The following is a 56,251-nucleotide window of genomic DNA, read 5'->3' as shown; positions in this document are numbered from 1 at the left end:
CCATGCGGAAACTACCCGATAGTAGGTCTTTTTCGGTCGGCACTCGCGTGCGTACGGTGCGCTTATGCCGAAGTTCATCGTTACGCGTGAGCAGAACGAGTCCGAACCGAGCCTGGCGGAACTGCGCGGGGACAGCGCGCGCATGGTTCCCCACTGGGCGGTCCCGGCGGAGGGCGCGCCCGCGCCCGTGTCGCCGTCCCTGATCCACGGGGTGGTCGTGCCGCCCGCGTCCGCCCGCCTGATCGACGCCACGCCGGAGTACGGCGCCTGAGGGGAACCGCACGCTCCCCGGCCCCGTCCCACGGGTGTCTCCCGTAAAAGGGCCACGGCACACGAAGGAGCATCGCGGTGAGCAGTACGGAGCGGGAGCCGGCCACGGAGCCGGCACCGGAGAACCCTCGCCGGAAGCGTTCGCCACTGGCCGTCGCCTCGGTGGCGGCGGCGGTGCTGCTCGCCGGGGGCGGCGGCGCGTACTTCGCCACGGCCGCGTCGGACGGCGGCGACCGGGGCGGCGGTACCCCCGCCGCGGGTGGTACGCAGCCGCCGCCGCTGGCGCTGGACGGCCACACCGAGGGCGGCGGGGATCCGGGCGGTACGGGCGGGCCGGGCATCGCACCCGGTGAGCCGGACCCGCGCGGGGTGGTCTACCGGGCCGCGGGTCCGCTGCCCGAGGGCCCCCGCTCGGCGCACGTGTACCGGCCGGCGGGCACCGTGGGGGCCGACGAGGTGGCGCGGCTGGCCCGGGCGCTGGGCGTCACCGGTACGCCCAGGGCGGCCGGCTCGGCCTGGAAGGTGGGGCCGGACAAGGACGGCTCGGGTGCGACGCTGCAGGTGGAGCGGCAGGCGCCGGGCGTGTGGACGTTCGGGACGGCGCCGGTCGGGGACAACTGCCTGAAGGGCAAGGAGTGCCCCTCGGGTGCGACGACCCCGGACGGCATGGGCGGGCCGCCGGTGGACGAGGCCGCGGCGAAGAAGGCCGCCGCCCCGGTCCTGAAGGCGCTGGGTCAGCAGGACGCCGAGCTGGACGCCACGCAGGTGATGGGTTCGGTACGGGTGGTCAACGCGGACCCGGTCGTGGGCGGGCTGCCGACGTACGGGTGGTCGACGGGTGTCCAGGTGGGGGCCGACGGGTCGCCGACCGGTGGCAGCGGCCGGCTGAGGGCCCCGGCGGAGAGCCACGAGTACCCGGTGATCGGTGCGGCGGAGGCGCTGAAGCTGCTGAACGCCGGGGCGGGCGACGGGCGGGCGAGCACCGGCGGGAACATCGGCGGGTGCGCCACGCCCGCGCCGCTGGAGGACTCCGGGACGAAGCCGGCCGCGCCGTGCGAGCCAGGCGGTCCGGGCGGGGGTTCGGCCACCGGTCCGGCCGCGAAGGAGACGGTGACCGTCTCCAGGGCGGTCTTCGGGCTGGCGGCGCACTACACGGCGGGGCGACCCGCGCTCGTACCGTCGTGGTTGTTCGAGGTGGCGCCGAAGGGCGGTGCCCGCCCGTTCACGATCACCTACCCGGCCGTGGCGCCCGAGCACCTGGCGCCCGCGCCGCCGCCGGCGACGCCGGACGCCCCGGACACGCCGGGGACCGGGAAGGCGCCGCGGCAGATCGAGTCGTACAGCGTGGACGGGAAGATCCTGACGGCCCGCTTCTGGGGCGGGGTGTGCAGCAAGTACACCGTCGAGGCCGAGGAGACGGGTACGCAGGTGCGGCTGAGGGTGGTCGAGACGCCGATCGAGCCGGGGCGGGTCTGCATCCTGATCGCCAAGGAGATCACCGGGACCGTGACGCTCGACCAGCCGCCGGGCGACCGGCGGATCGTGGACGCGGCGAGCGGCGAGCGGGTGCCGCGGCGGTAGCCCTGGGGGCGGTGGGCCGCCGCGGGCGCGGCGGAACGAGACGAGGGCGGCGGCCCCGGGGAAGGTCCGGGGCCGCCGCCCTCGTCTCCGGCCGGTGTGGGCCGGGGCCCGTCCGGCCGGGCGTCCCGCTCTAGCTGAAGGAGTCGCCGCAGGCGCAGGAGCCGGTGGCGTTGGGGTTGTCGATGGTGAAGCCCTGCTTCTCGATCGTGTCGACGAAGTCGATGGAGGCGCCGCCCAGGTACGGGGCGCTCATGCGGTCGGTGACGACCTTGACGCCGTTGAAGTCCTTGACGACGTCGCCGTCGAGCGAGCGCTCGTCGAAGAAGAGCTGGTAACGCAGGCCGGAGCAGCCACCGGGCTGAACGGCGACGCGCAGTGCCAGGTCGTCGCGGCCTTCCTGGTCGAGCAGGGCCTTGACCTTGGCCGCGGCGGCGTCCGACAGGAGGATGCCGTCGCTGACAGTGGTCTTCTCGTCCGATACGGACATCTGCTTCTCTCCCGGGTTGTACGGAGACTGCTTGCCGACCGGTAGCAACCGGCGGGGCCGCGGATTCATTCCGGGCACAGCGCTTGTCTTTCCCTTTCATGCTCGCACACCGGGCTCCGGGCAAGCACCGGCCCGTGGAGAGGGGATGTGTCACATCGACACTATGGACATCGTCAAAGTGACGTGAAGCGGTTATGATAGATAGCGTCAATTAGACGAAAAGGCTCTCCGCAGAAAAGAAAGGGTGCGTGACGTGACCACCGCCCAGCCCCTGGACGTCCAGCCGTCGCCCCTCGCCCTGCTGCTGCTCGGCCGCGAGGCCGACCCGAAGAGCGAGCGGGGAGTCGAGTGTCCCGGCGACCTCCCGTCCCCCTCCGACCCGGACCTGGTCGAGCGCGCCCGCGCGGCCAAGGAGAAGCTGGGGAGCAAGGTCTTCGTCCTGGGGCACCACTACCAGCGCGACGAGGTCATCCAGTTCGCGGACGTCACCGGCGACTCCTTCAAGCTCGCCCGCGACGCGGCGGCGCGGCCGGAGGCCGAGTACATCGTCTTCTGCGGCGTGCACTTCATGGCCGAGTCGGCCGACATCCTCACCACCGACGACCAGAAGGTCGTGCTGCCCGACCTGGCGGCCGGGTGCTCCATGGCAGACATGGCGACGGCGGAGCAGGTCGCGGAGTGCTGGGACGTGTTGACGGAGGCGGGCGTCGCGGACGTGACCGTCCCGGTCTCGTACATGAACTCCTCCGCCGACATCAAGGCCTTCACCGGGAAGCACGGGGGGGCGATCTGTACGTCCTCCAACGCCAAGAAGGCGCTGGACTGGGCGTTCGAGCAGGGCGAGAAGGTCCTGTTCCTGCCGGACCAGCACCTGGGCCGCAACACCGCCGTCCGGGACATGGGCATGTCCCTGGACGACTGCGTCCTCTACAACCCGCACAAGCCGAACGGCGGCCTGACGGCGGAGGAACTGCGCGCCGCGAAGATGATCCTGTGGCGCGGCCACTGCTCCGTGCACGGGCGCTTCTCGCTCGACTCGGTGAACGACGTGCGGGAGCGGATCCCGGGCGTGAACGTGCTGGTGCACCCCGAGTGCCGGCACGAGGTCGTGGCGGCGGCGGACTACGTCGGCTCGACCGAGTACATCATCAAGACCCTGGAGGCGGCCCCGGCCGGCTCGAAGTGGGCGATCGGTACGGAGCTGAACCTGGTCCGGCGTCTGGCGAACCGTTTCGCCAACGAGGGCAAGGAGATCGTCTTCCTCGACAAGACGGTCTGCTTCTGCTCCACCATGAACCGGATCGACCTGCCGCACCTGGTGTGGACCCTGGAGTCGCTGGCCGAGGGGAACCTGGTCAACCGCATCCAGGTCGACCGCGAGACGGAGAGCTTCGCCAAGCTCGCCCTGGAGCGGATGCTGGCGCTGCCGTAGCCGGCCGGGCGTCGCCCGCCGTACCTGCGCCGAGGGGCGCCCCGCCGGTTGCGGGGCGCCCCTCGGGCGTTGTGCGGCCGGTCCGCCGGTGGCCGGCCGTCAGGCGTTGGCCGGGGCGGGGGTCTGCTCCTCGGCGGGTGCCGCCTTCGCCGCCCGCTTGGCCTCGCGCTTGGCGCGGCGGCGCTCCTTGCGGAGCTCGACCATCGCGTACAGCGTCGGGACCAGCAGCAGGGTGAGCAGCGTGGAGGTCACCAGACCGCCGATCACCACGACCGCGAGCGGCTGGGCGATGAAGCCGCCCTCGCCCGTGACGCCCAGGGCCATGGGCAGCAGCGCGAAGATCGTCGCCAGGGCCGTCATGAGGATCGGGCGGAGGCGGTGGCGGCCGCCCTCGACGACCGACTCGACGACCCCGAGGCCCTGTGCCCGGTACTGGTTGATCAGGTCGATCAGCACGATCGCGTTGGTGACCACGATGCCGATCAGCATCAGCATGCCGATCATCGCCGGGACGCCCATCGCCGTGCCCGTGGCGATCAGCAGGCCGATGGCGCCGGTGGCCGCGAACGGGATGGAGACCAGCAGGATCAGCGGCTGGACCAGCGACTTGAAGGTCGCGACCAGCAGCATGAACACGATGGCGATGGCGGCCAGCATCGCCAGGCCCAGGTTGGCGAACGCCTCCTCCTGGTCCTCCGAGACACCGCCGATGGACGCGGTGGCGCCGTCGGGGAGGTCCAGCGCGCTGATCCTCGACTGGAGGTCGGCGCTGACCGCGCCGGTGTTGTCGCCGGTCGGCTTCGCCGTGATGGTCGCGGCACGCGAGCCGTCGATGCGGGTCATCGACACCGGCCCGGGGACCAGCCTGACGTCGGCGACGTCCCCGAGCTTCACCGGGCCGAGCGGCAGCCGCTGGAGCTGGGCCATCGTCTTCGCCGGGGCGGCGGAGGTGATGACGACGTCGCGCTCGGTGTCGTTGAGGATCGCCTTGCCGGCCGGGGTGCCGCGTACCGCCTGGGCGACGGCCATGCCGAGCGTGGCGTCGGTGAACCCGGCCGCGGCCGCCCTGGCGTTGGCCCTGACCGACACGCGCGGGACGGACTGCGACAGGTCGCTCTGGACGTCGGTGACGTCCTTCAGTCCGGCGACCTCCGTACGCACCTGCTCGGAGGCCTTCTTCAGGGTGGCGGCGTCCGCCGCCTTCACCACGACGCTCAGGTCCTGGTTGCCGAAGCCGTCACCCGCGGCGATCGTGGTGTCGCCGATGCCGTCGAGCTTCGCCAGCCCGGCGTCGATGTGGTCGCGGGCCTTCTCGTACGCCCCCGAGTCGGTGAGCGTCACCTGGTACGAGGCCTGGTTGGCGCCGGTGCCGCCGCCGAAGGCCGCCATGAAGCCGGACGAGCCGACGGTGACCTGGTAGTCCTTGACCTCGCCGACCGAGGCGAGGACCTTCTCGACCTTCCTCGCGGCGGCGTCCGCCGCCTCCAGGCTGGTGCCGGCCGGCAGCTCCTGCTTGATGGAGAGGACCTCCTGCTCGCCCTGGTCGAAGAAGTTGGTCTTCAGCAGCGGGGCCATGCCGAACGTGCCGATGAGGACGACGAACGCGATGGCCACGCTGGTCACGCGGCGGCGCGTCGCGAAGCGCAGCACCGGGACGTAGACACGCTGGAGGACGCTGCGGTTCTCCTTCTCCTCCGCCACCCGGCGTGCCTCCTCCGGATCGGTGGAGGTGCCCTTGGGGGCGCGCAGGAACCAGTACGACAGGACCGGCACGACCGTCAGCGACACCAGCAGGGAGGCCAGCAGCGCGGCGGTGACGGTGAGGGAGAACGAGCCGAACAGCTCGCCCACCATGCCGCCGACCAGGCCGATCGGGAGGAAGACCGCGACGGTGGTGAGCGTGGAGGAGGTGACCGCGCCGGCCACCTCGCGGACCGCCGTGAGGATGGCGCTCCGGCGCTCCTCGCCGTAGCCGAGGTGCCGCTTGATGTTCTCCAGGACCACGATCGAGTCGTCGACCACCCGGCCGATCGCGATCGTCAGCGCGCCCAGCGTCAGCATGTTGAGCGACAGGTCGCGCGTCCACAGGACGATCAGGGCGAGGACCACGGAGAGCGGGATGGAGACCGCGGTGACCAGGGTGGAGCGGAGGGAGGCGAGGAAGACCAGGATCACGAGGACGGCGAAGAGGAGCCCGAGCGCGCCCTCGGTGGTCAGCCCGGAGATCGACTTGGAGACCGCCGGGCCCTGGTCGGAGACGACCGTCAGCTCGGCGCCGGCGCCCAGGTCCTCGCGGAGCCCGGGCAGCTCGTCCCGGACGGCCTCGGAGATGGCGACGGCACTGCCGTCGTTGTCCATGGTGGCCATGACGGCGAGGCTCGGCTTGCCGTTGGTACGGGTCAGGGAGACCCGCCGGGCCTCCTCCTGCTTCACGGTGGCGATGTCGCCGAGGCGTACGGCGTCACCCTTCGCGGGCTTGATCACCAGGTCCTGGATCTGCTTCAGCGAGGTGAAGCCCCCGCCGACCTGGACCGTGCGGCTCTTGCCCGCCTCGGAGAAGGAGCCGGCCGGGACGGTCGCGCCGCCCGCCTGGAGCGCCTCGGACAGGGTCATGACGTTCAGGCCCGCGGCGGCGAGTCTGCGCTCGTCGGGCGTGACGGAGATCTGGAGGTCCTGCACGCCGTCGATCGACACCTGGCCGACGCCGTCGATGTCCTCCAGGGCCGGGACGACGGTCCGCTCCAGCTGGTCGGCGAGCGCCTGCTGGTCCTTGGTGGAGGTGACCGCCAGGACCACCGTCGGGATGTCGTCGGTCGAACCGGCGACCACCTGCGGGTCCACCTCGTCCGGCAGTTGCGCACGGGCGCGGTTGACGGCCTGCTGGACGTCGGCGACGAGCTGCTTGGTGCCCTCGTCCCCGTAGTCGAACGTGGCCATGATCAGGGCGTTGCCCTCGCTGGCGGTGGAGGTGACGCCCGTGATGCCGTCGACCGCCTTGATGCTGTTCTCGAGCGGTTCGACGACCTGCTTCTCGACCACATCGGGGGACGCGCCCTGGTAGGGGGCCAGGACCGACACCATCGGGAGTTCGATGGAGGGCAGCAGTTGCTGCTTCAGCTGCGGGATGGCGATCGCCCCGAAGACGATCGCCACGATGGACATCAGCCCTATCAGGGCCCGTTGCGCGAGGCTGAATCTGGACAGCCAGGACATGGGGTCTCTCTTCTGTGGCGGATCGGCGGTATTCATACGATCAGCCATGGAGGAGGAGGTTCCGTCGCCCCCAGGTCCCGTTTGCTTATCCCCCGCATACACCGGATGGAGTACGCGGACGTACGCGCTCACTCCACCCTGGGACGGACCAGCCCTGACTCGTAGGCAGTGACGACCAGCTGGGCGCGGTCCCGGGCCCCGAGCTTCGCCATGGCCCGGTTGACGTGCGTCTTGATGGTGAGCGGGCTGACCTCCAGCCGCTCGGCGATCTCGTCGTTGGAGTGGCCGCCGGCGACCAGCACGAGGACTTCCCGTTCCCGTACGGTCAGCACGGCGAGCCGCTCCGAGTGGGCCCGGCCGTCGCCCGTCGCGGAGTCCGCGTGCCCACCCTGGGCGAGGAACGTGGCGATCAGGCCCTTGGTGGCGACGGGCGACAGGAGCGCCTCGCCGGCGGCGGCGATACGGATGGCGTTCAGCAGCTCCTCCGGTTCCGCGCCCTTGCCGAGGAACCCGGAGGCCCCGGCGCGCAGCGACTGCACCACGTACTCGTCCACCTCGAAGGTGGTCAGCATGACGACGCGTACGCCGGCGAGGTCCGGGTCCGCGCTGATCAGCCGGGTGGCGGCGAGGCCGTCCGTCCCGGGCATGCGGATGTCCATCAGTACGACGTCGGCCCGCCGCGAGCGGGCCAGCGCGACGGCCTCGGCGCCGTCGGCGGCCTCCCCCACGACCTCCATGTCGGGTTCGGAGTCGACGAGCACCCTGAACGCGCTGCGCAGCAGTGCCTGGTCGTCGGCGAGCAGCACCCTGATGGTCATGTGGTCTCCCCTGTCCGTGCCGTGACGGGCAGTATCGCCTGGACGCGGAACCCCCCTCCGTAGCGGGGGGCGGCGGTGAGGGCGCCGCCGAGGGCGGTGACGCGTTCGCGCATGCCGAGCAGGCCGTGGCCGCCGCCGTCTGCCTGCTGCCCGGTGGGTACGCCGTCGTCGAGGACCGTCACCTCGACGGTCCGGCCCACCCGGACGACGCTCACCTCGGCCCTGGCGTCCGGACCGGCGTGCTTGCGCACATTGGTGAGGGCCTCCTGGATGATCCGGTACGCGGCGAGGTCGACGGCCGCCGGGAGGCCGGCGCCCTGGTCGGTGCGGGCCAGTTCCACCGGGAGGCCGGCGTTCCGGAAGGTGTCCAGCAGCTCGTCGAGGACGGCGAGGCCGGGGGCAGGCTCGGTGGGCGCCTCGGGGTCGCCGGACTGGCGGAGCAGGCCGACGGTGGCGCGCAGCTCGTCGAGCGCGGAGCGGCTGGCCTCCCGGACGTGCGCGAGGGCCTCCTTGGCCTGGTCGGGGCGCCGGTCCATGACGTGGGCGGCGACCCCGGCCTGGACGTTGACCAGCGCGATGTGGTGGGCGACGATGTCGTGGAGGTCGCGGGCGATGCGGAGCCGCTCCTCGGCGACCCGGCGGCGGGCCTCCTCCTCACGGGTCCGCTCGGCGCGTTCGGCGCGCTCGCGGATGGCGTCGACGAAGGCGCGGCGGCTGCGGACGGCGTCGCCGGCGGCCGCGGCCATGCCGGTCCAGGCGAAGACGCCCAGGTTCTCCTCGGCGTACCAGGGCCCGGAGCCGAACAGCATCGCGGCGCCCGTCAGGAACGTCACCGTCAGCAGGCCGACGCGCCAGGCGGTGGGGCGGTCGGTGCGCGACGCGACGGTGTACAGGGCGACCACGGCGCTCATCGCGACCGGGGCGGGCGGGTCCTGGGCGATGTGCTCGACGAGCGTGGCCACGCCGGTGAACAGCAGGACGCCCAGCGGCGTGCGGCGTCGCGGTACGAGGGCGGCGGCCCCGATCAGCATGAGCAGCACGCTGCCCGCCCCGGGGGTGCGCCCGCCGAACTCGGGCCCGCCGTGCGGCCCGCCCTGCCGGTCGACGAACGAACCGGCCACCATGCACACGAGGACGCCGAGGGCCAGGGCGCCGTCGAACGCGAGGGGATGCTCCCGCATCCAGCCCCGGCCGCGCGCGAACCGTTCTCCGAGAGTGGTCACGGGAGAAGACGGTACGTCCTTCCCCGGCGGGGTCAGGCGGAGAACCGAACCCCGAGGACGCCGCCGGGCCCCGCCCTCCGGCTGGTCCGGAGGGCGGGGCCCGGGGGGTGTTGGAGTGGGTGGCCCGCCCGCGGAGGGTGGGGCCCGGTGGCGGTCAGCCGGGGATCAGGCCGTCCTCGGAGAGCATGGCGCGGACCTCTTCGAGCGTCGCGTCCGGCGCCGGCAGGATCAGCTCGGAGGGTTCGAGCGCGTCGTCCGGCAGGGGCTCGCCCAGCTGGCGCACCGTGTCCAGCAGGGCGTGGAGCGTGCGGCGGAAGCCCTCGCCGTCGCCGCCCTCCATCTCCGCGAGCAGCTCGTCGTCCAGCTTGTTGAGCTCGGCGAAGTGGCTGTCCGCCAGCCTCACCTGGCCCTCCCCCATGATCCTGACGATCATGACGCGCCGTCCTTAGCTCTTGTCGAACCGGGTCTGGGGCTGCGACTGCTGCTGGGCCTGGTCCTGCGGGGTGCCCGTGCCGCCCTCCAGCGCCTGCTGCGGGGTGGTGGTCCCGCCGGCCAGCTCGGCCTTCATCCGCTGGAGCTCCAGCTCGACGTCCGAACCGCCCGACAGGCGGTCCAGCTCGGCCTGGATGTCGTCCTTCTGCAGGCCCGACCGGTCGTCCAGCGCCCCGGACGCCAGCAGCTCGTCGATCGCGCCCGCCCGCGCCTGGAGCTGCGCGGTCTTGTCCTCGGCGCGCTGGATGGCGACGCCGACGTCGCTCATCTCCTCCGAGATGCCCGAGAACGACTCGGCGATCCGGGTCTGCGCCTGGGCGGCGGTGTACGTCGCCTTGATCGTCTCCTTCTTCGTACGGAAGGCGTCGACCTTGGCCTGGAGGCGCTGCGCGGCGAGCGTCAGCTTCTCCTCCTCGCCCTGGAGGGTCTGGTGCTGCGTCTCCAGGTCCGAGACCTGCTGCTGCAGCGCGGCCCGCCGGGACAGCGCCTCGCGCGCCAGGTCCTCGCGGCCCAGCGCGAGCGCCTTGCGGCCCTGCTCCTCCAGCTTGGAGGACTGGCCCTGGAGCTGGTTGAGCTGGAGCTCCAGGCGCTTGCGCGACGTCGCCACGTCGGCGACACCGCGGCGCACCTTCTGCAGCAGCTCCAGCTGCTTCTGGTACGAGTAATCGAGGGTCTCGCGCGGATCCTCGGCCCGGTCAAGGGCCTTGTTTGCCTTCGCGCGGAAGATCATCCCCATACGCTTCATGACACCGCTCATGGGCTTCGCGCGCCCCCTTCTGACGGACTTCGGCTCCAGCACTCCAACAGAACCCACAGTACGGGCCCTACATCCATTACCGCACTGTTCGGGCGCGGATGCGCTCCTCCCCAAGGACGAGTGCGAGCGGCCCGGATCAGGCGCGAGGAGTAGGGATCCCTCTGAGGAAGGGACGCGGGCCGTTGCCGGATCGTTCCCCACGGGGGTGGGGTCCGTGCGGCGCACCCCGTACCCTTGGGCTTTGTGTTCCGTAGCCGTTCGAAGGATGAGAAGGCCCCCACCGACCAGGTGACGGCGGACCTCTCCAAGCAGCCCCGCGACCCGCAGGCCCCCAAGGGCCGCCCGACCCCGAAGCGGAGTGAGGCCCAGACCCAGCGTCGCCGTGCCCAGACCGTGCCGACCGACCGCAAGGAGGCCATGCGCCGCCAGCGCGAGGCCCGCCGCGCGGACCTGGCGAAGCAGCGCCAGGCGCTCGCCAGCGGCGACGAGCGTTACCTCCCGGCCCGCGACAAGGGCCCGGTCCGCCGCTTCGTCCGCGACTTCGTGGACTCGCGGTTCTGCGTCGCGGAGTTCTTCCTGCCGCTGGCGGTCGTGATCCTGATCCTGTCCAGCCTGCCCAACACCCAGCTGAAGAACATCTCGCTGCTGCTGTGGCTCGCGGTGATCGCACTGATCGTCGTGGACTCCGTCGGGATCTGGCTGCGGCTGAAGAAGCAGCTGAACACGCGCTTCCCGAACGAGCCCAAGCGCGGCGCCGTCGCGTACGGCCTGATGCGTACGCTCCAGCTGCGCCGGCTGCGGCTGCCCAAGCCGCAGGTCAAGCGCGGAGAGCGGCCCTGAGCACCCTGGTCTCCGGGTTCGGAGGCGCTTCGGGGGACTGGCTGGACGGGCTCGGCGGACTGCGCGACACGGTCCGCCAGGAGCTCGTCGCACGCCAGCTGGACGAGCAGATATCCGCCCGGTACCCGGTGGGGCAGCGGCTGCGGATACTCGACGTGGGCATGGGCCAGGGCACGCAGGCCCTGCGCCTGGCGCGGGCCGGGCACACCATCACGGGGCTGGAGTCCGACCCGGAGATGCTGAAGATCGCCCGCGAGGCGCTGGCGACGGAGCCGGCCGGCATCCGGGAGCGCGTCCGGCTGATCGAGGGGGACGGCCGGGAGACCGGCGTGCACTTCCTGCCGGGCAGCTTCGACGTGGTGCTGTGCCACGGCGTGCTGATGTACGTGGAGGAGCCGGACGCGATGCTGGCGGGGCTCGCCCGGATGCTCGCGCCGGGCGGTCTGCTGTCGCTGCTCGTGCGGAACGCCGACGCGCTGGCCATGCGGCCGGGGCTGGCCGGGGACTGGTCGGGGGCGCTGGCGGCGTTCGAGTCCGACGCCCACTCCCCCGAGTTCCCGGCTTCGCCCGAGCAGGGCGGACCCCGATCCCGGCTGGGGCTGCCGGTGCGGGCCGACCGGCTGGAGACGCTGACGGCGACGCTCGCCGGGATCGCGGCGCCGCTGCAGGCCTGGTACGGGGTGCGGGTCTTCACCGACAACGTACCGAACGACGAGGGGCTGCCCGCCGCGGAGGAGCTGGAGCGGCTGCTGGCGGCGGAGGACCGGGCGGGCCGCACGGAGCCGTACCGCAGGGTGGCCGCGCTGCTGCACCTGTGCGGGGTACGGGGCTGAGGCCCGCCGCCCGCCGGGGGTGACCCCTGATCGGGTGCGCAGGGAGCGCCGCACTATGCGGGCAAAAGGGATACTCCGGACATGGATGCCCTTCGTGTGCTCGCGCCCCTGACCTCCGTGGTCTGCGCGGCCGCCCTGGTGGGCGGCTGTTCGGCCGGCCCGCCGACCACCGGTGCGGCGGTGGCGGAGCCCCGGGCGGCGACCGCCCGCGCCGCGGCACCGGAGGCCGCCCGGGCGGCCGGGCTGGAGGACGACTACCGCAACGCCATCAGGGACGTCCTGCCGTCGGTGGTGCAGATCGACGCCCGGACGGGCCTCGGCTCCGGTGTCGTCTACGACGAGCAGGGGCACATCGTCACCAACGCCCACGTGGTGGGCCGGGAGAAGAACTTCAAGGTGACCGTGGCGACGGGCGAGGAGTCCCTGACCGCCAGGCTGGTGTCCAGCTACCCGGAGCAGGACCTCGCCGTCATCAAGCTCGACCGCCGCCCCGAGGGGCTGAAGCCGGCGACGTTCGGCGACTCGTCCAAGGTCGAGGTGGGGCAGATCGTCCTGGCCATGGGCTCACCGCTCGGCCTGTCCGGCAGCGTCACCCAGGGCATCGTCTCGGCGACCGGACGGACCGTCAGCGAGAGCCGGTCGGGCGGCGGGACGGGCGCGACGATCGGCAACATGGTGCAGACATCGGCGGCGATCAACCCGGGAAACAGCGGCGGCGCGCTGGTCAACCTGGACAGCGAGGTCATCGGCATCCCCACGCTCGCGGCGGCCGACCCGCAGCTGGGCGGCAGCGCGGCACCGGGCATCGGCTTCGCCATCCCCGCCTCGATGGTGCGGACGGTCGCCGACCAGATCGTCCGGACCGGCCGCGTCACCGACTCCGGCCGCGCGGCCCTGAACATCACCGGCCGTACCGTCCTGACCGACGACTACCGGCCGGGCGGCGTCGCCGTCGTCGAGGTGTCGCCGGGCGGCGCGGCGGCGGACGCGGGCCTGCGGCCGGGGGACATCATCACCAGGCTGGACGACCAGTCGATCACCACGATGACCTCGCTGCTGGAGGCCCTGGCCTCGGCGAAGCCCGGCGACCGGGTGACGGTGACGTACACCCGCGGCGGCCGCTCGGCGAAGGCCCGGATCACGCTGGGCGAAATCTGAACGTGCCGGCGGTCCGGTTCCCGGCACCGGCCGTCCCGCGCCGGGGGCCGGTGCGGCCGCGGTCGGGGCCGGCGGCCGGGGTGGCCGCCGGCCCCGGGGTCGGTCAGACCTCTTCCGCGTGGAGGCTCATCGGACCGTAGATCTTGTTGCCGTCCTCGAAGAGGGCCACCTGGTCGGCACCGCCGTCCTTGAGTTCCTTCCAGTTCTCGCCGACCCACGACTCCGCGTCACCCTGGGTGGTGAACTCCTCCGGCTCGACCGCCGGCTGGACCTCCGTGCCGTCGGACCGCTCGAACCGCCACGTCCATGCCATGTGGACCTCCAGATGATCGGTTTCCTGCCCGCAGCGTAGCCGGGCGCGCACCCCGCGCGGGGACGCGGGAGGATCGTCCCGTGGAAGCGACTCTGCTCGGAACCGGCGCCCCCGAGGGCCTGCCCCGCCCCGACTGCCCCTGCGCCGCCTGCGCCGCCGCCCTCGGGAACGGTGCGCGTGCCGCCACGGCGCTGCTCGTGGACGGGGCGCTGCTGCTCGACCTGACGCCCGGCGCCGCGCTGGCCGCAGCGCGGGCGGGGCACTCGCTGACCGGCGTACGGCAGGTGCTGCTCACCCACCCGCACGACGGGCCGGCGCTGGAGCTCCCCCCGGGGCTGCCGGCGGCCGGGCGGGTCCCGGACGGGCGGGAGCTCACGCTGATCAGCGGGCACCGGGTGCGGGCCGTGCCCATGGACTCGCCCGGCACCGGGTACGAGGTGACGTCGCCGGAGGGCCTGCGCCTGCTGTACCTGCCGCCCGGCGGCGCGCCCGCCGGGATCACCGGGCCGGAGCGGCCGTACGACCTGGTGGTCGCCGACGTGGTCGCCCGGCCGGACGGGCTGGCCCGGCTGCGGGCCGCCGGCGGGGTGGGCCCCGCGACGGACGTGGTCGCTGCGCACCTGGACCACGACGTGCCCTCGCCCCGCGAGCTGGACCGGCGCCTGGCCGCCGCCGGGGCGCGGGCCGTGCCGGACGGGTCGACGCTGGTCGTGGGCGAGTACCACGCGGTGCCCGACGTGCCCCGGCGCACGCTGGTGACCGGCGGGGCGCGGTCGGGCAAGTCCCTGGAGGCCGAGCGGCGTCTGGAGGCGTTCCCCGAGGTGGTGTACGTCGCGACGGGCGGCACGCGCGAGGGCGACACCGAGTGGGCGGCCCGGGTGACCGCCCACCGCGACCGGCGCCCCGGGTCGTGGCGTACCGAGGAGACCTGCGAGCTGGTGCCGCTGCTGCGGGCGGAGGGGCCGCCGCTGCTGATCGACTGCCTGTCGCTGTGGCTGACCGACGCGATGGACCGGGTCGGCGCCTGGGACGACGGGACCTGGGCCGGGGCCGGTGAACGGGAGCTGCGCGAGCGGGTGGCCGAGCTGGTCGCGGCGGTGCGCGCCACCCCCCGTACGGTCGTCGCGGTGACGAACGAGGTGGGGGCGGGGATCGTGCCCGGGGACGCCGGGAGCAGGCGCTTCCGGGACGAGCTCGGGCGGCTGAACGCCGCGTTCGCGGACGAGTGCGAGCACGTCCTCCTGGTGGTCGCCGGGCAGGCCCTCGTGCTGCGGGGGTGACCGGTACTGTTCAGCGAATGAGCAGGCTGAATCTCGACGACTTCTCCGATCTGATCGAGCGCCCCGACAGTGGTACGCGGCGTGACGCCGAGGAACGCCGGGAGCGCCTCGCCGTGCCGCCCGGTGCGCTCGGGCGTCTCGACGAGCTGGGCGAGTGGCTGTCGGCCGCCCAGGGGGCCGTCCCGGTACGACCGGTCGAGCGGCCGCGGGTGGTGCTGTTCGCGGGCGACCACGGGGTGGCGGAGCTGGGCGTGTCCGGCCGGCCCGCCCGCGGGGCGCACGAACTGGTGCGGGCCGTGCTGGACGGGGCGAGCCCAGTGGCCGCGCTGGCGCGGCGGACGGGCGTCCCGGTGCGGGTCGTCGACGCCGGGGTGGACTGCGACCCGGAGCTGCTGCCCGCCGACGTGGTGCGCCACCGGGTGCGGCGCGGCAGCGGGCGCATCGACATCGAGGACGCCCTGACCCCCGAGGAGGCCGAGCGGGCCGTACGCCTCGGGATGGCCGTCGCCGACGAGGAGGCCGACTCGGGCACCGACCTGGTCGTGCTCGGGGACCTCAGTGTGGGCGGGACGACCCCCGCGTCCACGCTGATCGCCGCCCTGTGCGGGACGGACGCCTCGGTGGTGACCGGCCGGGGCGGTGCCGGGATCGACGACCTGGCCTGGATGCGCAAGTGCGCGGCGATCCGCGACGCGCTGCGCCGTGCCCGGCCGGTGCTGGGCGACCAGTTGGAGCTGCTGGCGGCGGTCGGCGGGGCGGACCTGGCGGCGACGACCGGGTTCCTGCTGCAGAGCGCGGTGCGGCGGATGCCGGTGATCCTGGACGGCGTGGTGTCGGCGGCGTGCGCGCTGGTGGCGCAGCGCGCGGCGTTCCGGGCGCCGGACTGGTGGCTGGCGGGCCACGTGAGCGGTGAGCCGGCACAGGCGAAGGCGCTGGACCGGATGGCGCTCGACCCGCTGCTCGACCACGGCGTCACCGTCGGGGAGGGCACCGGGGCGTTGCTGGCCCTCCCCCTCGTCCAGGCGGCGGCGGCGTTCGCGGCCGACCTGCCGGAGAAGCGGCTGCCGCAGGAGCAGTTGCCCGAGCAGCGGCCGGCCGAGGACTGAGGCCGCTGCCGCGGCGGCGGCCACCGGCGCGACCCGGCCGGCGGCCGGCGCGTGCCGCCGGACGGGGCTCGTGGTCGGCGAGCTCCTCCGGCGTACCGGAGAGACCGGGATCACTCGCGTGCCACTGAACTTCGCGATGTCCACGCCGGTCTCATCGAGCGTGGCGCGAAGCCCGGGGCGGGCCCCGGGCCGCGACGGTGACGCTCCCTGCCGGGCCTCTGCTCCCGCTGGTGGCGGATCGAGTCGCCGTACCGCGCCGACGCCGAGTACCGACCGATCCGGGAGCCGCGATTCATGCTCTTCGAGAAGAGTTCCGACCTGCTGCGCATCGGCCCGGCCACGGGCCGCGCGGAGGGGTTCCCGCAGGCGCCCGGCCCGCCCGGGCGGACCGGCCGGCACCCGCGGGGCCGGCGCCGTTGAGCCGGTTCGCGCGCCGCGAGTGGGGGGCGCTGTACGCGGTGGTGCGGACCGCTCTGGTCACCCGGAAGTGGCGGGCGGTCGCCATGACGCTCGGCGCGGTGTGCCTGACCTCCGTGTTCCAGGTGGTGCAGAACCGGCCCTGGGGGTACGGGCCGGTGCAGGCCATCGGCTCGGTGTGCGCCGAGGACCCGCTGTGGGAGGCGCTGCTGCGTACGCCGCTGTCGCTGTTCGTCCCGGCGCTCGACCTGCCGGTGTGGGGCGCGCTGGCGCAGATCCTGCTGGTGTTCGGCATCGCGGAGGCGTGCCTGGGCCGGCTGCGCACGCTGCTGATCGCGTACACCGCGACGCTGGCCGGGACCATGTACGCGCGCGTGGGCATCGCCCTCGGGCCCGGCGCGCCGCTGGGGCTGGGGCTGCCCGCCTCCGACGCGCACGTGGTGGACACCGGGCCTTCGGCGGCGGTCGTGGGGCTGGCGGTGTACCTGTGCTGGCGCCACCGGGCGTGGGTCACGGGCGCGGCGGTGGTCCTGGCGATGGCGGTGGAGGTGCTGGTGAAGTGCAACCTGGCCGGCAAGGAGCACCTGGCGGCGATCGCGGCGGCGCTGGTGGTGTCCGCGATGGTGACCTGGCGTCAGCGCCGGTCGTCGTCGGGCGGGTGGCGCGAGGACAGCACGCGGTCGGGGGCCCCGGCGATCAGGTCCTGAAAGCGGCGCCTGGCCCCGTCCCAGCGCCGGTCGTGGTGGAAGGCCCGCAGCCGGGCCCTGGCGCGGGCCCTGGGCCGGTTGCGGTAGAAGCGGCGGGCCCACAGCGAGCCGGGGCGGGCCAGCCGCAGCGCCCCGAAGACCGCGACGGGCGACAGGAACAGGCCGAGGATCGCCATCCGGAACTTGCCCTTGAACAGCGCGACGAGCACGAAGGCGAAGTTCAGCCCCAGCGAGAGGATGAAGCTCCGGCGGTCCTGGCGCTCCTCGGCGCTCAGCTCGTCCACACCGAACGGGGAGAAGCCGCCGAGGACCAGCAGGAGCAGCGCGGTGGTCAGCACCACCACCTCCACGCTCTGGCGGCCCTGCTCGGTCCAGTACACGTCGTCGAGGTGCAGGATCAGCGCGAACTCGTCGAGCACCAGCCCCGCGCCCGTGCCCAGGAGCGCCGCGCAGGCGACGGCCCCGGCCTCGTGCCGTCCCACCGCCACCCCGCCGAAACCGCCGATCAGGGTGAGGACCACGCCCGGCACCACGTGGTGGATGTGCATTCCGCCGGGCCGGACGTTGCGGAAGGGGCCCTTGCCGGCCCGGATCAGCCGGGTGACGGTGCGGGTGATCAGGAAGGTCAGCACGAAGGAGCCCAGGGCGACGAGCAGCGGGAGCTTTCCCGGTTCGATGATGTTGCGGTAGAACCAGTGCCCCATGCCACCCGCTCCAGTTGTCCGGCGTTCTACCGACTACCCTGCGCGCGGTGACCACTTCCCGCACCCGTGACCGCGCCCGTACGAGCGTCGACGGCATACGTTTCGCCTTCGGCACCCTGACCGTGCTGCCCGTACGGGTGACCCGGTGGGACCGCGACGCGGCCCGCGCGGGCATGCTGTGGGCGCCGCTCGCCGGTCTGGTGGTGGGCCTCGTCGCGGCGGCTACCGGCGGGCTGCTCGTGCTGCTGGGCGCGGGCCCGTTGCTCGCCGCGGTGGCCTCGGCCGCCGCGCCCGCCGTGCTGACCCGGGGCCTGCACCTGGACGGGCTCGCGGACACCGCGGACGGGCTGGGCAGCGGCAAGCCCGCCGAGGACGCACTGCGGATCATGAAGCAGTCCGACATCGGGCCGTTCGGGGTGATCACCCTGCTGTTCGCGCTGCTCGCCCAGGTCGCCGCGCTGCACGAGCTGTACGCCGGGCAGGGCTGGGCCCACGGCATGGCGGGGGCCGCCGTCACCGGCGCGGTCGCCCGCCTGGCGCTGACCCTCGCCTCCCGCACCGCCGTCCCGGCGGCCCGCCCCGAGGGGCTGGGCGCGGTGGTGGCGGGCACCGTCCCGGCGCGGGCCGCGGCGGCGGTGGCCCTGCTGGTCCTGGTGGCCGCGGCCGGGGCGGGCGGCGCGCTGGACGGCCCGTACGGCGCGCTGCGGTACGGCGCGGCGGGGGTGCTGGGGCTGGTGGCGGCGCAGGGGCTGCTGGGCCGCTGTGTGCGGCGGTTCGGCGGGGTGACCGGTGACGTCTTCGGCGCGGTGGAGGAGACGGCGGCAACGGCGGCACTGGTCGTGCTGACCTTGGGCTGATCCGACGACGCCGGGTTTGAGGAGCCTCGGTCCCTGGTAGTCGGACGGAAGCACCAAGAAGGAGATAGATCAGCATGGCTACTGGCACCGTGAAGTGGTTCAACCCCGAAAAGGGTTTCGGTTTCATCGAGCAGGACGGCGGCGGTCCGGACGTGTTCGTCCACTACTCCGCCATCAACGCCTCCGGGTACCGCGAACTCCAGGAGGGGCAGAAGGTCCAGTTCGACGTGACGCAGGGCCCCAAGGGCCCGCAGGCCGAGAACGTCGGACCCGCCTAGGGGACGTCGCCAGGGACGTCGTCAGCAGGGCTGGCGCCAGGCGTCCAGCTCGTACCGCTTGAGCATCGAGCTCAATCTCAGCCGTTTCGCCAGCGGGCAGAACTCCCGCGTACCGAGTTCGTACTCCACGTGGAAGACCGCCTTGCCGGCCTCGACGAAGGGGCTGAGAGAGGGGCACTCGTCGTACTCCGCGCACTGCTCGTTGACCGCGAAATCGAAGTCTTCGAGCAGTTGCGGGATCTGGTCCAGGTCGTTCTTGAGGCCGACGGCGAGGCCCCTCTCGTGCGCGAGGCGGGCGATGAGACGGTTGTAGCGCAGCTGGTCGGCGGCGCTGAGCGGGAACCCGGTGCGGTTGGCGTAGCCGTCCATGTTGTCGGGTTCCACCGCGTCGAAGCCCTTGTCGCGGCACATGTCGAGACGGGTGGCCATCAGCGGTTCGAGGACGTCGGTGCGGCGGATGTCGAGCCATCGCTCGCCGTCCCAGCCGTTGCCCTTCCCGAGCACGGCGGCGGGGAACTTCTTGGCGTCCGGCCGCCAGTCCTCCCAGGCGCCGGTGGACAGGTAGCAGATCACCTTGCGGCCGCGCCGGTGCAGGTCGTCGACGGTCGACGCCGGGTGGTCGAAGCCGTCGATGTCGTACACCGGCGCCTCCACGGACGGATCCAGTCGGCCGCTGAGCTGCCACTGCCACGGCTGACCCGGTGCGGGCTGCCAGCGGCCGGCGCGCGGTGGGCCCGGTTCGTCGTCGGACGTGCCGGTGCAGCCGGCCAGCAGGAGCACCAGGGCGGCGAGGAGGAGCGGTACGCGGCGGTTCACGGGCACTCCAGGGGGTACGGGAGGGTTCCCCAGGGATGTGCCCCGGTGCCGGGGACCGCGCACTTCACGCGGGTGGAGAGGCGTGCACTCGCCGGGGCCGCGTACACCAGGTGGCAGTAGTGGTCGGCGACCGGCAGGTCGAGTCGCCGGTAGGTGTCCCACGGGCCCTCGAACGTGACCAGCAGGTCGGCCAGTTCGGCGTACGCGGGGTGGGGCTGGGCCCCGTGGTTGAGGACGACGGTGGCCGCGCCGGCCGCGCGGGCGGCCACGCCGAGGCGCCGGTAGTGCTCGACGGCCTCCGGATCGGTGGGCACCTGGTCGAGGAACGCGCCGTCGGCGCCGTACCAGTCGCGGTGGCGGACCAGGTCGGTCAGGACGTCGGCGTGCGGGCGGCGGCCGTAGTCGGTGTCGGTGTAGCCGAGGACGCACACCCCCGCCGCGCGCAGCCGGTCGGCGACGCTCACGAACGCGGGGTCGGGTGCCGAGCCCGCGCCGCTCGCCGGGTTGAGCACCACCCCGTACAGCAGGGGTGCGGCGGCCACGATCGCGTCCCATTGGGCGGGGCGGGCGGCGGGGTGCTCGTAGTAGGGCACCAACAGGTCCACGTGCGCTTCCTCCGTGTGTCTACGTACGGTGGGCGGTCGCCCGCCCGAGCAGGACGCCGCCCAGCACGGCCAGCACGGCGGCGGCCGCCCCGGCCACCCCCGCGCCGACCAGTCTCGGGTCGCCGGTCCCGGTGGCCAGCGCCACCGTCTGCGCCCCGGCCGCCGCCCCGCACACCACCGCCGCGCTGAGCACCGCCCCGAACGACTGGAGCAGCAGCGCCGCCCACAGCACCGTCCCGATCAGGAGCAGCGCCGCGAGCCGCACCCCGCCGATGTCGGGGGCGCCCGGCCACAGCAGGGTGCCGGTCACCGCGAGGGCCAGCAGCACCGCCAGGTACACGGTGAGGCACAGCGCCAGCGTGGTGGCCGTGGCGCGGCGGAAGGCACGGGAACTGGTGGCGGCCCGCAGCCCGGCGAGGCTCTCGCTGCGGAACCGGTGGAGCAGCCACTCGGCGGGCCCCATGGACAGGGTGAGCGCCACGGCGGTCGGCCCGGCCACCGAGGCGCCGGCACCCTCGGCCACCACGTCGCCGATCGCCGCGTACAGGACGAGCCCGCCGGTGCCGAGCCCGAACAGGCCGTACGGCACGGACGCGGCGACCCGGGGCGCGGCCGTCCCGGGCCGGCCCCGCCCGCCCGCCGGTGCCGGCCCGGTCAGCAGCTCGCGTCCCGCGAGGCCGACCGCCAGGGCCAGGGAGGCGCCCAGCAGGGCCGCCCGCGCGGGGTCCGGCAGCCCGAGCCAGAAGGCCGCGGGGGTGCCGGCGATCAGCGGCGCCAGCGCGCCCAGCAGCGCCTTCTCCCGGTCGAGGACCAGCAGCACGGTCGCCGCGCCCAGGTACACCGCCTGGCCGGCCGCGAACACGGCGCCGCCCCACTCCCCCGACCCGGCCGCCGCGGTGAACGCCACCAGGGCGCCGATCAGGGCGCCGGCCGGGGCGCCGCGGAGCAGGGCGCGCGCGGCGGCCCGGCGGTCGCCGAGGCCGAGCCAGGAGTAGGCGCGGTGGGACAGCGCCTGGTTCCACACCCAGCCGGTGACGGCCCCGGCGAGCAGCGGGACGGTGCCGGCCGGAAGCCCGGGCGCGCCGGGCCGACCGGTCAGGAGCGGGGCGCCGAGCACGTAGGCGAGGCCGGGCAGGGCGAAGACCAGGCCGCGCAGGAGGCATCCGCCGAGGCCGGTGTGCCACGGGTCGGCGGGCGGGCCGTCGGGTTCGGGGTACCGCCGCTCCACGCGCGCGTAGAGGTCCTCGGCGAGGGCGAACGAATCCTCCCGGCCGTACGTGAGCCTTATGTGGTCGTCCGTCATGCCGTCGGATTCGAGGATGGCGGCTATCTCGTCGGGGTGGACGGCGGCCGCTATCACCTCCTCCAGGCGGGTGGCCAGTTCGTCGACGGGGTCGGCGGCGGCCCAGCTGGGCCGGGGGCGCGGTATCGCGGGCAGGGTGTCGAGTCCGGCCGACTCCGCCTTCAGCCACAGGGAGCCGCTCATCAGGCCGCCTCCTCGGTGACCAGGTCGCCGTCGGTCGCGAGGTGCTCGGCGGTGAGCAGGTCGTCGGTGGCGAGTTCGCGCCCGGGGGTCCCCCCGCCGAAGGCGGTGTGAGGGCCGGCGACCCGCAGTTGGAGGGTCCAGTCGCGGGTGTCGTCGGCCGGTGGTTGCGGCACGGGGTGCCCGGCCAGCTCCAGGTAGATGCGGCGGAAGCCGTCGACGGAGCGGCGCAGGGTGAACTGGTCGACCACCCGCTGCCGGGCCCGCCGGCCCAGAGCGGCGCGCCGCTCGTCGTCGCGCAGCAGGGTCAGCACGGCCTCGGCCATCACGGCGGGTTCGCGGGGCGGCACCACCAGGCCGGTGTCCCCCACGGCCTCCCGTACGCCGCCGACGTCGGTGGAGACGGTGGCCCGGCCGCAGGACATGGCCTCGATGAGGGAGAAGGGGAACCCCTCGCTGATCGAGGAGAGCATCACCAGGCTGCCCGCGGCGTAGGCGCCCGCCACGTCGGAGACCCGGCCCTCGTAGGCGATGCCGTCGGTGACGCCCAGGTCGGCGGCGAGCTTCTCCAGCTTCGTGCGGTAGTCCTCGTTGCCTGCGGGGACGGGGCCGAACAACCGCAGGCGCAGCTCGGGGAGTTCGGCGCGGGCGATGGCGTACGCCCGGACGAGGGTCTCCAGGTCCTTGATGGGGTCGACGCGGCCGCACCAGCTGAGGGTGGGCACGGCGGGTTCGGGTCCGGCGAGGGGGAAGGCGTGCGGGTCGACGCCGTTGTAGACGGTGCGGATGCGGTCGGCGGGGGCGCCGCCGCGCTCCTCCCAGCGCCGGTTGTACTGGTTGCAGGGGGTGATGAGGTCGGCCTTGCGGTAGCCGAGGCCGTTGAGCTCCCGGTAGAAGCCGAGCATGAGGGCCTTGACGGGCCAGCGCTGGGCGGCGCTGCGGTAGCCGAGGTAGCGCTCCCGCAGGTAGATGCCGTGTTCGGTGAGGAGGAACGGCACGCCGTCGAAGTGCTGGGCGGCGAGGGCGGGGAGGGTGGCCAGGCCGCTGGAGACGGCGTGGGCGACGCTGTCGCCGGGGACGCGGGCGGCGAGCGGGCGCAGGGCGTGTTCGAGGAGGTCGGTGGCGGTCAGGGCGTCGTGGACGGTGGGGCGGGCGGCTGCCGTCTCCAGGTGCGGCATGGTCCATATCCACATCAGGGAGCGGAGGACGGACTCGGAGCGCAGGGCCGCCGAGAGCCTGCCGCGCCGGGCGAGTCCGGCGAGGGCGTAGAGGCCCTCGCCGAAGTCGCAGCCGGCCGACGGGTCGAGTATCGACAGCAGGAAGCGTTCGTAGGTGTCGGTGAAGGCGCGCCGTTCGCGCCCGATGAGGGGCCGGCCGCGCCCCTGGGCCGGGCCCCACAGCGGGAAGGAGGTGTGCCGGTAGAGGTTGGGCGGCAGCTCCCAGGTGACCGGTTCGCGGCCGTTGCCGGTCAGTGCCAGGACGTGGAAGTCGACCTCGGGCATGCCCCGGACGAGCTGGTCGCACCAGGTGCTGACGCCGCCGTGGACGTGCGGGTAGGTGCCTTCGGTGAGCATGGTGACATGGCGGCCGCTGCTCGGCATCGGTGTGTCCCCCCGGATGTGGATGTGGTCGGGCGTCGGGCGTCAGGTGGTCGGCAGCGTGAGGGTGACCGCTGACTGGAGCGCCTCGGGCGCGGTCCAGGCCGAGCGGGCCCCGGCGTACGCGGTGCCGAACGCCGCCGTCCCGAGCAGCAGGTTCTTCCGGGTGCCCTCGGGCGCGGTGACGGGGGCGGTCACTCCGGCGGGCGCCTTGACGGTGACGGTGTTGCCGATGCGGTACGCGGTGACCCTGCCGTCCGTGAGGGCCTGGTCCCAGGCGGCGCGGCGGGCCAGTTCGGTACCGGCGTCGCGGTGGCGGGGGTTGACGAGCGGGGTGTTGTCGGCGAACAGGCCGCGGTAGTCGGCGAGGATCCGGTCCAGCACCGGGTACAGGATGCGGTCCTCGGCCAGGTTGGACTGGTGGACGTAGTGCGGGCGGGGGTCGTTGCCCAGGACGTGCCCGAGGGCGATCCTGGCCTCCTGCGGGACGATGTGGGAGGCGTAGCCGGTGGTCACGTCGAGCGGCTCGTCCAGGCAGCTGGAGGCGGGGTTGGTCTCGCAGACGCCGCTGCCGCCGTCCTCCTTCGACGCGTAGATCCAGTTGTACTCGTCGGCCATCTCGGCGGCGGTGCCCACGTTGTAGTACACGTTCATCGGGTGGCGCGGGACGGTCTTCGCGGCGCCGACGGGCCGCTGCCGGGGCTCGCGGGAGTTGTCGCTCGCGATCCACTTGACGCCGGTGTCGGCCAGCGCGCCGGCGAGGTTCGGGTTGTCGGCGGGCTGCTGCGGGAGGGTCTTGAGGCCGGAGTGCTCGCCGGTGACCAGTTCGGCGCGGTCGACGGCGATGCCCCGGTTCGCGGCCCAGGTGTGGTTGTCCCGGATCTGGGCGGCGATCTCGGCGCGGCTCAGGTAACGGGTGTTGCCGTACGCGTCCTTGGCGCAGGTCCACGGGACGGTGGAGGTGTCCTGGACGCAGCCGAGGAAGGGGTGCGTGTAGGTGTGGTTGATCCAGCGGTACTGGGCCCGGTCGGCCACCAGCCGGGCGGTGAGCGGGTCGCTGCCGCCGTTCTCGGTCTTCCACTCCTCCCCGGAGCCCGCGTTGTACACCATGTCGAGGGTGAAGCCCGCGGAGCGCTGCCACCGGGCGGCGTACTCGGCGTCGGCCTCGGTCATCCGGATCGGCGGGACGGACCCGCCGTCGCCGCCGCCGGCGCAGTCGATGTCGCCGGGGGTGCAGTTGCGTTCGGTGTCCCAGCGGGCGTCGGGGGCGAAGACGTCGTCGACGTGGACGGAGAGGTAGTTGCGGTTCTGCCCGAGGTGGACGCCGTCGGTCAGCCATTCCACGATGCCGCGGGCCAGGGCGCGGAACTGCCGCTGGTGCCGGTTGTAGGCGAAGGTGACGACCAGTTCGCGCCGGCCGTCGTGGGCGTACTGCCCGACGAGGCTGGCGCGCCCGCCGTCGGCGACGGGCATGTCGAGGTAGCTGGTGTAGCCCTCGCGCGGCCGCCCGGCGTACCCGTAACTCTCGGCGACGTCCGGGGCGTTGTCCTCGAAGGTGAGGGGCCCGTCGAGGTACCGGAACGGGCCCGTCCGCCCGGCGGCGGTGACATCGGTGCGGACGCCGTCGAGGACACCCGAACTCCCGCCCTCGCTGGTGTGGTCGAGGCCGACGCCCGGGTGGGCCCAGGTGTAGGCGTCGACCTGCGGGACGGCGTACTTCTGCTCGTACGCGGTGAGGGCGGCCCGTTCGGCCGCGGCCAGGCCCTGCGGCGCCTCGTCGGGCAGGACGACGCCCTGGTACTTGGCGCGGGGCCGCCCGTCGACCGTGTCGGCGAGGAACGCGGCGTCGATGACGGGGCGCGCCGGGTCGGTGAGGCGGACGGTGCGGTAAGGGGTGCCGGACCCCTTGAGTTCGGATGCGATCGCCTCGACCGCGCCGCCGCCGTCGTCCACGACGAGTACCGTCAGGTCGACGCGCGGGGCGAGTTCGGCCGCCGCCGCCGGGGCGGCGGGGACGACCGACGCCAGCAGGGCCGTGGCCAGCACGGTCGCGGCCGGCAGGGTGCCTGCCACTCTTCTGCCCCGGAGTCCGGATGTGCGCATGTGACTTCCCCCCTCGTGGGTCCTCCGCGGGCGTGCGGGCGCCGGGAGGATCTGTGGAGATGATGCAAACGGGTACGTTGCTCCCTTGCACGATTGCAGGGAGTGTGACGTACCTCTCAGCAGTTGACGCAGCAAACGTTGAGGAGACGCCACGGATGAGTGAATTGCCGCCGCCGTGAGCGAAACGGCACAGCACGCGTAGGCTCGTTCACGGCGCGCACCGGGCTCCACTTACGATGCGGCAGGACTCGGTCGTCCCACCCCTCGACCGCCTCAGAACTCAATGGAAGCGAGAATTCACCACCGTGACTGCTCTCACTCTCAGCACCGCCGGCGCGGCGACACTGCGCGCCGACGCTCTCGTCGTCGGCGTCGCCAAGAGCCGGAAGGGCGGCAAGGGGCTCGTTGTCGCACCGGGCGCCGAGGCCGTGGACAAGGCGTTCGGCGGAAAGCTCGCCACCGTCCTGGAGACCCTCGGCGCCTCGGGCTCCGAGGGTGAGGTGACCAAGGTGCCCGCGCCGTCCGGCCTGAAGGCCCCGCTCGTGCTCGCGGTGGGACTCGGCACGGCGCCCGAGAAGGACGAGGCGTACGACGCCGAGGCCCTGCGCCGCGCCGCCGGTGCGGCCGCCCGCGCGCTGACCGGCGTCAAGAAGGCCGGGTTCGCCCTGCCGGTCGGGGCGGTCGAGGACGCCGAGGCCGTCGCGGAGGGCGCGCTGCTGGGCGCGTACGCCTTCACCGCCTACCGGGAGCAGGGCAAGGACGCCAAGGGCCCGCTGGGCGAGGTGGCGCTGCTGGGCACCAAGCCGCGCGACAAGGCGTACAAGGCCGGCGCCGAGCGCGCCGTCGCGCTGGCCGAGGAGATCAACCGCGCCCGCGACCTGGTCAACACCCCGCCGAACGACCTCTACCCCGAGTCCTTCGCGGCCATCGCGACCGCGGCGGGCAAGGAGAACGGCATCAAGGTGCAGGTCCTCGACGAGAAGGCCCTCGTCAAGGGCGGGTACGGCGGCATCCTGGGCGTCGGTCAGGGGTCGGAGAACGCTCCGCGCCTGGTGCGGCTCGCGTACACGCACCCGAAGGCGCAGAAGACCCTCGCCCTGGTGGGCAAGGGCATCACCTACGACTCGGGCGGCATCTCCCTGAAGCCGGCCGGCCACAACGAGACGATGAAGTGCGACATGAGCGGCGCCGCCGCCGTCTTCGCCGCCGTCGTCACGGCCGCCCGCCTGGGTCTCGCGGTCAACGTCACCGGCTGGCTGGCGCTCGCCGAGAACATGCCGTCCGGCTCCGCCGTCCGCCCCGGTGACGTCCTGCGCATGTACAGCGGCAAGACCGTCGAGGTGCTGAACACCGACGCCGAGGGCCGCCTGGTCCTGGCCGACGCCCTGACCCGGGCGTCGGAGGAGAACCCCGACGCGATCGTCGACGTGGCGACGCTGACCGGCGCGATGGTGCTGGCGCTGGGCAACCGCACGTTCGGCATCATGGCGAACGACGACGCCTTCCGTACCGCGATCCACGAGATCGCGGAGGAGGTCGGCGAGGCGTCCTGGCCGATGCCGCTCCCGGCCGACCTGCGCAAGGGCATGGACTCGCCGACCGCCGACATCGCGAACATGGGCGAGCGGATGGGCGGCGGCCTGGTCGCCGGCCTGTTCCTCAAGGAGTTCGTGGGCGAGGGCATCACCTGGGCCCACCTGGACATCGCGGGCCCGGCCTTCAACGAGGGCGGCCCGTTCGGCTACACCCCGAAGGGCGGCACCGGCTCGGCCGTCCGCACCCTGGTGAGGCTGGCGGAGCGCACGGCCGCGGGCGACCTCGGCTGACACCGCCGGTGACCGCACGGTCACGCCGCGGCCCCGGGTGGACGGCACCCGGGGCCGCGGCGTCCCCGGGAAGCCCGTGGGTCACCCGGTTCGTGGGCGCCCGGTGTGCCTGCCCGGGTGGCCCGGCCGAGTGGGCCGGAGGCGCGCGCGGGTGGCGAGCCGGGGAACTCGCGCGCGATCGGCGTTCGGCGCACGCGGCGGGCGCCCCGGAGCCGAACCGGGCCCTGAATAGAACAGCCCCGCGTCCCGCCTCCCGGCAACAAGTGCGAAGATGGGTTCTCGGCAGGACAGGGCCCCCACCACAGGGCCGAAGAATCAGCGGCCGAACACCAGCCGCCGCCCGGTCGTGTACGACCGGCGACCGGCGCACATGCATGGAGGACGTGACGTGGCGAACGACGCCAGCACCGTTTTCGACCTAGTGATCCTCGGCGGTGGCAGTGGCGGGTACGCCGCGGCCCTGCGGGGTGCGCAGCTGGGCCTGGACGTCGCACTGATCGAGAAGAACAAGCTCGGCGGCACCTGCCTGCACAACGGCTGCATTCCCACCAAGGCGCTGCTCCACGCCGGTGAGATCGCGGACCAGGCCCGTGAGGCCGACCAGTTCGGTGTGCTGACCTCCTTCGAGGGCATCGACATCAAGGCCGTCCACAAGTACAAGGACGACGTGATCTCCGGCCTGTACAAGGGCCTCCAGGGTCTCGTCGCCTCCCGCAAGGTGACGTACATCGAGGGTGAGGGCCGGCTGTCCTCCCCCACCTCGGTCGACGTGAACGGCCAGCGGGTCGAGGGCCGCCACGTCCTCCTCGCCACCGGTTCCGTACCGAAGTCGCTCCCGGGCCTGGAGATCGACGGCAACCGCGTCATCTCCTCGGACCACGCGCTGACCCTGGACCGGGTGCCGGAGTCCGCGATCATCCTGGGCGGCGGCGTCATCGGCGTCGAGTTCGCCTCCGCGTGGAAGTCCTTCGGCACGGACGTCACGATCATCGAGGGCCTGAAGCACCTCGTACCGGTCGAGGACGAGAACAGCTCGAAGCTGCTGGAGCGCGCGTTCCGCAAGCGCGGCATCAAGTTCAACCTCGGCACGTTCTTCCAGAGCGCCGAGTACACCGACAACGGCGTCAAGGTCACCCTGGCGGACGGCAAGACCTTCGAGGCCGAGGTGCTGCTCGTCGCCATCGGCCGCGGCCCGGTCTCGGCCGGCCTCGGGTACGAGGAGCAGGGCGTCGCGATGGACCGCGGCTACGTCCTCGTCGACGAGTACATGCGCACCAACGTGCCGACGATCTCGGCCGTGGGCGACCTCGTCCCGACCCTCCAGCTCGCGCACGTCGGCTTCGCCGAGGGCATCCTGGTGGCGGAGCGTCTGGCCGGTCTGAAGACCGTTCCGATCGACTACGACGGCGTGCCCCGGGTGACGTACTGCCACCCCGAGGTCGCCTCCGTCGGTATCACCGAGGCCAAGGCCAAGGAGATCTACGGCGCGGACAAGGTCGTCGCCCTGAAGTACAACCTCGCGGGCAACGGCAAGAGCAAGATCCTCAAGACCGCGGGCGAGATCAAGCTCGTCCAGGTCAAGGACGGTGCCGTGGTCGGCGTCCACATGGTCGGTGACCGCATGGGCGAGCAGGTCGGCGAAGCGCAGCTGATCTACAACTGGGAGGCGCTGCCGGCCGAGGTCGCGCAGCTCATCCACGCCCACCCGACGCAGAACGAGGCGCTCGGCGAGGCCCACCTGGCCCTGGCCGGCAAGCCCCTCCACTCCCACGACTGACGCCTTCAGTCCGGGCGCGACGACCACTTTCCGCAATTCGTTAGGAGCAACCGAAACCATGTCGGTTTCCGTAACCCTGCCGGCGCTCGGCGAGAGCGTCACCGAGGGCACTGTCACCCGTTGGCTGAAGGCCGAGGGCGAGCGCGTCGAGGCCGACGAGCCGCTGCTGGAGGTGTCGACCGACAAGGTCGACACCGAGATCCCCGCCCCGGCGTCCGGTGTCCTGGCCTCCATCAAGGTCGCCGAGGACGAGACGGTGGAGGTCGGCGCCGAGCTGGCCGTCATCGACGACGGCACGGGCGCCCCGGCCGCCGAGGCCGCCCCCGCCGCCGAGGCCGCCCCGGCCCCGGCGCAGGAGGCCCCCGCTCAGGAGGCCCCGGCCCCGGCGCAGGAGGCCCCCGCTCAGGAGGCCCCGCAGGCCGCCCCGTCCACCGAGGCCGAGGCCCCCGCCCCCGCCCCGACCGCCGAGGCCGCCGCCGGTGGCGGTTCGGCCGAGGGCACCGACGTCGTCCTGCCCGCGCTGGGCGAGTCGGTCACCGAGGGCACCGTCACCCGCTGGCTGAAGGAGGTCGGCGAGGAGGTCACGGAGGACGAGCCGCTGCTCGAGGTCTCCACGGACAAGGTCGACACCGAGATCCCGGCGCCGGCTTCCGGCGTGCTGCTGGAGATCGTGGTGGCCGAGGACGAGACCGCCGAGGTCGGCGCCAAGCTGGCCGTCATCGGCGCCCCGGGTGCGGCTCCGAAGCAGGAGGCCCCGCAGCAGGCGGCCCCCGCCCCGGCCCAGGAGGCTCCGAAGCAGGAGGCCCCCGCCCCGGCTCCGGCCCAGCCCGCGCCCGCCCCGGCTCCGGCCCAGCCCGCCGCTCCGGCTCCGGCCCAGCCCGCCGCTCCGGCTCCGGCTCAGCCCGCCGCGCCCGCCCCGGCTCCGGCTCCGGCCCAGCCCGCGCCCGCCGCCCAGGCTCCGGCGCCCGCCCAGGCCCCGGCCGCTCCCGTCACGCCCGCTCCGGCCGCCGCACAGCCGGCGGAGGACGGCGCGTACGTGACGCCGCTGGTCCGCAAGCTGGCCTCCGAGAACGGCGTCGACCTGGCGTCGGTCAAGGGCACCGGCGTCGGTGGCCGTATCCGCAAGCAGGACGTCGTCGCCGCCGCCGAGGCCGCGAAGGCCGCCGCCACCCCGGCTCCCGCCGCGGCCGCCCCGGCCGCCCCCAAGGCCCCGGCGCTGGAGGCGTCCCCGCTGCGCGGCCAGACGGTCAAGATGACCCGGATGCGCAAGGTCATCGGCGACAACATGATGAAGGCGCTGCACTCGCAGGCCCAGCTGACCTCGGTCGTCGAGGTCGACATCACCAAGCTGATGAAGCTGCGCAACCGCGCGAAGGACGCGTTCGCCGCCCGCGAGGGCGTCAAGCTGTCCCCGATGCCGTTCTTCGTGAAGGCGGCGGCCCAGGCGCTGAAGGCCCACCCGGTCATCAACGCCCGGATCAACGAGGACGAGGGCACGATCACGTACTTCGACTCGGAGAACATCGGCATCGCCGTGGACGCCGAGAAGGGCCTGATGACCCCGGTCATCAAGGGCGCGGGCGACCTCAACATCGCCGGTATCGCCAAGAAGACGGCGGAGCTGGCGGGCAAGGCCCGTGGTGGCGGACTCACCCCGGACGACATGTCCGGCGCCACCTTCACGATCAGCAACACCGGTTCGCGCGGTGCGCTGTTCGACACGGTCATCGTGCCGCCGAACCAGGTCGCCATCCTGGGCATCGGTGCCACCGTCAAGCGCCCGGTGGTCATCAACCACCCGGACCTGGGCGAGACCATCGCGGTCCGCGACATGACGTACCTGTCGCTCTCCTACGACCACCGTCTGGTGGACGGCGCCGACGCGGCCCGCTACCTGACGGCCGTCAAGGCGATCCTCGAGGCGGGCGAGTTCGAGGTCGACCTCGGCCTGTAATCACGGTCCCCTCGCGTACGACGACGGCGCCCCCGGTCCGGAGCTCTCCGGCCGGGGGCGCCGCTGTCGTGTCCACGGCACGTCGGCGTGACCGGTGTCTCCCGCCCGGGGCAGCCGTACGGGCTGACCGGGCGGAATAATGGCGGACGACCGCCGCAGCCGCGAAGGAGCCCCCATGACCCCGCCCGTCGTCCACTCGCTGCGCGAGCAGATCCGCGAGCACATCGTGGAGGGCATCGTCAGCGGCCGCTGGAAGCCGGGCGAGCGGATCGTCGAGCGGCGCATCGCCACCGAGCTGGCGGTCAGCCAGACGCCGGTGCGCGAGGCCCTGCGCGAGCTGGAGAGCCTCCGCCTCATCGAGTCGGCCCCCAACAAGGGCGTCCGGGTCCGCAACCTCACCGCGGCGGACCTGGAGGAGAGCTACCCGGTGCGGGCCGGCCTGGAGCAGATCGCCGCCGAGCTGGCGGCCGGCCGGCTGGGCGAGGACTGCTCGGCCCTGGAGCCCCATGTGGCGGCCCTGTACGAGGCGGACGCCCGGGCGGACGGTACGGCGCAGGTGCGGCACACGGTGGGCTTCCACCGGGAGCTGGTGCGGGCCGCCCGCAACAGCGTGCTCCTGCACACCTGGGAGGGGCTCGGCATCGAGGTCTTCACGGCACTGTCGATCCGCTGGCTCGGCACCGTACAGAAGTCGTACGCCGAGGAGCACGAGGAGCTCGTCGAGGCGTTCCGCCGCCGCGACCCCAGGATCGGGGTGCTGGTGAAGGAGCACGTCCTGGGCTGCGCCCCTCGCGCCTGATACGCGCCCGTCGCGCGCCGGGCGCGTACGCCCCTCGCTCATCGGTCGCCACGCGCGCTCATTCGCCTCTCCCACCTGCGAAAACACGGCACCGGGTGCCCCTTTTCCTGGCACCGCATGCCGACTTTGCCCATACGGGACAGTTTTTTCGCCGAACGCTTTGATCGATCATCGATCACAGTCGTACAGTCGTCCGCGGACTTCAACAGAGGTCCCCTCGCCCTGTCCTGCCAAGACCAAGGGCTCCCACCCCTTCGACTCCGGAAGGCGGCGACTATGACCGACCCCACCCGCATCCAGCCGAGCGAGCTCGACCAGCTGCCGGACCGCGACCCCGAGGAGACCGCCGAGTGGCAGGCCTCCCTCGACGCCGTCGCCAAGGCGGCCGGGCCGCACCGCGCCGCGTACCTGATGCGACGCACCCTGGAGCGCGCCGAGGGCGCCGGTCTCGCGCTGCCCAAGCTGCTCGAAACCGACTACGTCAACACCATCCCCACCTCGGCCGAGGCCGCTTCCGGCTTCGACGGCGACGAGGAGCTGGAAGCGCGGATCACCGCCTGGAACCGCTGGAACGCGGCCGCCATGGTCTCCCGCGGCTCCAAGTACGGCGTCGGCGGCCACATCGCCACCTTCGCCTCCGCCGCCTGGCTCTACGAGACGGGCTTCAACCACTTCTTCCGCGGCAAGGAGCGGGACGGCTCCGGCGACCAGCTCTACATCCAGGGCCACGCCTCCCCCGGCATCTACGCCCGCGCGTTCCTCGACGGGCGGCTGAACGAGCAGCACCTGGACAACTTCCGCCAGGAGTCCGGCGGCAACGGCCTGCCGTCCTACCCGCACCCCCGCCGCCTGCCCTGGCTGTGGGAGTTCCCGACGGTGTCGATGGGCCTCGGCCCGCTGTCGGCGATCTACCAGGCGCGGTTCAACCGCTACCTGACCAACCGCAACATCAAGGACGTCTCGAACTCCCACGTGTGGGCGTTCCTCGGCGACGGCGAGATGGACGAGCCCGAGTCGACGGCGGCCCTCGCGCTCGCCGCCCGTGAGGAGCTCGACAACCTCACCTTCGTCATCAACTGCAACCTCCAGCGCCTCGACGGTCCGGTCCGCGCCAACTTCAAGATCGTGCAGGAGCTGGAGGCCCAGTTCCGCGGCGCCGGCTGGAACGTCGTGAAGTCGCTGTGGGGCAACGCCTGGGACGAGCTGTTCCAGCTCGACACCACGGGCGCGCTGGTACGCCGGCTGCGCGAGGTGCCGGACGCGCAGATCCAGACGTACCAGACCCGCGACGCGGCCTACATCCGCGAGGACTTCTTCGGCAAGGACCCCGCGCTCGCCGAGATGGCGAAGCTGCTGTCCGACGACAAGATCATCGAGTGTTTCCAGTACTCCCGCGGCGGCCACGAGCCGCGCAAGGTGTACGCGGCGTACAAGGCGGCCCTGGAGCACAAGGGCGCCCCGACGGTGATCCTCGCCCAGACGGTCAAGGGCTTCACCCTCGGCAAGGGCTTCGAGTCCAAGAACGCCAACCACCAGATGAAGAAGCTGTCGGTGGACGAGTTCAAGGGCATGAGGGACCTGCTCGGCCTGCCGATCCCGGACTCCGCCTTCACCGACGGCCAGGCGCCCTACGGTCACCCCGGCGCCGACTCCCCCGAGGTGCGCTACCTCCAGGAGCGCCGCGCCGCCCTCGGCGGCCCCGCCCCTGCGCGCCGCACGCACGCCGTCGCCCCGCTGCCCGCCCCGGCCGACAGGACGTTCACCGCGTTCGACAAGGGCTCCGGCCAGCAGTCGGTCGCGACGACCATGGCGTTCGTCCGGCTGATGAAGGACCTGATCCGCGACAAGCAGACCGGCGGGCGCTGGGTGCCGATCGTCCCGGACGAGGCCCGCACCTTCGGCATGGAGTCGCTGTTCCCGTCGCTCGGCATCTACTCGCCGAAGGGCCAGACGTACGAGCCGGTCGACCGCGACCAGCTGATGTACTACCGCGAGGCCAAGGACGGCCAGATCCTCAACGAGGGCATCACCGAGGCCGGCTCGATGGCCGACTTCATCGCCGCGTCGACCGCGTACTCCACGCACGGCGAGCCGATGATCCCGTTCTACATCTTCTACTCGATGTTCGGCTGGCAGCGGACGGCCGACCAGATGTGGCAGCTGGGCGACCAGCTCGGCCGGGGCTTCCTCGTCGGCGCCACGGCCGGCCGCACCACGCTGACCGGTGAGGGCCTCCAGCACGCGGACGGGCACTCCCCCGTCATCGCGGCGACCAACCCGGCGGCGCTGACGTACGACCCGGCGTTCGCGTACGAGGTCGCGGCGATCGTCAAGGACGGTCTGCGCCGGATGTACGGCGAGACGGCCCCCGGCGAGGACCCGAACGTCTTCTACTACCTGACCGTGTACAACGAGCCGATGCCCCAGCCGGCCAAGCCCGAGGGCGTGGACGAGGGCATCATCAAGGGCCTGTACCGGTTCAAGGAGGGCACGCCCGTCACGGCCGACGCCCCGCGCCTCCAGCTGCTGTCCTCCGGCACGGCGATCCACTGGGCGCTGAAGGCCCAGGAGCTGCTGGCCGCCGAGTGGGGCGTGACCGCCGACGTGTGGTCCGCCACCTCGTGGACCGAACTGCGGCGCGACGCCCTGGAGGCCGACGCGGCGCTGCTGCGCGGCGAGGAGCGGGTGCCCTACGTCCGCCAGGCGCTGGCCGACGCGCAGGGCCCGGTGCTGGCCGTCAGCGACTACATGCGCCAGGTCCCGGACCAGATCGCGCAGTGGGTCGAGCAGGACTACAGCTCGCTCGGCGCGGACGGCTTCGGCCTGTCGGACACCCGCGAGGCGGCCCGCCGCCACTTCGGTGTGGACGCCGAGTCGATCGTGGTCGCCGCGCTGGCGCAGTTGGCCGGGCGCGGTGAGGTCCCCGCCTCCGCGGTGAAGGACGCCCGCGAACGCTACGGCCTGTAGGCCTCCTGATCAGCGGTCCCCCCGCGGCCATGAAGGCGCGGGGGGACTGCTGCATCATGGCGTGCATGCGCGCTGCCAGGCTGATCAGAATGGTGCTCCTGCTCCAGTCCCGCCCCTCCATGACGGCCGCCGAGCTGGCCCGCGAGCTGGAGGTCTCCGAGCGCACCGTCACCCGCGACGCGCAGGCGCTCTCGGAGGCCGGGGTGCCCGTGTACGCGGACCGGGGCCGGGCGGGCGGCTACCGGCTGATCGGCGGCTACCGGACGCGGCTGACCGGCCTCGCGCGCAGCGAGGCGGAGGCGCTGTTCCTGTCCGGGGTGCCGGGCGCGCTGCGTGAGATGGGCCTGGAGGACGCGGCGTCGGCCGCCCGCCTGAAGGTGTCGGCCGCGCTGCTGCCGTCGCTGCGGGACGCGCCCTCCTCGGCGGCGCAGCGGTTCCACCTGGACGCCCCGGGCTGGTACCAGGAGCCGGAGACGCCCCGGCTGCTGCCGGTGGTCGCGGAGGCGGTCTGGGACGACCGGCCGGTGGTGGCCCGCTACCGGCGCCGGGACGCCGAGGTGGAGCGCGAGCTGGACCCGTACGGGCTCGTGCTGAAGGCGGGTGTCTGGTACTTGTGCGCCCGCGCGGGCGGTTCGTTCCGGGTGTACCGGGTGGACCGGTTCACCGCCGTCACGCTCGCCGACGGCCGTTTCGTGCGGGACGAGGACTTCGACCTGCCGGCGTTCTGGGAGGAGCGGGCGGCCGACTTCGCCCGCTCGATCCTGCGTACGGAGGTGGTCGTGCGGGTCACGGCGGCCGGGGCGCGGGACCTGCCGTACGTCACGGACCGGGCCGCCGCCCGCGAGGCGCTGGAGGCGGCCGGCCCGCCGGACGCGGAGGGCCGGGTGACGGTGACCCTGCCGGTGGAGTCGGAGGAGGTCGCCTACGGCCAGCTCCTGCGTCTGGGGCCGGAGGCGGAGGTGCTGGGGCCTCAGTCGCTGCGGGCGCTGTTCGCGGAGGCGGCGGACCGGATGGCACGGCGGTACCGGTGACCCTCCCGGTGGTCACCGGGAGCGGCCCCTCACCGGTAGTCGTCGGCGGTCGCGTGCTTCCCCCCGTGCACGACGTCGATGAAGTACGCCCAGCCGTCGGGCCGCGACCCGTCGGTGTCGGTGAAGCCGTACACCTTGGCGAGCTGCCCGCTGGACAGCGACCGGCCGTTCCACCGGTGCCGGTCCGGGTCGGCGGCGAGCGCGGCGACGGCCCGGCCGACGTACGCGGGCGACTCGGCGATCGCGAAGTGCGGCTCCTTCGTGACGGCGTCGCGCCAGTTCTCCTCCGTCACGCCGTAGAGGTCGAGCATCATCTCGGAGCGGAGGTAGCCGGGGCTGAGGGCGACCGCCGTGCCGCCCACCTCCTTGAGGTCCTCGCCCAGGCTGAAGGCCATGCGCAGCGGGGCGTTCTTGGCGAGGTCGAAGTAGAAGTTCTCGCGGAACCGCGTGTTGTACTCGGCCGTCCCGTCCGTCATCTCGACGACCAGTCCGCCCGGGTTGCGGATGAGCAGCGGCAGCGCGCAGCTGCTGGTGATGACGTGGCTGCGCACCCCGAGCTCCAGCATCCGCATGCCCTGGTCGAGGTCCGTCTCCCACATCTTCTTGCCCCACGGGATGAGGTGGTCGCCGCCCCACAGGCTGTTGACCAGCACGTCGAGCCGTCCCCGCTCCTCGTCGATCCGGGCGACCAGCGCGCGGACCCGGTCGGGTACGAGATGGTCGACCGGGACGGCGATGCCCTCGCCGCCCGCGGCGGTGACCAGCTCGGCGGTCTCCTCGATGGTCTCGGTCGGCCGGCCCACCTCACTGGCGCCGGTCCGGGTGGTGCGGCCGGTGACGTACACGGTGGCTCCGGCCGCGCCGAGCTGTACGGCGATGGCCCGGCCGGCGCCGCGGGTGGCGCCCGCGACGAGCGCGATCGTGCCGGTCAGGGGCGTGCTGTGCGTCGAGTCGTTCGTCATACGACCACAGTGCCCGGCAAAGACGACATCCTCTGTCCGGTTTCATTTCGGCCGCTCCACGTGCACGGTCACCCGCGAGCCAGGATGCTTGTCCCGTGATGGACGAGACGGAGTTCTGGGCGATCATCGACACGACCCGCGAGGCCGCCGAGGGCGACCCGGAGGACCACGCCGAGCTGCTGGTGGAACGGTTGCTGCAGCTCGACCCCGACTCCGTGCTGGACTTCGCCCGGCACTTCGAGGCCCGCTACAACCGCGCGTACACCTGGGACCTGTGGGGCGCGGCCGCCGTCCTGCTGGGCGGCGCGAGCGACGACGCGTTCGACTACTTCCGCTGCTGGCTGATCGGCCAGGGCCGGGAGGTGTTCGAGGGGGCGGTGCACGACCCTGACTCGCTCGCCGAGCTGCTGGACGACTTCGACGAGGAGATCGACGGGGACGGCGAGGAGCTGGGGTACGCGGCGGACGAGGCGTACGAGCAGCTCACGGGTGCCGTCGCACCGGACCTGGGCATCCCGCCGCAGGCCCCGGAGCCGGAGGGCACGCCGTTCGACTTCGACGACGACGCGGCGCTGGAGGAGCGCTTCCCCCGGCTCTGGGACCGTTTCGGGGTGTGATCAGGTGAGACGGCGGCCCATGAGGACGTCGTCGACGTACCGCCCGTCCAGGAAGAACTCCCCCGGCAGGACGCCTTCGACGACGAAGCCCTCCGAGGCGTAGAGCGAGCGCGCGGGCTCGTTGTGGCCGAGTACGCGCAGGGTGATGCGGGTGGCGCCCTGGCGGGTGGCCTCGTCGAACGCCGCGCGCAGCAGGGCCCGTGCGATGCCGCGCCCGCGCGCCCGGCCGGCGACGGCGAGGCCCTGGATCTGCCGCACGTGCCGGTTGCAGGCGAGCCGCGTGGGCGGCACGAGGCGGAGGTACCCGGCGGGGCGGCCGTCCTCGTCCTCGGCCACCAGGAAGTCCTCCGGGCGGTGCGTGGAGTCGAAGAACGGGTCGTACGGCGGTTGCGGCCGCGGCTGCACGGCGTGCAGCGGTGACCAGGTGTCGCGGTCGAGCTGACCGAGGGCGGCGTCGTCCTCGGGCCGCGCCAAACGTATGTGCGGGGTGATCATGCCCGACACTGTGCCACGGTGGAGGATGGGGCCATGACACGTTCTGGTATCGCCCGCATCGCGGTCACCGGCTCCACCGGCCTGATCGGTTCGGCCCTGGTCCGCTCGCTGCGCGCGGACGGCCACGAGGTGGTCCGGCTGGTGCGGCGGCCCGCGCGGGGCGGCGACGAGGTCCGGTGGGACCCCAAGCGGCAGTACGTGGACGCGGCCGGGCTCGCCGGCTGCGACGCGGTCGTCCACCTCGCGGGCGCGGGCGTCGGCGAGCGGCGCTGGAACGAGGCCTACAAGCGGGAGATCCGGGACAGCCGGGTGCTCGGGACGGCGGCGATCGCTGAGGCCGTCGCCTCCCTGGACACCCCGCCGAAGGTGCTGCTGTGCGGGACGGCGCTCGGCTACTACGGCGACACCGGGGCGCGGGCGGTCGACGAGACGGCACCCGCGGGGGACGGTTTCCTGCCGTCCGTGTGCGTCGAGTGGGAGGGCGCCGCGGCGGCCGCGGAGGAGGCGGGCATCCGGGTCGCGTACGCCCGTACGGGCCTGGTGGTGGCCCGCGAGGGCGGCGCGTGGGGACGGCTGTTCCCGCTCTTCCGCGCGGGGCTCGGCGGCCGGCTCGGCGACGGTGAGCAGTACTGGAGCTTCATCTCCCTGCACGACGAGGTGGCCGCGCTGCGGCACATCCTCGACACCGGGTCCCTGGCCGGCCCGGTGAACCTCACCGCCCCGGACCCGGTCACCAACCGGGAGGTCACCGCCGCGATGAGCCGCGTGCTGCGCCGTCCCGCGTTCCTGCGCGTGCCCGCCCCGGCGCTGCGGATCGCGCTGGGGGACTTCGCGTCCGACGTCCTCGGCAGCCAGCGCGTGCTCCCGTCCCGCCTCCTGGACTCCGGCTTCCGCTTCGCGTTCCCCACCATCGACACCGCCATCGCTTCGGCGGCCCAGCCCCCGGGCGGTCGGCCCGTCACGGGTGGCCGGTAGGCGGTACGGCACCGTTGGGTGCCGCTCCGTGGCGGGACCGGGGTGCTGCCGCCGGCGGGAGGGGTGACGGGGTCGGAGGCGGGGGGGTGCCCGGGGGCGGGTGACCGGGGGCACAGCCACCGGGAACGGTTCCGGCCGCGTGCTACCCCCGGTGCTTCGGTGACCCCCCACGCGCGCGTGTGACCGGGCCCACTCCTCGCACGTACGCTCGGAGACCGAACGCGGGTATTCCTCCGCCCTGTTAAGGGCATGAGCCCCCCACGCACCGAACCGCCACCCCGGGGAGGGACACGTGCTCGAGCACGCACGCCACGCGGACGTCGTCATCGTAGGAGCCGGAATCGCGGGACTCTCCGCGGCTCATCGGCTGACCAGCGCGGGAGTGACCGTAAGCGTTCTGGAGGCCGCTGCCCACATCGGCGGCCGTATGACCACCGAGCAGATCGACGGGTTCCGGCTCGACCGGACCGGCCAGTTGCTCAGCACCTCGTACCCCGGCCTCGGCGGCACCGACCTGCGGCTCTTCCAGCCGGGTGTCCTGGTGCACAGCGACGGCCGGCTGCACCGCACCGGCGAGGTGGGCAGGAGCGCGGCCCGCTGGGCCAGGGCGCGGGCCCTGGCGAGCACGCCCCGCCCGCTGGACCAGGCACGGCTGAGCGCCGCGCTGGGGCGGCTCGCCGCGACCGGCGACGCCCGGCTGCTGGCCCGCCCCGAGCGCCCGGCGGCGGACGCGCTGGCGGGGCGCGGCCTGCCGGCGCGTACCGTCAGCGGGTTCGTCCGCCCGCTGCTGGCGGCGCTGCTCTCCGACCCGGACCTGACGACGTCCAGCCACTGCGCCGACCTGGCCCTGCGGGACTTCGCCCGGGGCCGGCTGTGCGTCCCGGCGGGCGGTGCCTCCGCGCTCCCGGAGCGGCTCGCGGCGACGCTGCCGGCCGGCACCGTGAAGACCGGGGTCCACGTCAAGGACGCGTCGATCAACAAGGTCGTCACCGCCGAGCACGGCGAGCTGAGCTGCCGTTCCCTGATCGTGGCGACCGGCGCCCGGGCGGCCGCCGAGCTGCTGCCGGGGCTGCGCGTGCCGGGCTTCCACCCCGTGACGGTCCTGCACCACACCGCGCCCGTCACCCCGCTGCCGGACGCGGCACTGGTCCTGGACGCCGACCGGACGGGTCCGGTGTCGCACTCGGCCGTGATGAGCGAGGTCGACCCGTCGCGCGCGCCGCACGGCCGGGTGCTGATCAGCTCGACGGTCCTGGGCGCTCCGCCCGACCGGCTGGACGAGCGGGTGCGCGGGCAGCTGGCGGCGCTGTACGGCACGGGCACCGGTGACTGGCAGCTGCTGGCCGTCCACCACGATCCGGAGGCCGTGCCGGCGATGCCGCCGCCGCACGATCCGCAGCGGCCGGTGCGGCTGCTGGGCGGGCTGTACGTGTGCGGCGACCACCGCGACACCAGCACCGTGCAGGGCGCGTACCGGTCGGGCCGCCGCGCGGCGGACGCGGTCCTGCGCGACCTCGGTGTCCCGTCCGCGTACACGGCGCCCCCTCTGCGGGCGGCCGCCTAGATCGTGTCCGGAAAGTCTCGCCCGGCCCGCGACGCCCCGCCCTTCGGACGGACGCCGGCGGTTTCCTGACGCTCCCTAGCCCGGCTGGCCGATGACCCCCACCCGGTCCCGATAGTTCCGGACCGCGGTCGCGTCCCGGTAGGGCTCCAGTCGACGCTCGAAGTCGCGCACGTACTCCACCGCGCGGGCCGAGCGCATCTCGGAGGCCTGGTGGGCGGCCTCCGCGCCGAGCGCGCACGCCTGGTCCAGTTCGCCCAGGCCCAGGCGGGCGGTGGCGAGGACGATCCGGCAGAAGAGCCTGCTGCGCGCGAAGGCGGGCGCGCGCAGCTGGAGGGACCGCTCCGCGTGCTGCGCGGCGGCCCGGTACTGCTGGAGGTCGCGGTGGCAGTGGCCGAAGTCGTCGGCGAGCTGCGCCTCGTCGAAGTACCGCGCCCAGTACGGCACGTCGTCGCCGGGCCGGGCGGCGTCCAGCGCCCGTTCGGCCCGGATGAGGGAGGAGGTGCACGCCCGCACCTCGCCGAGGACGGCGTGGCCGCGCGCCTCGACGGAGTGCAGCATCGCCTGGACGACGGGCGGCGCGGAGGAGCCGACGCCCTGCTGGGCGACGCGCGCGAGTTGCACGGCCTCGCGGCCGTGGCCGAGGTAGACGGCCTGGCGGCTCATGGTGATCAGCACGTACGAGCCGTAGGCGCGGTCGCCCGCGACCTGCGAGAGCCGCAGGGCCTGGACGAAGTACCGCTGGGCGAGGCCGTGCGCGGCGATGTCGTACGAGGTCCAGCCGGCCAGCCGGGTCAGGTCGGCGGCCGCGCCGAAGAGCCGGCGTCCGACCGTCTCGCCGTACACGCCGCGCAGCATCGGCTCGGCCTCGTGCTCCAGGTACCGGACGAGGGCCTGGCGGGCGTGCCCGCCGCCGTACGCGTGGTCGAGGGTGCGGAACAGCTCGCCGACCGACCGGAGGGCGGCGACGTCCCCGCCGGTGACGCGCTGCCCGGGCCCGCGGTCGGTGGAGCGCTGGCGCGGTACGGAGACGTGGGCGGGGCCGGCGAGGGACACGGCCGGGGCGCGGCCCTGGGCGGGGACACGGGGCTCGGCCGGGTGCGGGGGCTCGCCGCGTCCCACGCGTTCGTCGGCGCGGCCGATCAGCCAGTCGCGGCTGGGGACGACGAGTCCGGCCGGGGTGAAGGCGATCTTGCGGAGTTCGGCGTGGCTGCCGGAGTCCTTGCGCCACAGGCCGCTGACGATGTCGACGGCCTCCTCGGGGGTGGCCGCGAATTCGAGTCCGGCGTACACCGGTGCGCAGGCGTCCAGGCCGAGGTCCTGGGCGGACAGCCGTCGGCCGAGGCGGCGGGTGAAGACCTCGGCGATCAGCGCCGGGGTGGTGCCGCGCGGTTGCTGGCCGCGCAGCCAGCGGGTCACCGACGTCTTGTCGTACCGGAGGTCGAGGCCGTGTTCGAGGCCGAGCTGGTCCACGCGTCTGGCCAGGCCGGCGTGGGAGAACCCGGCTTCGGCGATGAGGGCGGCGAGCTGGCGGTTGGGGGTGCGCTGCGGGGGGCGATCCGTCATCGGCTGTGCGGTCTCCTGCCTTGCCTTATGGGCCGGGGTGCAGACCCCCTTGGAACGGCGCGAATTTAACTGCCATCGACGTCCATACCGCCACCTTCGCCCCAGATTCATCCGATCGTGTGAGGATTGAGGGCGCTGCTGACGGGCGGCCCCGGCGCTGCGCCCGGGGCGCACCTGCCCGTCCGCGGCGACCGGTGCCGCCGTACAGTGGCGTGGGGCGCGATGAATGCACTCTGCAAGGTTCTAGGGAGGCGTTGCCGTGAGTGAGCTGCGATTCGTCCATGCGGGCTTCGGCGCGGAGGCGGTCGAGTACCAGCGGGCGTGGGACATGCAGCGCGAGGTCCACGCCGCCCGGTTCGCGGACGAGGTCCCCGACACCTGCCTGCTGCTGGAGCACCCGCCGGTGTACACCGCCGGGCGGCGTACGGAGGACAGCGAGCGCCCCCTGGACGGCACGCCGGTCATCGACGTCGACCGCGGCGGCAAGATCACGTGGCACGGCCCCGGCCAGCTCGTCGGCTACCCGATCATGAAGCTTCCGCGGCCGGTGGACGTGGTCGCGCACGTGCGGCGCCTCGAGGAGGCTCTGATCCGCACGGCGGCGGACTTCGGCCTGGAGACCTCGCGCGTCGAGGGCCGCAGCGGTGTGTGGGTGCTGGGCGACCCGGTGGAACAGCGCCCGTCCGTGGGCGGCCTCTCGCTGGACTTCGACCCGCGCCTGCACGACGAGGAGTTCGACCCGCGGCTCAACGGCCCCGAGTACGCCCCGTCCAACGCCGGCCAGCGCCGCGAGGACCGGAAGCTGGCGGCCATCGGGATCCGGGTGGCCAAGGGCGTCACGATGCACGGCTTCGCGCTCAACGTGAACCCGGACAACACCTGGTTCGACCGGATCGTCCCGTGCGGCATCCGGGACGCGGGCGTGGCCTCGCTCTCGGAGGAGCTGGGCCGGGAGGTGACGATCGCCGAGGTGCTGCCGGTGGTGGAGCGGCACCTGCGCGACGTGCTGGAGAACGCGGCGCTCAGGCCCCGCGAGACCGGCCGCGACGCGGAGCCCGTGGCGACCGCCTAGGGGATGTCTGCGCGCCGGGAATGCACCCTCTGGGCCAGAGGTTGGCCAGGCGTAACGACGCCGCCGAGAAGGCCACACTTTTATCGGGCGTACCCTGGTGTTCGCCGAGGAATCGAAGCCGTAGGAGCCAGCCGTGTCCGCAGTCGCACCCGACGGACGCAAGATGCTGCGCCTGGAGGTCCGGAACAGCCAGACCCCCATCGAGCGCAAGCCCGAGTGGATCAAGACCCGGGCGAAGATGGGGCCCGAGTACAACCAGCTCCAGAAGCTCGTGAAGAGCGAGGGCCTGCACACGGTCTGCCAGGAGGCGGGCTGTCCCAACATCTTCGAGTGCTGGGAGGACCGCGAGGCGACCTTCCTCATCGGCGGTGACCAGTGCACCCGCCGCTGCGACTTCTGCCAGATCGACACCGGCAAGCCGCAGGCGCTGGACCGGGACGAGCCGCGCCGCGTGGGCGAGTCGGTCGTCGCGATGGATCTGAACTACGCCACGATCACCGGCGTCGCGCGCGACGACCTGGAGGACGGCGGCGCCTGGCTGTACGCGGAGACCGTTCGGCAGATCCACGCCCTGACGGCCGGCCGCGAGGGCGGCCACACCAAGGTCGAGCTCCTGATCCCCGACTTCAACGCCGTGCCCGAGCAGCTCGCCGAGGTCTTCTCCTCGCGCCCCGAGGTGCTGGCGCACAACGTCGAGACGGTGCCGCGAATCTTCAAGCGGATCCGCCCCGGCTTCCGCTACGAGCGTTCGCTGGAGGTCATCACCAAGGCCCGGGAGGCCGGCCTGGTGACCAAGTCCAACCTGATCCTCGGCATGGGCGAGACCCGCGAGGAGGTCAGCGAGGCGCTCCAGCACCTGCACGACGCGGGCTGCGAACTCATCACCATCACCCAGTACCTGCGCCCCTCGGTCCGCCACCACCCGGTGGAGCGGTGGGTCAAGCCGCAGGAGTTCGTGGAGCTGAAGGAGGAGGCCGACGAGATCGGCTTCTCCGGTGTGATGTCGGGCCCGCTGGTCCGCTCCTCCTACCGGGCCGGCCGCCTCTTCCAGCAGGCGATGGAGCGGCGGAGCCAGGCCGCCGTGTGAATCGGCGCACAAGCCGTACGGGAATGTCTCCGCGGCCCGCGCACGCCTCCCAGGTGAGGGGCGTGCGCGGGCCGCGCCGGTGTCCGGGGGCCGCCCCGGGGCTTCACCGGCGTTTGACCGGTCGGTCACGCCCTGGTAACACCGATCTGTGACGATGCTTGTACGCACCGCGCACGCGCCGCCGCGCGCGGTGCGCGGCGTACGACCCCCACTCCCGCAGAACCCGCTCCCAGGGAGGACCCCCGACATGCAGGCCCCGACCCAGCAGGTACGCACGGCACCCACGGCGGCCCAGGCGGGCCGTACGCGCCCCGCGCCCGACGACGTGCACGAGCTCCGGGCCAACGCCCTCCCGGGCGTCACCGACGCGCTGCGCGCCGTGGAGTCGCTGCTCCTCGGCGGCGGTCAGCGGACCGCCCGCCGCAACGCCTGGACCTCCGTCCTGGAGGACCGGCGCCGGGCCAGGGACCGGGTGGAGGCCCAGCACGTACTGGAGGCGGTGGCCGGTCGCGCTTCCCGGGCCACGTAAACTTCACAGCATGGCGAGGAAGGCAACATCAGACAGCGGTGACGCCGCTGCGAACCCGGGGCGACTGAAGCAGATCGCCTTGACGTACAAGATGACCCGAAAGGCCGATCCGAAGGTCGGTCTTGTCGTCGCGGGCGTGGGAATCGTCGTCTTCGGCGTCCTCCTCGCGATCGGCTTCCTGATCGGGCATCCCGTTTACCTGGGCATCCTGGGCTTCCTGCTGGCCTTCCTCGCGATGGCGATCGTCTTCGGGCGCCGCGCCGAGCGGGCGGCCTTCGGGCAGATGGAGGGCCAGCCCGGCGCGGCGGCCGCCGTCCTGCAGAACGTGGGCCGCGGCTGGACGACCACCCCGGCGGTGGCGATGAACCGCAACCAGGACGTGGTGCACCGCGCGGTCGGCAAGGCCGGCATCGTGCTGGTCGCCGAGGGCAACCCGAACCGGCTCAAGACGCTGCTGGCGGCCGAGAAGAAGAAGATGGCCCGCATCGTCGTGGACGTACCGGTGCACGACATCATCGTCGGCAACGGCGAGGGCCAGGTGCCGCTGAAGAAGGTCCGTACGACCATGCTGAAGCTGCCGCGGGTGCTCTCGGGCGCGCAGGTGACCGCCGCCAACGACCGGCTGCGGGCGATGGGCGACCTGATGAGCAACATGCCGCTGCCGAAGGGCCCGATGCCCAAGGGCATGCGGATGCCGCGCGGCGGCAAGATGCGCTAGGCGTACGCGGCACGCGCCACCGCCGCGCGTGTACGCAGAAGGGGCGCCCCACCGTGACGGTGGGGCGCCCCTTCTCGTCGTCCTCGCGCGCCCGTCTTCCGCGTCGTCCGCGCGCCCGTCAGATCCGCACCTGCACGGCGCGGGAGAGCCGGTCGTGCAGCCCGCGGCCGTCGCGGTCCCAGATGAGCGCCGGGACGGCCAGGCACAGCAGCGCGCTGCGGACGGCCACCCACCCGAAACCCAGCCGCTCCCCGTCGACGGAGATGACGCGCAGCCCGAGCAGCCGCTTACCGGGAGTGCTGCCGACCGTGCCGACGGTGAGCACGTTGAGTACGAACAGCACGGCCACGGCCCAGTTGCCCGCCGCCGCCTGGTCACCGGGCGCGATCAGGCCGTATGCGATCACCATGCACAGCGTCCAGTCCAGGAACAGGGCGCCGAAGCGGCGTCCCAGCGGGGCCATGGAGCCGGGCCCCTCCTGCGGCAGCCCGAGCCGTTCGCCCCGGTGGCCGAAGTCGGCACCCATGTCCTCGGCGGCCGCGCGCGGCCCGGAGAGCCACGATCCGATTGCTTGCCTGTTGTCCACCCGACCACGGTACTGTGCCCGCTTTCGATCACTTCGACCCGGGTCCGGCCGGGCACCCGGGCAGGCGCTCCGGTTAACTTGGTCGAAACAAATGGGTCACGCTTGAGAAATCCTCCGTCCCTAGGGTCGGAACCAGCGTGTGCCACCGCACTGGCCGCACGACCGAGCTGCAACCCCGCCCTCCCCCGGGTGGGAGTAGGAGGAGTTGGATGTTCCAGAACGCCGACGACGTCAAGAAGTACATCGCGGACAACGACGTCAAGATGATCGACGTCCGCTTCTGCGACCTTCCCGGCGTGATGCAGCACTTCACGATTCCGGCCACGGCGTTCGACCCGACGGAGGAGCTGGCGTTCGACGGCTCGTCGATCCGCGGCTTCCAGGCGATCCACGAGTCCGACATGGCGCTGCGCGCGGACCTGTCGACGGCGCGCCTGGACCCGTTCCGCCGTGACAAGACGCTGAACATCAACTTCTTCATCCACGACCCGATCACGGGCGAGCAGTACAGCCGCGACCCGCGCAACATCGCCAAGAAGGCCGAGGCCTACCTCGCCTCCACCGGCATCGCGGACACCGCCTACTTCGGCCCCGAGGCGGAGTTCTACGTCTTCGACTCGGTCCGCTTCAACACCGCGGCCAACGAGGGCTTCTACCACATCGACTCCGAGGCCGGCGCCTGGAACACCGGTGCGGTCGAGGACAACCGCGGCTACAAGGTCCGCTACAAGGGCGGCTACTTCCCGGCCCCGCCGGTCGACCACTTCGCCGACCTGCGTTCGGAGATCTCCCTGGAGCTGGAGCGGGTCGGCCTCCAGGTCGAGCGCCAGCACCACGAGGTCGGCACCGCCGGCCAGGCCGAGATCAACTACAAGTTCAACACGCTGCTCGCCGCGGCCGACGACCTGATGCTCTTCAAGTACATCGTGAAGAACGTCGCCTGGCGCAACGGCAAGACCGCGACCTTCATGCCCAAGCCGATCTTCGGTGACAACGGCTCCGGCATGCACGTCCACCAGTCCCTGTGGCAGGGCGGCTCCCCGCTCTTCTACGACGAGCAGGGTTACGCGGGCCTCTCGGACACCGCCCGCTACTACATCGGCGGCATCCTCAAGCACGCCCCGTCGCTGCTGGCCTTCACCAACCCGACGGTGAACTCCTACCACCGCCTGGTCCCCGGCTTCGAGGCCCCGGTCAACCTGGTCTACTCGCAGCGCAACCGCTCCGCCGCGATGCGCATCCCGATCACGGGCTCGAACCCGAAGGCCAAGCGCGTCGAGTTCCGCGCCCCGGACCCGTCCTCGAACCCGTACCTCGCCTTCTCGGCGCTGCTCCTCGCCGGCCTCGACGGCGTCAAGAACAAGATCGAGCCGGCCGAGCCGATCGACAAGGACCTCTACGAGCTCGCCCCCGAGGAGCACGCGGGCGTCCCGCAGGTCCCGACCTCCCTCCCGGCCGTCCTGGAGGCGCTGGAGGAGGACAACGAGTACCTCCAGGCGGGTGGCGTCTTCACGTCCGACCTGATCGAGACGTGGATCGACTACAAGCGCACCAACGAGATCGCCCCGATCCAGCTGCGTCCGCACCCGCACGAGTTCGAGCTGTACTTCGACATCTAGGACCGCCGCGGGCCGGAGCGGGTGTCCGCTCCCCCGGGCCGTGCGTGGGCCGTCGGCCGTGTCCTTCCCTCACCGGAAGGCACGGCCGGCGGCCTTTTCTCGTATCGGGCCGGGCCGGGCGGGTCAGGCGGAGAGTTCGCGTTCCAGGGGGGTGCGGAAGCGGGGGGTGACGCGGGTGGGGGCCAGCCAGGAGTGGAGGCGGGCCGCTTCGGCCTCGATCGCGGCGCGGGCCTCGCGGCCGGGGTCGGGGTCCAGGAGGCGCCAGACCGGTTCGCCGCCGGGGCGCACGGCCCAGCCGCCGATGACGCGGCCGTTCCACCAGACGGTGGGACCGATGTTGCCGCTGCGGTCGAAGAGGGCGGCGCGGTGGGCGGTAGGGAGGAACCAGTCGCGGGCCTGCCAACCCATCGGCGTGGGATCGAGGGCGGGGAGGAAGGCCGCCCAGGGGGCCGGGGATTCGACCGGACCGGTGTCACCGGGCAGGACGTGTCCGGTGGTGCCGTCGTCGAGGTCCACGGGGACGGCGCCGACCGCCGCGAGTGCCTCGCGTACGTCGGTGACCTTCCAGCCCGTCCACCACTTCAGGTCCGCCTCGGTCGCCGGGCCGTGGGAGGCGAGCCAGGCGCGGGTGAGCGTCGCCCGGGCCTCGGCGGGCGGGAGGCCGGGAAGCGCGGGGGCGAGCGCCCAACGGAACTGGCCGGAGGTCCAGGAGCCGAGCGGGCGGCCCCGGACGACACGGGCCTCGGTGCCGAGCAGGCGCAGCAGCCGGCTGGAGACGGTCTGGCGCTGCTCGTAGCTCGTCCCGGGGGCGTAGACGAACTGCTCGCGCAGCCGCGGTTCGTCCTCGGCCAGTTCGGCGGCGGTGGCCTCGCCGCGCCGGGCCAGGGCTTCGAGGACCGACCGCTCGACGTCCGCGAGCCACTCCGCGTCGAGGGTGCTGCCCGCTGCCAACTGCTTGAGCAGCGTGGCGCGTTCCCGGGCGGCGACGGCGTGGGTGGTGGACGCCTGGACGACGGGCGCGAGGGCGGCGGGCACGACGAAGACCGTGTGGCGCATGCCGTGCATGCGGACCAGGGTGCGGTCCTCGTACAGCGCCCGTTCCATGGCGGCCACCGGACCCGCCGGGTCGGCCAGCCGGGCGCCCGCGGCGAGGTGGACCGTGGCGGGGTCGGTGCCGTGGAGGGCGGTGAGGGACAGCGCCACCTGCTCGACCGTGGCCGCGCGGGCGGCGGGGGCGAGGTGGTGGCGGACGGCGACGAGGCTCCGGCGCTCTTCGTCGGTGATGCGGGGGCGTGGGATCGGCATGGTCGAGAACGTATCCACGGACGCGGTGGAGTGCGACGGAGAACGGGTCGGCGTCGTGGTGCGGGATCACGATGGCAGGGCGGGTGCGACCGCGGTGGTGCTGCACGGGGCGGGCGGGCGAGGCAGCGGCGGACGGCCGACGCCCGCCCGTGCCGAGCCGCCGGCCCGGCGGCTTGGGCCCGTGCCCGCCGCCCGGCGAGGGGCGGCGGGCACGGGTGGTGCTCAGCGGCTGCTGGGGATCAGCGCCCGGACCATCCGGCAGGTGATGTCGGACGGCGGGTGGATGCCGATGCGCTCCGCCGTGCTCCGTATCGTCTCGTTGTCGGCCTTCGACGGGTGGTAGACGCCCGAGTCGAGCAGGGCGATCGCGAGCCGCATGGCCTTCAGGCGGCGGTTGTGGGACACGTACCACTCGCGGGGCCGGCCCGCCGGAAGCGGCTTCTTCCTCAGGGGCTTGAAGGGTTCGAGGGGCAGTGTCGTGAGTGCGGCTACGGCCATCGGCGACCTCCTGGTGCGCGGTGTGTGGACCCTCCCCCGGGCCCTCACGAACTACGTCGATTTTACCGCCGCCCACTGACAATCGGCCCTGGCCAGCACGGCTTTGAGCCGCCATGAGCGGTACGGTGACGGGCATGGAGATCTGGATCAACCCCGCGTGTTCCAAGTGCCGTGGCGCCCTGCACCTGCTGGACGAGGAGGGCGCCGACTACACGGTCCGCCGCTACCTGGAGGACGTCCCGTCCGCCGACGAGATCCGGGACGTGCTCGCCCGCCTCGGTCTGGAGCCGTGGGACATCACCCGTACCCAGGAACCCGACGCCAGGGAGCTGGGGCTGAAGGACTGGCCGCGCGAGGCCGGTTCGCGCGAGCGCTGGATCACGGCGCTGACGGAACACCCGAAGCTGATCCAGCGGCCGATCATCACGGCGGACGACGGTACGGCGGTCGTGGCGCGGACGGACGAGGCGGTACGGGACGCGCTCGGCCGGTCGTGACGGGGGAACGCGCGGATCGCGTTGATCCGGGCGGGAGTTGAGCGGATCCGCCGCGTCGGCCGTACGTAGGGGCACACCGAACGATCCGGCCGTCCGCCCCCGAGCGGCCGGGGACAGGAGCCCCTACGTGTCACGCAAGAGGACGCTCAGCGGGAAGAAGAAGCTCGCCCTGCTCGTCGGCGCGGCGGCGATCGCCGGCGGCACGGCGATCGTGATGACCGGGACCAGCCAGGCGTCGGTCGCCTGCGACGGTCTGGCCACGGCGCTGAGCAACAACGAGAAGTTCATCGCCGGACAGCGGGCCGCCCCGGACGCGCAGTCGGAGGCCCGGATCGCCAACCGCCGGGCGGTCATCGAGCAGATCGAGCGCCAGCAGGAGGCCGCCGGGTGCGAGGTGGGCCAGGGCGGCGCGCAGGGCGACGCGGGCGGCGGCGCGGGCCAGGGCAACGGACAGGGCCAAGGTGCCGGACAAGGTCAGGGCGCCGGACAGGGGAAGGGTCGGGGCAACGGACAGGGCCAGGGGCAGCAGGGGGGCGGTAAGGTCGGCGAGGTGGTCTGCCCCGGGTCGACCGTCACCCTCTCCGGTGAAGGCGGGGCTCCCGCCGCCTCCAGCAACCAGTTCCCGCCCGGTACGAAGCTGAAGGTGACCAACCTCGACAACGACAAGTCCACGACCGTCGAGGTCACCTCCACCTCAGGCAGCTGCGCCCTGCTCAACAACGCGGCGTTCGAGCAGGTCCGCGAGCCCGGCAAGTTCCTGATCCGCAAGGCGCGCATCGAGCGCGTCGGCTGACGGGGCACCGCCCCGCACCCCCGGGACAGGAGGCGCGGCCCAGTCGGCGAGCCGCGCCTCCGCTCACGCCCCGGCCCGGGCCTCCGCCTCCGCCTCCGCCTCCGCCAGGATCTCCGTCACGCGCAGCCCGAACCGTACGTCGCAGGGGTGCGCCTCGCCGCTCCGCACCGCCGCCAGCAGGGCGTCCACCGCCGCCCCGAACGACCCGACCGCGTCCGCCCACGACGGCATCACCGCCCGCCCGTGGTCGCCGTACAGCGTGATGCCCGCGTATGAGGCCCCCACCGGGGCGCTCAGGCTCAGGGTCACCGTGCTGTCCGCGCCCGACGCGTGCCGCAGCACCAGGTGCCGGGCGTCTCCCATGCCCGCGACGGCCGACGTGATCCCCACCACGTCCCCGAGCACCGGCAGCAGCACCGACAGCACGTGCGGGCCCACGTCCCACAGCCCGCCCTTCTCCTTGCGCCAGGGCGACGCGGCGTACGCGCTCGTCGACCCGGGTGAGAACAGGGCGCCCAGCCAGTGCGCCTGCCCCAGGTACCAGCCGCCGCGAGCCGCCTGCTCCTCGACCCACGGGGCGGTCCCGGAGGCGAACCGGAGCGTGCAGAAGACGACGGACGCCACCCCGGCCCGGCCGGCCGCCTCCGCCACCTCGCGCGCGCCGGCCACGCTCGTGGCGACCGGCTTGTCGAGCAGCAGGTGGCAGCCGGCCGCCGCGGCCCGCGCGGCGAGCGGGGCCTGCACGTCCGGCGGCAGGGCGAACGCGACGGCGTCGCTGGCCGCCAGCAGCGCGTCCACGTCGTCGTATGCCGTCGTCCCGTGGGCGGCGGCCAGGGCGGCGGCCGCTTCCGGGCGCCTGCCCCACACCCCGCTGAAGGTGATCCCCGGATGCGCGGCGAGCGCGGGGGCGTGGGTGCGGCCCGCCCAGGGGCCGGTGCCGAGGAGTCCGATGCGCGGCTTGCTGTTCATGTCCGCCAGTGTGCCCGCTGTACGACCATCACACCGGGCGGGCGCACAGAGGCCGCGCGAAACACGGGAAACCTGAGTAACACGGGGTTCACATACGGGCAACGGTCGGGAAATCCCGTATTGCGAAGCTGCGCGGCATACCGCTGCACCCGCAAAGGATGAGGCCCCCGTGACCACCATCAAGGCTGAGTACATCTGGATCGACGGCACCGAGCCGACCGCCAAGCTGCGCTCGAAGACGAAGATACTGATCGGCTCCGCCCCCACCGGCGTCGCCGACCTGCCCATCTGGGGCTTCGACGGGTCCAGCACCAACCAGGCCGAGGGCCACGCCTCCGACCGCGTGCTGAAGCCGGTCTTCTCCTGCCCCGACCCGATCCGCGGCGGTGACGACATCCTCGTCCTGTGCGAGGTCCTCAACACGGACATGACGCCGCACGCGTCGAACACGCGCGCCGCGCTGGCCGAGGTGGCGGAACGGTTCGCCGGGCAGGAGCCGATCTTCGGCATCGAGCAGGAGTACACCTTCTTCAAGGGTTCCCGCCCGCTCGGCTTCCCCGAGGGCGGCTTCCCCGCCGCGCAGGGCGGCTACTACTGCGGCGTCGGTTCCGACGAGATCTTCGGCCGTGACGTCGTCGAGGCGCACCTGGAGAACTGCCTGAAGGCGGGCCTGGGCATCTCCGGCATCAACGCCGAGGTCATGCCCGGCCAGTGGGAGTTCCAGGTCGGCCCGCTGGCGCCACTGGAGGTCTCGGACCAGCTGTGGATCGCCCGCTGGCTGCTCTACCGCACCGCCGAGGACTACGACATCTCCGCCACCCTCGACCCCAAGCCGGTCAAGGGCGACTGGAACGGCGCCGGCGCGCACACCAACTTCTCCACCAAGGCGATGCGCGAGGGCTACGACGCGATCATCACCGCGTGCGAGGCGCTGGGTGAGGGCTCCAAGCCGATGGACCACGTCAAGAACTACGGCGCCGGCATCGACGACCGCCTGACCGGTCTGCACGAGACCGCCCCGTGGAACGAGTACAGCTACGGCGTCTCCGACCGCGGTGCCTCGGTCCGCATCCCGTGGCAGGTGGAGAAGGACGGCAAGGGCTACATCGAGGACCGCCGTCCCAACGCGAACGTCGACCCGTACACGGTGACCCGCCTGCTGGTGGACACCTGCTGCTCCGCGCTGGAGAAGGCCGGCCAGGTCTGATCCGCCGCGTCGCCGCGGCCGGAGGGCGCTCACCGTTTCGCGGTGGGCGCCCTCCGCCCGTCTCTCCGTCCCTTCGTCTCTCCTTCGCTGTCAGTGGTGTCTGCCACAGTGGGCCCATGCTCGCGATCAGGGTGGAGACGGAGAAGCACGGCGAGGAGTGCGCCCACGTCCCGGCGGAGCGGCTCGAGGACCTCGTGCGGCGCATCGGCGCGGACGGCGACCGCTTCGTGGTGGCTCAGCGGATACCGGACGAACCGGACGTCTTCATCCAGGTGTGGCACGAGGACGGTGCCGGTTACCAGCTCGAACACCGCGACGGGTCGCCCGAGCGGCACTTCATGGCGGAGCAGGCGGACGCCGGGCGGGTGGCGGCGTGCATGGTGCGCTGGGCCCGGCGGGAGAACGGCTGGGACGCCGGGCTGGCCTGGCGAGGCGTCGGCCTGCCACTGCCCGAGCCGGTGCCGGTGCTCGGTGCGGAGATACGCGAGCGGGTCGAGGAGCACGTGCGCCGGCTGCTCGTGTGCGGGTACGCGAACCGGGCACGGCTCGCCGAGGCCGCGGAGGAGTGGCTGGTGAGCGGGGACGACCGGCCGGTGTCACCCGCCCAGGCGCGCGTGCTGGTGGACCGGTTGTGGCGGGAGCGGCTGGCGGAACAGGCCCGCTGGGAGGGGACCACGGACCCGGAGCGCCTTTCCCTGGCCTTCGCCGCGCTCGACGCGCGGGGAGTTGTCGCGCGGGAGAACTTCACCTGCTGCCGCACGTGCGGGTTGTCGGAGATGGGCGCGGAAGGGGACGGGAGTTCGCGCGGCTTCGTCTTCTTCCACACGCAGTGCACCGAGGGCGCCGCGGCCGGGCACGGGCTGCACCTGCTGTACGGGGGGGTCGACGGCTCCGCGGCGACGACGGCCGCCGTCGGCCGGGAGGTCGTCGCGGCGCTGGGCGAGCAGGGGTTGACGGTGGACTGGGACGGATCGCCGGAGCGGGCGATCGTGGTGACCGGGCTGGACTGGCGCAAGCGGCTGCCGTGAGACCGGACCGTTCCGGTTGCCGGGAAGGCGGGTGCCGTGCGCCGGCATCTGCTTCAATAAGGGCATGGCCAGCCTTCAGAACACCGCGACGGGTCGCTGCGACCTCCAGCCGTTCTGGCCGTCCCGTCAGCACCACGACTTCGACCGGGTGTGTTGCCGCGCGACGAACGCGTCGGCCCTCTAACGCCTTTCGGCACCCCGCCTCGACAGCCGGACAGGCCTTCGGCCGGCGCGCGTGTGACGTACTTCTCCGTCCCTTCGCGCGAAAGCTGACCTCATCATGGCGAACACCCGTACCCTCTCCGCCGTTGTCCCCGTCTCCACCGTGCCCGCTCCGGCGCCTGCGGCCGGCCGCCACCGGCTGCGCGCCGTCGACGAGAGCGACGCGCCCGTCCTCCTGCCCGGCGGTGTCGACGTCGCCGACTTCCTTCCGCCGGGTGCCACCTGGGTGCCCGCGCCGCCGCAGAGCGTGCCGTCGCTGCCGGGGCAGCCGCCCATGGTCGGCTACCTGGTGCTGGTCCCCGCCGAGCAGCACGCGGCCGGGGCGGGTGCCACGGCGGGCGGGGGTCCCGTGACGATCGACGGCGCCCGGCGCACCGCCCAGGTGGACGGGCGGCCGCTGGACCTGACGTACCTGGAGTTCGAGCTGCTGGCGCACCTGGTGGCGAACCCCCACCGGGTGCACACCCGCGACCAGTTGGTGACGACCGTGTGGGGGTACGGCCACGTGGGCGACGGGCGGACCGTCGACGTCCACGTCGCCCGGCTGCGGCGCAAGCTGGGCGCCGAGCACCGCCACACGATCCAGACCGTGCGGCGGGTCGGCTACAAGTACGCGCCGTGAACCGCTAGCCGGACGGGCGCGTCCGGGCCCGGGCCACCCGGCCCAGGGTCAGGTCCACCGCGAGGAACACCAGTAGGCCGATGCCGAACAACGGCACGAACCAGCCCACCAGCGCCGTCGCGGCGGCCAGGGGAAGGAGCAGCGTCACGGGCACCTTGCGCCAGGCGCCGCGCGGCACGGGCCGGCCGGCGCTCAGCCTCCGTTCCTTCGTCGGCCGGCGCAGCCACCACATCCGGTAGCCCCAGACGATGAGGAGGAGGAGCACGACCATGAGGGCCGCAAGGACAAGCTGGTTGGCGAGCCCGAACAGGACGCCCATGTGGGCGTCGATGCCGAAGCGGGTCAGTTTGGCGAGCACGGGGTGGTCGGCGAAGCGCAGTTCGTCGACCACCGTGCCGTCGGCCGGGTCGAGCGCCACCGCGTCCAGGTGCACGGGGTACTGGGTGTCGGTCTCCTTGACCACGTACCCCTGGCCCTCGGTCGGCAGGGTCACGGCGATCCGGCCGGACACCCCGGCGTCGCGGGCGGCCTCGACCGCCCGGTCGATGCCGATGTCCGGACCCTTCGGGGCGGGGGCGGTGTGGTGGCCGGCGCCGTGGCCCTCGTGTCCGGCGCCCGTGCCGGCGGCGGCGCGGTCGAGGGCGGCGGAGACGGTGGGGGTGGCGCCGCCGAGCCGGGTCTGGATCGCGTCGATGTTCTCGCCCGCGTACCGGGACCAGGTCAGTCCGGTGGCGGAGAGGACGACGAGACCGGTCACCGCCCACAGGCCGACCGACCCGTGCCAGGACAGGGTGCGGCGGCGGGACCTGGGGCCGCGCTCGGGGAGGAACAGGGCGCGCTTGGCGGCGCGCCTGCGGCCCACCCACAGGGCGAGGCCGCCGAGGGCGACGATCCACATCCAGCTCGCGGCCATCTCGCTGTAGTGGCGGCCGGGTTCCCCGAGCCGGAGGTTCGCGTGGAACTCGGAGAGCCAGGTGCGCAGCGGGAGGGCGCCGGAGCTGCCGTAGCTGGGCAGGTCACCGCGCACTTCGGCGGTGTACGGGTCGACGAAGACCGCGAGGGACTTGCCCTCCTCGACCGCCGGGCTCGTCATCAGGACGCGGGTGGTGGCGCCGTCCTCCGGTGAGGGCCAGACGGCGGTCACGGTGCCGTCCGGGTGGGCCGCGCGGGCGGCGTCGACCTGGGCGGAGAGCGGGAGGACCCGGTCGCCGGCCGGGACCTGGAGCTCATGGCGGTAGACGATCTCCTCCGCCTGGAAGGACAGGGCGTACAGCAGGCCGGTGGTGGCGGCGACCAGCAGGAGCGGGGCTATCAGGAGGCCCGCGTAGAAGTGGAGGCGGAGGAACAGGGGGCGCAGGGCGCTCCAGGTGGATCCGGCGCCGGTGGGGGTGGGAGTGGCCTCGGCGGAGGTGGCGGTTTCGACGGGGGTGGTGTCAGCGAGGGTGGTTCGGGCGGCGCTGTCCGCCGGTACGGCCGTCGCGCGGTCGTCAAGGGCCATGACTGTCCTAGTACTGCAATCACAGTTAGGGAGTGTGTCCGCGTTGTTTGTAGTGACTGTTGCGGGCGCGTGTCTGGCTGAGTCTTCGCCAGAGTGACCA

General features: G+C 73.2%; 51 protein-coding genes and 1 pseudogene. 31 read left to right on the top strand and 21 right to left on the bottom strand.

The features are described from left to right. The first annotated feature begins 64 nt into the window (after positions 1–64). Both AC07DW_RS21745 and AC07DW_RS21740 read left to right on the top strand, forming a co-directional pair. Complete coding sequence (locus tag AC07DW_RS21745; RefSeq protein WP_478859320.1) at positions 65–271, top strand: hypothetical protein; 207 nt, start codon at positions 65–67, stop codon at positions 269–271. Positions 272–348: 77 nt separating this feature from the next. Beyond that, positions 349–1,851, top strand: coding sequence for a hypothetical protein (locus AC07DW_RS21740; protein WP_478859319.1), 1,503 nt, complete (start codon positions 349–351; stop codon positions 1,849–1,851). Positions 1,852–1,981: 130 nt separating this feature from the next. Here AC07DW_RS21740 and erpA read toward each other — a convergent pair whose 3' ends face one another. After that, on the bottom strand, positions 1,982–2,338 hold the full coding sequence (gene erpA / locus AC07DW_RS21735) for an iron-sulfur cluster insertion protein ErpA (RefSeq protein WP_064071056.1): 357 nt from the start codon (positions 2,336–2,338) through the stop codon (positions 1,982–1,984). Between the two features lie 253 nt (positions 2,339–2,591). On the opposite strand from erpA, the gene nadA reads away from it, so the two are divergent. Next, positions 2,592–3,770, top strand: coding sequence for a quinolinate synthase NadA (nadA, locus tag AC07DW_RS21730; protein WP_478859318.1), 1,179 nt, complete (start codon positions 2,592–2,594; stop codon positions 3,768–3,770). 99 nt (positions 3,771–3,869) lie between these two features. Here the strand turns inward: nadA and AC07DW_RS21725 are convergent, their stop codons facing one another. The 5 genes from AC07DW_RS21725 to AC07DW_RS21705 form a co-directional block, all read right to left on the bottom strand. Continuing rightward, positions 3,870–6,983, bottom strand: coding sequence for an efflux RND transporter permease subunit (locus AC07DW_RS21725; RefSeq protein ID WP_478859317.1), 3,114 nt, complete (start codon positions 6,981–6,983; stop codon positions 3,870–3,872). Positions 6,984–7,111: 128 nt separating this feature from the next. Next, positions 7,112–7,801, bottom strand: a complete 690-nt coding sequence (locus AC07DW_RS21720) for a response regulator (RefSeq protein ID WP_478859316.1) — start codon at positions 7,799–7,801, stop codon at positions 7,112–7,114. Beyond that, positions 7,798–9,024: a sensor histidine kinase gene (locus AC07DW_RS21715; RefSeq protein WP_478859315.1), complete on the bottom strand. Its 1,227-nt coding sequence runs from the start codon at positions 9,022–9,024 to the stop codon at positions 7,798–7,800. The genes AC07DW_RS21720 and AC07DW_RS21715 overlap by 4 nt, the downstream gene beginning before the upstream one ends. A 154-nt stretch (positions 9,025–9,178) precedes the next feature. Further along, positions 9,179–9,457 carry a PspA-associated protein PspAA gene (gene pspAA / locus AC07DW_RS21710; RefSeq protein WP_189548471.1) on the bottom strand — a complete coding sequence of 93 codons (279 nt, stop codon included), beginning with the start codon at positions 9,455–9,457 and terminating at the stop codon, positions 9,179–9,181. Between the two features lie 12 nt (positions 9,458–9,469). Next, the gene (locus AC07DW_RS21705; RefSeq protein WP_478859314.1) at positions 9,470–10,273 is read right to left on the bottom strand and encodes a PspA/IM30 family protein; all 804 of its coding nucleotides are present in this window, start codon (positions 10,271–10,273) and stop codon (positions 9,470–9,472) included. Positions 10,274–10,516: 243 nt separating this feature from the next. Here AC07DW_RS21705 and AC07DW_RS21700 point away from each other — a divergent pair, with 243 nt between their 5' ends. The 3 genes from AC07DW_RS21700 (at position 10,517) to AC07DW_RS21690 (ending at position 13,104) form a co-directional block, all read left to right on the top strand. Continuing rightward, positions 10,517–11,113, top strand: coding sequence for a DUF3043 domain-containing protein (locus AC07DW_RS21700; RefSeq protein WP_478859313.1), 597 nt, complete (start codon positions 10,517–10,519; stop codon positions 11,111–11,113). Between the two features lie 41 nt (positions 11,114–11,154). Continuing rightward, positions 11,155–11,946, top strand: coding sequence for a methyltransferase domain-containing protein (locus tag AC07DW_RS21695; protein WP_478859372.1), 792 nt, complete (start codon positions 11,155–11,157; stop codon positions 11,944–11,946). Positions 11,947–12,027: 81 nt separating this feature from the next. After that, positions 12,028–13,104, top strand: coding sequence for a S1C family serine protease (locus AC07DW_RS21690; RefSeq protein WP_478859312.1), 1,077 nt, complete (start codon positions 12,028–12,030; stop codon positions 13,102–13,104). A 103-nt stretch (positions 13,105–13,207) separates the two neighbouring features. Here AC07DW_RS21690 and AC07DW_RS21685 read toward each other — a convergent pair whose 3' ends face one another. Beyond that, complete coding sequence (locus AC07DW_RS21685; RefSeq protein ID WP_478859311.1) at positions 13,208–13,417, bottom strand: hypothetical protein; 210 nt, start codon at positions 13,415–13,417, stop codon at positions 13,208–13,210. Between the two features lie 80 nt (positions 13,418–13,497). Here AC07DW_RS21685 and AC07DW_RS21680 point away from each other — a divergent pair, with 80 nt between their 5' ends. The 4 genes and pseudogenes from AC07DW_RS21680 (at position 13,498) to AC07DW_RS21665 (ending at position 16,927) form a co-directional block, all read left to right on the top strand. Then, positions 13,498–14,697 (top strand): bifunctional adenosylcobinamide kinase/adenosylcobinamide-phosphate guanylyltransferase, encoded by a 1,200-nt coding sequence (locus tag AC07DW_RS21680; RefSeq protein WP_478859310.1) that lies wholly within the window; start codon positions 13,498–13,500, stop codon positions 14,695–14,697. 17 nt (positions 14,698–14,714) lie between these two features. Further along, on the top strand, positions 14,715–15,803 hold the full coding sequence (cobT, locus tag AC07DW_RS21675) for a nicotinate-nucleotide--dimethylbenzimidazole phosphoribosyltransferase (protein WP_478859309.1): 1,089 nt from the start codon (positions 14,715–14,717) through the stop codon (positions 15,801–15,803). A 70-nt stretch (positions 15,804–15,873) separates the two neighbouring features. Next, positions 15,874–16,223 (top strand): annotated as a pseudogene (locus tag AC07DW_RS21670) (phosphatidylglycerol lysyltransferase domain-containing protein); the annotation flags it as partial. Continuing rightward, positions 16,220–16,927 carry a hypothetical protein gene (locus tag AC07DW_RS21665; protein ID WP_478859308.1) on the top strand — a complete coding sequence of 236 codons (708 nt, stop codon included), beginning with the start codon at positions 16,220–16,222 and terminating at the stop codon, positions 16,925–16,927. The pseudogene AC07DW_RS21670 and the gene AC07DW_RS21665, both read left to right, overlap by 4 nt. Here AC07DW_RS21665 and AC07DW_RS21660 read toward each other — a convergent pair. Further along, positions 16,855–17,631, bottom strand: coding sequence for a hypothetical protein (locus tag AC07DW_RS21660; RefSeq protein WP_478859307.1), 777 nt, complete (start codon positions 17,629–17,631; stop codon positions 16,855–16,857). The genes AC07DW_RS21665 and AC07DW_RS21660 overlap by 73 nt on opposite strands. A gap of 38 nt (positions 17,632–17,669) precedes the next feature. Here AC07DW_RS21660 and AC07DW_RS21655 point away from each other — a divergent pair, with 38 nt between their 5' ends. Next, a complete protein-coding gene (locus AC07DW_RS21655; protein ID WP_478859371.1) occupies positions 17,670–18,488 on the top strand; it encodes an adenosylcobinamide-GDP ribazoletransferase in 819 nt (272 codons plus the stop codon). A gap of 74 nt (positions 18,489–18,562) precedes the next feature. Further along, entirely contained in the window at positions 18,563–18,766 is a 204-nt protein-coding gene (locus AC07DW_RS21650; RefSeq protein ID WP_478859306.1) for a cold-shock protein, read from the top strand. Positions 18,767–18,787: 21 nt separating this feature from the next. Here the strand turns inward: AC07DW_RS21650 and AC07DW_RS21645 are convergent, their stop codons facing one another. The 5 genes from AC07DW_RS21645 to AC07DW_RS21625 are packed head-to-tail and all read right to left on the bottom strand — an operon-like array spanning position 18,788 to position 25,371. Next, positions 18,788–19,582, bottom strand: coding sequence for an endo alpha-1,4 polygalactosaminidase (locus AC07DW_RS21645; RefSeq protein WP_478859305.1), 795 nt, complete (start codon positions 19,580–19,582; stop codon positions 18,788–18,790). Further along, a complete protein-coding gene (locus tag AC07DW_RS21640; RefSeq protein WP_478859304.1) occupies positions 19,579–20,187 on the bottom strand; it encodes a spherulation-specific family 4 protein in 609 nt (202 codons plus the stop codon). The genes AC07DW_RS21645 and AC07DW_RS21640 overlap by 4 nt, the downstream gene beginning before the upstream one ends. A gap of 19 nt (positions 20,188–20,206) precedes the next feature. Then, positions 20,207–21,673 carry a hypothetical protein gene (locus AC07DW_RS21635; RefSeq protein ID WP_478859303.1) on the bottom strand — a complete coding sequence of 489 codons (1,467 nt, stop codon included), beginning with the start codon at positions 21,671–21,673 and terminating at the stop codon, positions 20,207–20,209. Next, on the bottom strand, positions 21,673–23,271 hold the full coding sequence (gene pelF / locus AC07DW_RS21630; RefSeq protein ID WP_478859302.1) for a GT4 family glycosyltransferase PelF: 1,599 nt from the start codon (positions 23,269–23,271) through the stop codon (positions 21,673–21,675). The genes AC07DW_RS21635 and pelF overlap by 1 nt, the downstream gene beginning before the upstream one ends. Positions 23,272–23,313: 42 nt before the next feature. Continuing rightward, positions 23,314–25,371: a hypothetical protein gene (locus AC07DW_RS21625; protein WP_478859301.1), complete on the bottom strand. Its 2,058-nt coding sequence runs from the start codon at positions 25,369–25,371 to the stop codon at positions 23,314–23,316. A gap of 305 nt (positions 25,372–25,676) precedes the next feature. Between AC07DW_RS21625 and AC07DW_RS21620 the strand changes: the two genes are divergently transcribed. The 6 genes from AC07DW_RS21620 to AC07DW_RS21595 all read left to right on the top strand — a co-directional run bounded on the left by AC07DW_RS21620 (position 25,677) and on the right by AC07DW_RS21595 (position 35,725). Beyond that, positions 25,677–27,197 carry a leucyl aminopeptidase gene (locus AC07DW_RS21620; protein WP_478859300.1) on the top strand — a complete coding sequence of 507 codons (1,521 nt, stop codon included), beginning with the start codon at positions 25,677–25,679 and terminating at the stop codon, positions 27,195–27,197. Positions 27,198–27,585: 388 nt separating this feature from the next. Then, positions 27,586–28,974, top strand: coding sequence for a dihydrolipoyl dehydrogenase (gene lpdA, locus AC07DW_RS21615; protein ID WP_478859299.1), 1,389 nt, complete (start codon positions 27,586–27,588; stop codon positions 28,972–28,974). Positions 28,975–29,032: 58 nt separating this feature from the next. Next, the gene (sucB, locus tag AC07DW_RS21610; protein WP_478859298.1) at positions 29,033–30,928 is read left to right on the top strand and encodes a 2-oxoglutarate dehydrogenase, E2 component, dihydrolipoamide succinyltransferase; all 1,896 of its coding nucleotides are present in this window, start codon (positions 29,033–29,035) and stop codon (positions 30,926–30,928) included. Positions 30,929–31,103: 175 nt separating this feature from the next. After that, complete coding sequence (locus tag AC07DW_RS21605; RefSeq protein ID WP_478859297.1) at positions 31,104–31,727, top strand: GntR family transcriptional regulator; 624 nt, start codon at positions 31,104–31,106, stop codon at positions 31,725–31,727. A 276-nt stretch (positions 31,728–32,003) separates the two neighbouring features. Next, entirely contained in the window at positions 32,004–34,694 is a 2,691-nt protein-coding gene (gene aceE, locus AC07DW_RS21600; protein WP_478859296.1) for a pyruvate dehydrogenase (acetyl-transferring), homodimeric type, read from the top strand. A gap of 65 nt (positions 34,695–34,759) precedes the next feature. Continuing rightward, positions 34,760–35,725: a helix-turn-helix transcriptional regulator gene (locus tag AC07DW_RS21595; protein ID WP_478859295.1), complete on the top strand. Its 966-nt coding sequence runs from the start codon at positions 34,760–34,762 to the stop codon at positions 35,723–35,725. 29 nt (positions 35,726–35,754) lie between these two features. On the opposite strand, the gene AC07DW_RS21590 is transcribed toward AC07DW_RS21595, so the two are convergent. Then, the gene (locus AC07DW_RS21590; RefSeq protein WP_478859294.1) at positions 35,755–36,687 is read right to left on the bottom strand and encodes an SDR family oxidoreductase; all 933 of its coding nucleotides are present in this window, start codon (positions 36,685–36,687) and stop codon (positions 35,755–35,757) included. 98 nt (positions 36,688–36,785) lie between these two features. Here AC07DW_RS21590 and AC07DW_RS21585 point away from each other — a divergent pair, with 98 nt between their 5' ends. After that, positions 36,786–37,304: a DUF4240 domain-containing protein gene (locus AC07DW_RS21585; protein WP_189548451.1), complete on the top strand. Its 519-nt coding sequence runs from the start codon at positions 36,786–36,788 to the stop codon at positions 37,302–37,304. Here the strand turns inward: AC07DW_RS21585 and AC07DW_RS21580 are convergent, their stop codons facing one another. Then, positions 37,305–37,799, bottom strand: a complete 495-nt coding sequence (locus AC07DW_RS21580; protein WP_478859293.1) for an N-acetyltransferase family protein — start codon at positions 37,797–37,799, stop codon at positions 37,305–37,307. It lies immediately after the preceding gene. A gap of 33 nt (positions 37,800–37,832) precedes the next feature. Between AC07DW_RS21580 and AC07DW_RS21575 the strand changes: the two genes are divergently transcribed. Then, entirely contained in the window at positions 37,833–38,774 is a 942-nt protein-coding gene (locus AC07DW_RS21575) for a TIGR01777 family oxidoreductase (RefSeq protein WP_478859292.1), read from the top strand. Between the two features lie 292 nt (positions 38,775–39,066). Beyond that, positions 39,067–40,338, top strand: a complete 1,272-nt coding sequence (locus AC07DW_RS21570) for an NAD(P)/FAD-dependent oxidoreductase (RefSeq protein ID WP_478859291.1) — start codon at positions 39,067–39,069, stop codon at positions 40,336–40,338. 75 nt (positions 40,339–40,413) lie between these two features. Here the strand turns inward: AC07DW_RS21570 and AC07DW_RS21565 are convergent, their stop codons facing one another. Next, positions 40,414–41,901: a regulator gene (locus AC07DW_RS21565; protein ID WP_478859290.1), complete on the bottom strand. Its 1,488-nt coding sequence runs from the start codon at positions 41,899–41,901 to the stop codon at positions 40,414–40,416. A gap of 259 nt (positions 41,902–42,160) precedes the next feature. Here AC07DW_RS21565 and lipB point away from each other — a divergent pair, with 259 nt between their 5' ends. The 4 genes from lipB (at position 42,161) to AC07DW_RS21545 (ending at position 45,307) form a co-directional block, all read left to right on the top strand. Further along, positions 42,161–42,973: a lipoyl(octanoyl) transferase LipB gene (lipB, locus tag AC07DW_RS21560; RefSeq protein WP_478859289.1), complete on the top strand. Its 813-nt coding sequence runs from the start codon at positions 42,161–42,163 to the stop codon at positions 42,971–42,973. A gap of 133 nt (positions 42,974–43,106) precedes the next feature. Further along, the gene (gene lipA, locus AC07DW_RS21555; protein ID WP_478859288.1) at positions 43,107–44,060 is read left to right on the top strand and encodes a lipoyl synthase; all 954 of its coding nucleotides are present in this window, start codon (positions 43,107–43,109) and stop codon (positions 44,058–44,060) included. A gap of 247 nt (positions 44,061–44,307) precedes the next feature. Next, positions 44,308–44,589, top strand: coding sequence for an SCO2195 family GlnR-regulated protein (locus AC07DW_RS21550; RefSeq protein ID WP_478859287.1), 282 nt, complete (start codon positions 44,308–44,310; stop codon positions 44,587–44,589). Positions 44,590–44,599: 10 nt separating this feature from the next. Beyond that, a complete protein-coding gene (locus tag AC07DW_RS21545; protein WP_478859286.1) occupies positions 44,600–45,307 on the top strand; it encodes a DUF4191 domain-containing protein in 708 nt (235 codons plus the stop codon). Positions 45,308–45,425: 118 nt separating this feature from the next. On the opposite strand, the gene AC07DW_RS21540 is transcribed toward AC07DW_RS21545, so the two are convergent. Beyond that, positions 45,426–45,893, bottom strand: coding sequence for an RDD family protein (locus AC07DW_RS21540; protein ID WP_478859285.1), 468 nt, complete (start codon positions 45,891–45,893; stop codon positions 45,426–45,428). A gap of 209 nt (positions 45,894–46,102) precedes the next feature. Here AC07DW_RS21540 and glnA point away from each other — a divergent pair, with 209 nt between their 5' ends. After that, positions 46,103–47,512, top strand: a complete 1,410-nt coding sequence (glnA, locus tag AC07DW_RS21535; RefSeq protein WP_478859284.1) for a type I glutamate--ammonia ligase — start codon at positions 46,103–46,105, stop codon at positions 47,510–47,512. Between the two features lie 123 nt (positions 47,513–47,635). On the opposite strand, the gene AC07DW_RS21530 is transcribed toward glnA, so the two are convergent. Together AC07DW_RS21530 and AC07DW_RS21525 are read right to left on the bottom strand one after the other, a co-directional pair. Further along, positions 47,636–48,817, bottom strand: coding sequence for a winged helix DNA-binding domain-containing protein (locus AC07DW_RS21530; protein ID WP_478859283.1), 1,182 nt, complete (start codon positions 48,815–48,817; stop codon positions 47,636–47,638). A gap of 222 nt (positions 48,818–49,039) precedes the next feature. Next, the gene (locus AC07DW_RS21525) at positions 49,040–49,315 is read right to left on the bottom strand and encodes a hypothetical protein (protein WP_478859282.1); all 276 of its coding nucleotides are present in this window, start codon (positions 49,313–49,315) and stop codon (positions 49,040–49,042) included. Between the two features lie 134 nt (positions 49,316–49,449). Between AC07DW_RS21525 and AC07DW_RS21520 the strand changes: the two genes are divergently transcribed. Both AC07DW_RS21520 and AC07DW_RS21515 read left to right on the top strand, forming a co-directional pair. Beyond that, on the top strand, positions 49,450–49,812 hold the full coding sequence (locus tag AC07DW_RS21520; RefSeq protein ID WP_478859281.1) for an arsenate reductase family protein: 363 nt from the start codon (positions 49,450–49,452) through the stop codon (positions 49,810–49,812). Positions 49,813–49,939: 127 nt separating this feature from the next. After that, a complete protein-coding gene (locus AC07DW_RS21515; RefSeq protein WP_478859280.1) occupies positions 49,940–50,605 on the top strand; it encodes an RlpA-like double-psi beta-barrel domain-containing protein in 666 nt (221 codons plus the stop codon). Positions 50,606–50,668: 63 nt separating this feature from the next. On the opposite strand, the gene AC07DW_RS21510 is transcribed toward AC07DW_RS21515, so the two are convergent. Then, positions 50,669–51,574 (bottom strand): Gfo/Idh/MocA family protein, encoded by a 906-nt coding sequence (locus tag AC07DW_RS21510; protein ID WP_478859279.1) that lies wholly within the window; start codon positions 51,572–51,574, stop codon positions 50,669–50,671. A 169-nt stretch (positions 51,575–51,743) separates the two neighbouring features. Between AC07DW_RS21510 and glnII the strand changes: the two genes are divergently transcribed. The 3 genes from glnII to AC07DW_RS21495 all read left to right on the top strand — a co-directional run bounded on the left by glnII (position 51,744) and on the right by AC07DW_RS21495 (position 54,653). Continuing rightward, a complete protein-coding gene (gene glnII, locus AC07DW_RS21505) occupies positions 51,744–52,781 on the top strand; it encodes a glutamine synthetase (protein WP_478859278.1) in 1,038 nt (345 codons plus the stop codon). 116 nt (positions 52,782–52,897) lie between these two features. Further along, on the top strand, positions 52,898–53,809 hold the full coding sequence (locus AC07DW_RS21500; protein ID WP_478859277.1) for a DUF6891 domain-containing protein: 912 nt from the start codon (positions 52,898–52,900) through the stop codon (positions 53,807–53,809). Between the two features lie 280 nt (positions 53,810–54,089). Next, positions 54,090–54,653, top strand: coding sequence for a winged helix-turn-helix domain-containing protein (locus tag AC07DW_RS21495; RefSeq protein WP_478859276.1), 564 nt, complete (start codon positions 54,090–54,092; stop codon positions 54,651–54,653). Between the two features lie 4 nt (positions 54,654–54,657). Here AC07DW_RS21495 and AC07DW_RS21490 read toward each other — a convergent pair whose 3' ends face one another. Next, entirely contained in the window at positions 54,658–56,151 is a 1,494-nt protein-coding gene (locus AC07DW_RS21490) for a PepSY-associated TM helix domain-containing protein (RefSeq protein WP_478859275.1), read from the bottom strand. Between the last annotated feature and the right edge of the window lie 100 nt (positions 56,152–56,251).

The organism is Streptomyces sp. NPDC045701 (assembly GCF_056432045.1).
This window is presented reverse-complemented; position numbering and strand designations above follow the sequence as displayed.

Bases quoted from the DNA above. Each gene is read 5' to 3' on its own strand.
- AC07DW_RS21745 (WP_478859320.1), top strand. From the start codon at position 65: ATGCCGAAGTTCATCGTTACGCGTGAGCAGAACGAGTCCGAACCGAGC.
- erpA (WP_064071056.1), bottom strand. From the start codon at position 2,338: ATGTCCGTATCGGACGAGAAGACCACTGTCAGCGACGGCATCCTCCTG.
- AC07DW_RS21725 (WP_478859317.1), bottom strand. From the start codon at position 6,983: ATGTCCTGGCTGTCCAGATTCAGCCTCGCGCAACGGGCCCTGATAGGG.
- AC07DW_RS21720 (WP_478859316.1), bottom strand. From the start codon at position 7,801: ATGACCATCAGGGTGCTGCTCGCCGACGACCAGGCACTGCTGCGCAGC.
- pspAA (WP_189548471.1), bottom strand. From the start codon at position 9,457: ATGATCGTCAGGATCATGGGGGAGGGCCAGGTGAGGCTGGCGGACAGC.
- AC07DW_RS21705 (WP_478859314.1), bottom strand. From the start codon at position 10,273: ATGAGCGGTGTCATGAAGCGTATGGGGATGATCTTCCGCGCGAAGGCA.
- AC07DW_RS21690 (WP_478859312.1), top strand. From the start codon at position 12,028: ATGGATGCCCTTCGTGTGCTCGCGCCCCTGACCTCCGTGGTCTGCGCG.
- AC07DW_RS21685 (WP_478859311.1), bottom strand. From the start codon at position 13,417: ATGGCATGGACGTGGCGGTTCGAGCGGTCCGACGGCACGGAGGTCCAG.
- cobT (WP_478859309.1), top strand. From the start codon at position 14,715: ATGAGCAGGCTGAATCTCGACGACTTCTCCGATCTGATCGAGCGCCCC.
- AC07DW_RS21660 (WP_478859307.1), bottom strand. From the start codon at position 17,631: ATGGGGCACTGGTTCTACCGCAACATCATCGAACCGGGAAAGCTCCCG.
- AC07DW_RS21650 (WP_478859306.1), top strand. From the start codon at position 18,563: ATGGCTACTGGCACCGTGAAGTGGTTCAACCCCGAAAAGGGTTTCGGT.
- AC07DW_RS21635 (WP_478859303.1), bottom strand. From the start codon at position 21,673: ATGAGCGGCTCCCTGTGGCTGAAGGCGGAGTCGGCCGGACTCGACACC.
- pelF (WP_478859302.1), bottom strand. From the start codon at position 23,271: ATGCCGAGCAGCGGCCGCCATGTCACCATGCTCACCGAAGGCACCTAC.
- AC07DW_RS21625 (WP_478859301.1), bottom strand. From the start codon at position 25,371: ATGCGCACATCCGGACTCCGGGGCAGAAGAGTGGCAGGCACCCTGCCG.
- sucB (WP_478859298.1), top strand. From the start codon at position 29,033: ATGTCGGTTTCCGTAACCCTGCCGGCGCTCGGCGAGAGCGTCACCGAG.
- AC07DW_RS21605 (WP_478859297.1), top strand. From the start codon at position 31,104: ATGACCCCGCCCGTCGTCCACTCGCTGCGCGAGCAGATCCGCGAGCAC.
- aceE (WP_478859296.1), top strand. From the start codon at position 32,004: ATGACCGACCCCACCCGCATCCAGCCGAGCGAGCTCGACCAGCTGCCG.
- AC07DW_RS21595 (WP_478859295.1), top strand. From the start codon at position 34,760: ATGCGCGCTGCCAGGCTGATCAGAATGGTGCTCCTGCTCCAGTCCCGC.
- AC07DW_RS21590 (WP_478859294.1), bottom strand. From the start codon at position 36,687: ATGACGAACGACTCGACGCACAGCACGCCCCTGACCGGCACGATCGCG.
- AC07DW_RS21585 (WP_189548451.1), top strand. From the start codon at position 36,786: ATGGACGAGACGGAGTTCTGGGCGATCATCGACACGACCCGCGAGGCC.
- AC07DW_RS21580 (WP_478859293.1), bottom strand. From the start codon at position 37,799: ATGATCACCCCGCACATACGTTTGGCGCGGCCCGAGGACGACGCCGCC.
- AC07DW_RS21575 (WP_478859292.1), top strand. From the start codon at position 37,833: ATGACACGTTCTGGTATCGCCCGCATCGCGGTCACCGGCTCCACCGGC.
- AC07DW_RS21565 (WP_478859290.1), bottom strand. From the start codon at position 41,901: ATGACGGATCGCCCCCCGCAGCGCACCCCCAACCGCCAGCTCGCCGCC.
- AC07DW_RS21550 (WP_478859287.1), top strand. From the start codon at position 44,308: ATGCAGGCCCCGACCCAGCAGGTACGCACGGCACCCACGGCGGCCCAG.
- AC07DW_RS21545 (WP_478859286.1), top strand. From the start codon at position 44,600: ATGGCGAGGAAGGCAACATCAGACAGCGGTGACGCCGCTGCGAACCCG.
- glnA (WP_478859284.1), top strand. From the start codon at position 46,103: ATGTTCCAGAACGCCGACGACGTCAAGAAGTACATCGCGGACAACGAC.
- AC07DW_RS21530 (WP_478859283.1), bottom strand. From the start codon at position 48,817: ATGCCGATCCCACGCCCCCGCATCACCGACGAAGAGCGCCGGAGCCTC.
- AC07DW_RS21525 (WP_478859282.1), bottom strand. From the start codon at position 49,315: ATGGCCGTAGCCGCACTCACGACACTGCCCCTCGAACCCTTCAAGCCC.
- AC07DW_RS21520 (WP_478859281.1), top strand. From the start codon at position 49,450: ATGGAGATCTGGATCAACCCCGCGTGTTCCAAGTGCCGTGGCGCCCTG.
- AC07DW_RS21510 (WP_478859279.1), bottom strand. From the start codon at position 51,574: ATGAACAGCAAGCCGCGCATCGGACTCCTCGGCACCGGCCCCTGGGCG.
- AC07DW_RS21500 (WP_478859277.1), top strand. From the start codon at position 52,898: ATGCTCGCGATCAGGGTGGAGACGGAGAAGCACGGCGAGGAGTGCGCC.
- AC07DW_RS21495 (WP_478859276.1), top strand. From the start codon at position 54,090: ATGGCGAACACCCGTACCCTCTCCGCCGTTGTCCCCGTCTCCACCGTG.
- AC07DW_RS21490 (WP_478859275.1), bottom strand. From the start codon at position 56,151: ATGGCCCTTGACGACCGCGCGACGGCCGTACCGGCGGACAGCGCCGCC.